Origin of the sequence: Bradyrhizobium sp. 26S5 (genome assembly GCF_036923295.1) — a bacterium.
Taxonomy (GTDB): domain Bacteria; phylum Pseudomonadota; class Alphaproteobacteria; order Rhizobiales; family Xanthobacteraceae; genus Bradyrhizobium; species Bradyrhizobium septentrionale.
Map to the genome: position 1 here is coordinate 6217142 of NZ_CP145948.1, position 56796 is coordinate 6273937.

Sequence of the window (56796 nt, forward strand, 5' to 3'; positions counted from 1 at the left end):
ACGGATCGCAGAAGCCGGAGAGCTTTCGCAAATGGGCCAGCGAGGTGCCCGACGGCTTCATCTTCTCGCTGAAGGGACCGCGCTTTGCCACCAACCGCCGCGTGCTCGCCGAGGCCGGCGATTCGGTGAAGCGGTTCTATGATTCGGGCGTGCTGGAATTGAAGGACCGGCTCGGGCCGGTGCTTTGGCAGTTCGCGCCGACCAAGAAGTTCGACGGCGCCGATTTCGGCAAGTTCCTCGAACTGTTGCCGCGCAAGCTCGACGGCCGCGCGCTGCGCCACGTCGTCGAGGTGCGCCACGACAGCTTCTGCGTGCCCGAGTTCATCGCATTGCTGCGCCAGTTCGAGGTGCCCGTGGTGTTCGCCGAGCACGGCAAATATCCAGCGATTGCCGATCTCGCCAGCGACTTCGTCTATGCCCGGCTGCAGAAGGGCAATGACGAATTGAAGACCTGCTATCCGCCGAAGCAGCTCGACGCATGGGCCAAGCGGTTCCAGGACTGGGCCGGCGGCGGCGAGCCGGACGACCTGCCGAAGGTCGACAAGACCAAGCCGAACAAGGCCCCGCGCGACGTGTTCGCCTACGTGATCCACGAGGGCAAGATCCGCGCGCCGGCGGGCGCGATGGAATTGATCGAACGGGTGAAGTGAGGAGCGGCGATGGCGAAGGCATCGAGGCTGTTCACCATCGGCTACGAGCAGACGCCGTCGAAGGCGGTGCTCGACGAGCTCCAGCACGCCGGCGTCAAGCTATTGGTCGACGTCCGCGCGGTCGCTTCCTCGCGCCGCCCCGGCTTCTCCAAGAGCCAGCTCGCCGCGGGCCTCGACGAGCGCGGCATCGCCTATGTCCATCTGCGAGGCCTCGGCACGCCGAAGAGCGGCCGGGAGGCGGCGCGCAGCGGGCAATATGCGCTGCTGCACAAGATCTATTCGGCGCACCTGAAGACGGTGCAGGCCAAGGAGGAGCTCGACGAGCTGTCGTCGCTGGTCAAGAAGTCCGGCCCGGTCTGCATCCTCTGCTACGAGCGCGACCACGAGCATTGTCACCGCCGCTGGATCGCCGAGATCATCGAGGAGCGCGATGGGGTCAAGATCGAGAACCTGGCCGCGCCGCAGGTCTAGGACGCGGTCTCATTAAACCGCAGCCATAGCCTAGTTGACGCGAGTTGAACGAAGCCAAGTGGACATCACCCGTCGACTCCCCCGCTGAATCAACCCAAAGCGGACGTGCTTGAGAATGCAGAAGTTGCTAATTCCAGTTCGCGTATGCAATTATGTGCACGGTCGTAGTGTGAGCAATTCAAATGGCGATGGAGCTGAAGGGCGCGAGAGGCGAGGGATTTGCGACGATTGCCGCTGACGGTCGCGTGTTAGATTCCTGGTTTCTTCAGCTGCGCCTGATTGTGGAGGCCGACAAGGCGGCAACGGTACGGCTGACGACGGACGAACTCAAAAGATCGTTGGGTGAATCGGCGGACGGATATGCGCCACACGACGACGTCCGCAATGTCGATATCGTTCCAATCCGTACGGAAATCGACTCCCTTGCATCTGCGCCGACTGATGTGCACGACGCATATCTTCGACTCCATCTACTAAGCCACCGGCTCGTCCAGCCGAACTGCCTGAACCTTGACGGAATTTTCAGTCTGTTACCTAACGTTGCCTGGACGACCCTCGGTCCCTGTGAATGCTCTCGTGTACCGGAAGCACGAATGTTGGCACGAAAGCGTGCTCTCGCATTTGAGGTGACAGGCGTGGATAAGTTTCCGCGCATGACTGACTATGTGACGCCTGCTGACGTGAGAATTGCAGATGCGGATCGCGTAAGGCTCGGAGCCTACTTGGCGCCGGGCACGACCGTCATGCATGAAGGCTTTTGCAATTTTAATGCAGGTACGCTCGGTCCCTGCATGGTCGAAGGCCGGATAAGCGCCGGTGTGGTTGTGGGACGTGGCAGCGACGTTGGTGGCGGAGCGTCGATCATGGGCACTCTGTCCGGAGGAGGGAAAGAGAGGATTACAGTTGGTGAGCGCTGCCTGATCGGAGCCAACGCCGGTATCGGCATTTCATTGGGTAACGATTGTATCGTCGAAGCGGGCTGTTATGTCACGGCAGGCGCGCGCATCCTTTTGGAAGATGGCCGAGTACTGAAAGCCAAAGAACTCTCAGGCCAGAAGGGTCTTCTTTTTCGTCGTAATTCGCAGAGCGGCGCTCTTGAGGCAACCAGACGCACCCAAAATTGGGACGGCCTCAACTCGCAACTTCACAGCTAGGCAGCTCACTCGAAGACGTCGTCGGCGACATGTGGCGCGTCAACGATGTCGCCTTCTGACCCCTCGCGTCATTTGCTGCTGCTGCACAAAGCGGCCGTTATCGGAGCGAAGCAGACATCATGAGAACTTGTGAGTACGCGCCCTAGCTTCGGCTCTCACCCTCCTCCCCCGCGACGCTGATCGTCCCCTCCATCATCTTCACGCAGCCGCCGCCGACATGCACCGAATTGATCGCGCCGCCCTGCTTGCGGACCCGCGTCAGCAACAGGCTCGGCCGCCCCATGTCGACACCCTGCCCGATCCGTAAGCGCAACTCGCCGTCGCGCGCGGGATCGATGTCGGCGAGCAGCGCTGCGCAGGCCGCGGTCGCGCTGCCGGTGGCGGGATCCTCGGACAGGCCGCTGGCACCGGGATGAAACATGCGCGCCTGCAGGTCGAGCGGCTGCTCGCTCGCCGGCACGTCGCTTGTATAGAAATAGATGGCGTCGCTGCCGATCCGCGGGAACACCCTGGCAAACGCCGCAGCATCAGGCCGGGCGCGCTTGATCGCCGCACGCGAGGCGATCTCGACCACCAGGAACGGCAGGCCGACCGATACGACCTGCGGCGCATGCCGATTGGTCTTCACGTCGTCCGCCGACAGCGACAGGCAGGCGGCGGCATCCGCCGCGCTCACCTCGTTCGTGCGTTGCAAGGCTTGCGGCGCCGTCAGCTCGGCGCCGATCACCCGGCCGCCGTCGGACAGGATCTCGACCGGCACGAGACCCGCCTTCTCCTCGAACCGCAATCGCGGCGGCGCCTTCGCCGCCTGGCTCGCCAGCACGAAGGCGGTGCCGACATTGGGATGGCCGGCGAACGGAATTTCCGAGCGCACCGTGAAGATGCGAACCTGGGCGTCGTTGTCCCTGTCCTGCGGCGGCAAGACGAAGGTCGTCTCGGAATAGTTGAACTCGGTCGCGATCGCCTGCATTTGCGCCGTCGACAGCCCGCCGGCGTCGAGCACCACGCCGAGCGGGTTGCCGCCGAAGGCGCGGTCGGTGAAAACGTCGACGGTGATATAGCGCCGCTGCATCTTGCTGGCCCCTGTGCTCCCGGTCACTCGCGACCGATGGCGCCATCGTAGCACAGAAGCAACGACGCCCTTCAGAGCACTCGGTGCAATCACGCGCGGGCTAGAAGCGAAACAGCTCGCGCGGTGACGCGAGCACGCGCGCGCGCTCATCGGCATCGGTGACGAGCTCGTCGAGGAATTTGCGGTTCTTCGCGTAGCTCTGCGTCGCCTCGAATTGCGTGTGCGGCCAGTCGCTGCCCCACAGCAGCCGGTCGACGCCGTAGGCCGTGCGCAACAGCGGATAGGCCTGTTTCGCAAATGCCTCGCCGGCCGCGCCGTTGCGATAAGGCGCCGAAATCTTCACCCAGACATTTCGCGTCGCGCCAAGCTTGAGGACCGACTGGAATCCGGGATCGTCGATGCCGAGTTTTGGATCGGGCAAGGCGAAGTGATCGAGCACAACTTTCACGCCCTGGTCGAGCAGCCCTGGCGCGAACATCGCGAGATCGCTCGCGTTGCGCTGGATCTCGACCTGCCAGTCGAGCGTCCTGATCTGTGCCAGCAGCGCCGTCCACTCCGACGACGTCAGATCGGGCAGCGGCTGGCCCACGAGATTGAGACGGATGCCGGCCACGCCGGCGCGATCGAGCGCGCGAAGCTCATCGGCCGCAACGGCAAGGTCGACCACGACGATACCGCGCAGCCGGCCGTTGGTCGCCTTCAGGCATTCGACCAGATAGGAATTGTCGGTGCCGAGAAAGCTCGGCTGCACCAGCACGCCATTGGTGATGCCGTTCTGGTCGAGTTGCTGCAGATAGAGATCAAGCGGCGCGTCGTAGTCCGGCGCATAGCGCCGGCCCGGCGCGAGCTTCAGGGCGCGATGGAAGACATGGGCGTGGGTATCGATCGCTGATTGCGGCACCTCAGCCCTCACCCTGCTCTCCAGTCCGCCTACTGCCACAGCGCCAATCAATCCCGCGGCAAACCCGCGCCGCGTCACCCCATGTTCGCGTGATGTCATCATCGTCCCTCATCATCACGCGCGCGTGGCGGCGACCTGCTCGAAGACCTTGCCACGGGTCTCCGGCAACATCAGCACAGCGACCAGCACCAGCGAATAGGCGAAGGCCGCATCGATCCCGATCGCCGCACCAAGGCCGATGTGATCGCTGAGATAGCCGACCAGGAACGGGAACGCCGCAGAGACGATGCGGCCGAAATTGTAGCAGAAGCCGACGCCGGTGCCGCGCACTCCGGCCGGATAGAGCTCGCTGAACAGCGCCGCCATGCTGGCGGGAATGCCCGCCGAGAAGAAGCCGAGCGGAAAGCCGAGCACCAGCATCTGCGAATTGGAGAGCGGCGCGAAGATGTAGACCAGCACCGTCACGACGCAGGCGGCGGCGAACAGCGTCACATTGGCGCGACGCCCGATCCGGTCGCTGATGATCCCTGACACCACGCAGCCGCAGAAGAACGCGACGATGATCACGACAAGATACGCGCTGGAGCCGAGCACCGAGAGATGCCGCACCTCGCGCAGATAGGTCGGCAGGAACGTGGTCAGCGCCGCATAGCCGCCATGGGCGCCGATGCCGAACAAGCCGCCGATCAAGGTCGCACGCAGCACGTCGCGGTGAAAGATTCCGGCGAGCGTGGCGAAGAATGGCGGCTCGGCCTCGCGCGACGCGGCGCGCGGCGGCTCCTTCAATCCGCGGCGGATGTACAGGATCAAGAGCGCCGGGATCAGGCCGACCGCGAACAGGATACGCCAGGCGATCTCGGCCGGCGCATAGGTGAAGACCAGCGCCGACAGCAGCACGGCCGCGCCCCAGCCGACCGCCCAGGCGCTCTGCACCGCGCCGAGCGCCTTGCCGCGATGCTCGGCGCGAATGATCTCCGCCATCAGCACCGCGCCGCAGGCCCATTCGGCGCCGAAGCCGATGCCCTGGATCGCCTTCAGCACCAGCAGCTGGGGGTAGCTTGTCGCGAAGGCGCAGGCGAAGGTCGCCAGCGCAAAGGTCGCGACCGTGATCTGCAGCGCCTTCACCCGGCCGAAGCGGTCGCCGAGCGCACCGCCAAGCCAGCCGCCGAACGCGCCGAAGAACAGCGTGACCGAGCCAAGCAGGCCGGCGTCGGCCTTGTTGATCCCGAAGGCTGCAATCAGCGCCGGAATGGCGAGGCTGAACATCTGGACGTCGAGCGCATCTAACCCCCAGCCGCCAAAGCTTGCCCAGAAGGTACGCCGTTCGAGCGGCGAGCATTCGCTGTACCAGTTTGCCATCATTCCTCCCTGTGATTTTTGTCTGTTGTTGTGTTTGACTGCCGCGCTCACCTGATCTCGGCGTGGTAGCGGAAGCGATCCGCCGGCCCGCGCGAGCGGCGCCATTCGATCGGCCGCCGCTCCAGATCGAAGGCCAGGCGTTCGATCACGATCAGCGGTGCGTTGGCCTCGAGCCGCAGCAGGCGCGACTGCATCTCGGTCGCGATCTCGACGGTGAGGATTTCATCGGCCGAGACCACGACCTGGCCACAGCGGTCCTCGTAGAGCGGATACAGCAAGTCGCCGAACTCGGAGGTCGCGAGGGCGAGGATCGCCTCGAACCGCGATCTCTCGAGCCAGATCTCCTCGGCCAATAGCGGCACGTCGTCGATCAGCCGCAGCCGCGACAGGCTGATCACGGGCTCACCCGCGGGAATGCGCAGCGCCGACGCCACCGCCGAGGTCGCCGGCATCGCCTTCCGGCGCAGGATGCGGCTCCGCGGCACGCGGCGCTCGCCGCTTTCGGACTGGAAGTGGAAGAAGCGGAACAGCGAGGAATTAAACCGCGCGCGGCGCACGAAGGTGCCGCGGCCCTGCTGGCGCTCCAGCACGCCGTCGTTGACCAGCTGATCGATCGCCTTGCGCACGGTACCGATCGCGACGCCGTAATGCGCGCCGAGCTCGGCCTCCGATGGGATCAGGTCCCCCGGGCGCCATTCATTGCGGTTGATGCGCGCGGCGAGATCGTCGCGGAGACGCTGGTAGCGCGGCAGGCGGTCGTCGAGGGCTGAATTCATCTAGTCATCTATATGAGTATATGACTAGAGGTCAATCACTACTTTGATACCTCCATCTATTTCCGATAGTGGCGCCTACCCCAGCTGCCAGACGGGCACCGGGTGCTCGTAACCCCTGACCGGGATCTCGCCGCGCGAGACGGCGTCCTTGCATTCCTCGCCGAGCGCGTCGCGCACCGCGGACGAGATCAAAAACTGCGAGCCGAGTTCCTTGTTGAGCGCTTCGAGCCGGGCGGCGAAATTCACGGTGTCGCCGATCACGGTGTATTCCTTGCGCCGCGGCGAGCCGATATTGCCGGCCACCACCTCGCCGATATGGATGCCGATCCCGATGCGCAGCGGCCAGCTCGACGCTGCGTTGGACCGTTCATTGGCCGCGAGCATTTCGCGCGCGGCGGCGACCGCCTGATGCGCGGCATCGCCGGCCTCGAACGGTGCGCCGAACAGCGCGAGAAAGCCGTCGCCCAAAAACTTGTTCACGATGCCGCCATGGCGATCGAGGATCTCGACCAGCACGGCAAAGGCGCCGTCGAGCCTGTCAACCACCTCCTGCGGCGAGCGCGTGCGTGCGCCGGCGGTGAAGCTGCGGAAATCGACGAACATCACGGCGACGCGCCGGATGTCGCTCCCGGTCGAGGCGCCTTCCGTCATCAGACGTTCGACCACCTGCGGCGAGACGTGCTGGCCGAACAGGTTGGTGATGCGGTCGCGCGCGGTGGCAGCCATGATGCTGGCGCCGAACTGAAGCCGCAGTTGCCGGCCGACGGCGCCGGCAAGGATGCCCGAGACCAGAATCACGACGCTGCGGGCGGCGTGATAGAAGAAATCCGGCGCGGGATCGAGCGTTCCCTCGGGGCGATAATACATCGCCATCCAGAACAGCTGCGAGGCCGCGACGAGGCCGGTGAACGCCGACAGCCAGAAATCGAGCCGCAAGGTCGAGGCGATGATGAAAATGAAATAGACCAGCGGAGCGACCCAGCCGAGCGCCGCGACCGGGCCCATACTGTCGATATGCAGCGCAAGCGCGACGGTGGGCATCGACGTCTCGATCAGGGCGCCGACATAGCGCCTGAACACCGGCAGGTCGCGGTCCTGCTTCATGTGCCTGGTGATCGCGCCATGCACCCACAATTCGAACAGGATGAACGGCGCAATGACGGAATAGAGATAGGACGGCTTGAAATTTCCGTGCCACACCCGGACCAGCGCTTCAGGGGCAATTAGGTAGATCGTACACGTGATCACCGAGAATCCTGCGGCAATGGCGATCAGCACCTTGATGCGGAGCAGCTCGGTGGTCATCACCTCGCGCATCAGGGCGTGATGGAAATCCGTTGCGACTGTCGCGCCGCTTCCCGCGCTGTCCTTATTACCCCAGAACCCGGCCATTTCCCCTCGCCCGTCATTCCGGGGCGCGAAGCGAACCCGGAATCTCGAGATTCCCCGATGCGCAATTGCGCATCTGCGGTTCGCCTCTTCGAGGCGCCCCGGAATGAATTGTCACGTCCATTCTGCCTCAATCCAGCGTGCGGCGGAAGCGCGTCACGGCCACCGTCATGGCGAACAGCATCAGGGCGACGAGTGCGATGGTGTCGTATTGCAGGTTCTGCATGGCGGCGCCCTTCAGCATGATGGCGCGGACGATGCGGACGAAATGGGTCAGCGGCAGCCCCTCGCCGATATATTGCGCCCAGACCGGCATGCCCGCGAACGGAAACATGAAACCGGACAGCAGGATGCTCGGCAGGAAGAACATCATCGAGAGCTGCATCGCCTGCAGCTGATTCTGCACGATGGTCGAGAATGTGTAGCCGATCGACAGATTGGTGGTGATGAACAGCGTGGTCAGCAGTGCCAGCAGCGTGAGGCTGCCGAGGATCGGCACGCCGAACAGCACGATGCCGATGGCGATGATCAGCGTGGCCTGAATGAAGCCGACCAGCACATAGGGGATGATCTTGCCGAACATCACCTCGACCGGCTTGATCGGCATCGACAGCAGGCTCTCCATGGTGCCGCGCTCGATCTCCCGTGTCACCGACAGCGCGGTGAAGATCAGCATGGTCATGGTCAGGATGGTCCCGACCAGGCCGGGCACGATGTTGAGGCGCGAGTCCGCCGCCGGGTTGTAGCGGGCATGGGCGCGGATCTCGAACGGCATCTCCGGCGGATCGCCGATGTGCAGGTCGTGCGCCAGCGCCGACTGCACCAGCGGCCCAAGCGCGCCGAGCGCAGAGCCCGACGCCACCGGGTCGGTGGCGTCGGCCGCCACCAGCAGCGCCGGCTTGTCGCCGCGCCGCACCGCGCGCTCGAAGCCGCGCGGGATCTCGACGCCGAACAGCACCTTGCCGGATTGCAAGAGATCGTCGAACTCCGCGACGGTGTGGACCTCGCGGGTGAAACGGAAATAGGCGGTGTTCTGCATGGCCTTCAGGATCGAACGCCCGAGATCGCTGTCCTCCTGGGTCAGCACCGCCGTCGGCAGGTTGCGCGGAGTGGTGTTGATAGCGTAGCCGAACAGCGTCAGCTGCATCACCGGCAGCATGATGATCATGGCGAACGAGACGCGATCGCGGCGAAGCTGGATAAATTCCTTGACCAGCATCGCGTAGCTGCGCCGCCAGAAGCCGAATGCAGGCTCCCTGGTCTCGTCATTGTGGATCGTGTCCGTTGCGCTCATCGGAACCTATCCTTGAAAATTGTCCTTGGAGCGACCCATCAGGTCGATGAAGACGTCTTCGAGCGACGGCTCGCTCGCCTGCCAGCGCCACTTCAGATTGTCGCGGTAGGGCGCGATGGCGGCCTCGAGCGCGGCCTTGTCGCGGCCGGAGACGTGCAGGCTGGTGCCGAACGGCGCCACCATGTCGACGCCGGGCTTGCCCGTGAGCTCGGTCATCAGCCCGTTGAAATCCTCGCCCGTCACCGTCCAGGTCGACAGCGCGGAGGCTGCGATCACCTCGTCCACGGTGCCGTGCGCCAGCAGATGGCCATAGGCGATATAGGCGATCTCGTGACAGCGCTCGGCCTCGTCCATGTAATGGGTCGAGACCAGCACGGTCAGGCCGTCGGCGGCGAGCGCGTGGATCTCGTTCCAGAAATCGCGCCGCGCCTTGGGATCGACGCCAGCGGTCGGCTCGTCCAGCAGCAGCAATTGCGGATTGGGCAGCGTGCAGGCGCCGAGCGCAAGCCGCTGCTTCCAGCCGCCGGAGAGATTGGCGGCAAGCTGCTCCTCCCGGCCCTTGAGGCCGATGCGCGCGATCATGTCGCGCGCGGCGCCGCGCGCATCCGGCATGCCATAGAGTCGCGCCACGAATTCCAGGTTCTCGCGCACCGACAGATCCTGATACAGGCTGAAGCGCTGCGTCATGTAGCCGACCTTGCGCTTGATCTTGTCGGCATCGCGCCTGATATCGTAGCCGAGGCAGGTGCCCTCGCCGCTGTCGGGCGTCAACAGGCCGCACAGGATGCGGATGGTCGTGGTCTTGCCGCTGCCGTTGGGACCGAGGAAGCCGTAGATCGAGCCGCGCTTGACCTGCATCGACAGGTCATGGACCACCTCGCGCCCGCTGAACGATTTGCTCAGGCCCTTCACATCGATCGCGATGCCGGATGCGTTGGGCCGCGCGCTGGTCGGGCCGCTATTCATCTGCGGTCCGCCAACGGCGTCTTGGGATTGAGGTAAATGCTGATCGGCTGGCCGACGCGCAGCACATCGGGCCGGCTCGGCCGCGCCTGGATCAGATAGACCAGCTTGTTGCGCTCATCGAGGCTGTAGATCACCGGCGGCGTGTACTCCGCCGTGGTGGCGATGAAATAGATTTTTGCGGTGAGATCGGCGGCGCAATTGTCGCAGGTCACTCTCACCTCGTCGCCGAGTGCGAGCTTCGGCAACTCGGCCTCCGACACGAAGAAGCGCAGCTTCATGTTGCCGGGCGGCATGATCGACAGCACCGGCCGCTGCGCCTGCACCATCTCGCCCTCGCGGAAATAGATCTGCTGGATCGCGCCTGCGATCGGCGCAAAGCCCTTGCGGCGGTCGAGCCGCGTCTGCGAGCTCACGACGCGGGCCTCCGCGACGCGCAGCGCCGAGAGCGCGGAATCCAGATTGGCCTGGGTGCCGGCGCCGGTGCCGCGCAGCGAGGCCGCGCGGTCGTAGCTCTGCTGGGCGTTCGCCAGTGTCGCGTTGTTCTGGTTGAGATCGGCGCGCTGCAAATCGTCGTCGACCGAATAGAGCTGATCGCCCGGCTTGACCTCGTCGCCCTCACGCACATTCAGCTTGGTTACGCGGCCGGACTCGTCCGGGCTGACGAAGATCATGTCGGCCTCGACCCAGCCCTGGAAGCCGGGATCCCGCTTTTCCTGACAACCGGCCAGCGCCGCCGCCAGCGCGACCACGGTCAGAAGCTTCATCATGAGCGACGAGGTCATGTTGTCCTCCGTTCGCCGAAGATCAGATCGAGATGCACCTTGAACATCGCGAGCCCGTCGAGCGGCGCGTGCCGGGCAAACAGGCTCTGCCAGATCACCGCGACGATCGCGGGCGCCACGACCAGTTGCGGGAATTGCCCGAGCTCGCGGTGCTTGATCTCGCCGCGCGTGATCGCGAGCTGGACCAGCGCCTTCATGCCGGCGAGGCCCTTCGACACCACCTCGCGGAAATAGAAATCGGCGATCGCCGGAAAACGCGGCCCCTCCGAGACGATGAGCCGAATGATGTCGCCGCGCCGGGTCGAGACGATCTCGCGGATGAAGGTCTCGGCAAATCCCTCCACCGCGTCACGCACGGGACCGGTGATCGTCGGCAGCGCGGTCATGCGGCCGATCAGCGGCACCAGCGCGGTGCGGATCAGCTCCTCGAACATCGACTCCTTGTCCTTGAAGTAGAGGTAGAGCGTGCCCTTGGCGACGCCCGCCCGCTTGGCGACGTCGTCGAGCCGGGTCGCGGCAAAGCCGCGCGCGATGAACTCGTCCATCGCCGCCTCGACGATCGCCGCGCGCCGCTCCGCCGATTTCTCGGCGCGGTTCGCGGCCAGCTTCGGCTCGGACAGTTTGGCCGAGGTGATTTTCGGGACCCTCGCCGCGGCGGCCCGGATGGTGGTCCGGCGCCTGGCAGGCGGGGTGCGGGTCAGCTTTTTCATGCGCTTGGTCATGCTCGTATTATGACTGACTGGTCAGTCATTGTCAATATGATGGAAGAAGACGTCCCGTGACGTTAAGTGTTCCTACCCGCCGGCAGGTCGTCAGGACGCGCCTGAACCCCATCTCTCGCCGTCATTGTTCGGTGTCATCACCCGCGCATGCGGGTGATCCAGTATTCCAGAGACGTCAGTGCTTGAGTCGAGAGGCCGCGGCGTACCGGATCGCCCGGTCCCGTCTACGCCAAGGCTTCGACGAGGCCACGAAGCCCCGGCACGGCGAAGCTTTAGCGAAGGCGGCAAGCCGGGCGATGACAGTGCGGGTGGGGACGCAGTTTTACGTTCTCGCGGGTGCAGCGGGAGCTGATACAAGCGATCGGCGGGGGAAACACCAATGAGCGATTGGTTACACAACCTTTCTGTGCCGTGGATGGCCTTCATCGTCTTCGGCTTCACCTATCTTCTTGCCATTCTTGTTTTCGCAGGCGTTGCGATCCTGTCGACCAAGGCGCGAGCACCGTCATTCAAATCGATCTCTCCCGGCGTGTTGCCGGTGCTCGGCATCATCTTCGGCCTGTTTGTCGCCTTCACCGCGGCACAGGTCTGGAATGACAGTGATCGCGCCACCGCGGCGGTGAGCCGCGAAGCCAGTTCGCTGCGGGCAGTCATCCTGCTCGCTGGCGGCTTGCCGCCGGAGCAGGAGGCGCGCTTGCGCGACCTCGTTCGCGACTACGTCGAAGAAACTGTCGCCGTGGAATGGCCCATGATGGCGCGCCAGGCGGCTTCACTCAAGGCGGCACCTCCCGCACTGACCGCGGCGTTGCGGCTTGTCGTGTCCATGCCTGCGCAAAGCCCTGGCCAGCAGACGACGCAGCACGAGATCATCACCGCGCTGAATTCGGCGCTTGATGCGCGACGACAACGGATCATCGTCAGTCAGTCGGAAGTCAACTCGGTCAAGTGGTGGTGCCTCTACCTCCAGGCCATCTGCGAGTTGCTGGTCATTGCCCTTGTTCACTGCGACAATCGGCTGGGATCGGCCATCGCGATGGGACTGTTCGCGACGGGGGCGGCCACATCGGCTCTGCTGATTGCCGCGCATGATCGGCCATTCACGGGTCAGATATCGATTGCGCCGACGCCGTTGCTGCAAATCATGCCCGACAAGGAGGCGAGCCGATAATCGCCGGCCTGCACCGGTAGATCCGTAGGATGGAGCGGCTTGTTCGCCGTAGCTCGCAGAGCGAAGGCGGAAGCGATACCCATCATTCGCGCCGCGGACATGATTGATGGGTTTCGCTACGCTCTACCGATGCTACGCCCGCAGCCCGCTACGTGTGAAACTTCAGCCCATCGAGGATCTTGTCGACCACCTTGCGCTCGGCGCGAAAGGCAAGGCCGACCAGGTTGAGTTCGGTGCGCGCGACCGCCTTCACCACCTCGCGGTTGGCGGCATCATGCGTGGTCCTGAACATGTCCTCGGTGTAGAGCGCCGGCCGCACGTCGCGCGCCAGCGCGCGCTCCAGCGCTCGCGACAGCTGCGCACGGTCGGCGCCGTAGATCAGGATCGGCTGGCCGATCAGGGAGAGATATCTGGTCCCCGAGCCGTCCTCGTAATTGTCGCCGATACATTCGGGAAACGAAGCCGCGATGCCACCGGCCAGAAAGGACGCCACGTTGAGCTTCTGCCAGACTTCCAGGTCGGTGCGGATCACGACCGCGATCTTGGTGTCGAACTGCATCGTGGGAGTTTAGCGGCAACACGCCGGTTCAGACCAGTCCCGGCGATGCAAACCTTGCCTTCATATTCGCAGCAGCCGGACGCTGCTTTCTCCTCGCTGCATCGCGCGGCTCCATGATAAGGCTCGCTCGCGGCCCCTGCCCTGAGGGTTTGACATGCGAATTTTGCTCGCGCTGCTGCTGTCGTTCGTCACCGTCGCGCATGCCGAGGACCGCGGCCTGCTGCCCGGCCTGATCGCCGCGCCGCTGCTGTTGCCCGTCAACATCTCCGGCAAGGACCTGACGCTCGACGCTTACGTCATTCGCCCGGATCGGCCCGGCCGGTTTCCGCTGGTGATCATGACGCATGGCACGCCGAGCGGCGGCGAAGGCTTCTTCGATAAGATCACACGACGCACGCCGATCAGCTTCAACCTCGCCGCTGTCGCACTGGCGCAGCGCGGCTACGCGACGCTCTCCATCATGCGCCGCGGCTTCGGACGATCGGGCGGCGGCTATTCGGAGGGACTGCCGGCGCCCTGTGACTACACTTCAGGGGTGCGCATCGGCGCCGACGATGTCATCGCGGCGATCTCAGCGGTGCGCAATGAGCCCTGGGTCGACGGCGATCACATCCTGCTGCTCGGACACTCCACCGGCGGGCTGACCATGCTCGCCGCCGCGGAGCGCAATCCGGCCGGGGTCGTGGGTATCGTGAACTTTGACGGCGGTTACCACTCAACGGTCAAGCCAGGCGAACCTTGTGCGCCTGAGCGTCTCGTCGAAACCGTGGCGGCGCTCAGCCGCGCTGTGCGCGTGCCCGCGCTCTGGCTCTATGCCGAAAACGACCAGTTTTACGGTCCCGATCTGGCGCGCCAGATGTTCGCCGCCTACACGGCCGGCGGCGCGCCGGCCCGACTGCAGATATTGCCGCCCTTTGGCAAGAACGGCCACGACCTCGTCACCGAGGGCGCGGCCAGCAGATGGCTGCCGATCGTCGAGCCGTTCCTGGCCGAACTGAAGCTGCCGAGCGCGGTTGCGATCGATCTGCCGGAGCCCGCCGCGCTTCCTGCACCGCCCGGTCTTTCGCCGGGCTGCCAGAAGATGTTTGCCCGCTACACCAGCTATCGCAGCGATGCCAAGGCCTTTGCCGTCGACGACAAGGGCGGCTGCGGCTCCAGCAACGGCCGGGCGGTCGCCGAAGCGCGCGACAATGCCATCGCGGAGTGCTCCAACAAGGACAGCGCGTGCCATGTCTATGCCGTTGGACAGCACGTTGGCGAGAACTGAACGGCGCTGGATGCTCCAGCACCAAATCCCTGAACCTGCCTTTCCCCGCCCGCGACAAACGGGCGGGCATGCGGCTTCGCGATGCCCGAACCTTGTCATTCGGACCTCATCGATGGCGAAACGCCGTTCGTCAAAGTCTTCCGCCTGGATGATCGGCGCCGCCCTCGCCCTGGCTTGGCCAGCGGCGCATGCGCGCGCTGAGACCGCGCTGGATACGAGATGCACCGGAAAGCCTGACGTCGCTTGGGACGTGCAAGTCGCGGGATGTACCGAGGCAATCACGTTAGGCAAGTTCACCGGCAAGGATCTCGCAAAAGCCCTCACCTCCCGCGCCCAGGCCTATGCGCAGACCGGCGATCTCGACCGCAGCCTCGCCGATATCGAACAGGTGATCCGGCTCGATCCGAGCGATGCCTTTGCGGTCGGGGCGCGCGGCGACATCTATCTGGTGCGGAAGGATTACGACCATGCGCTGGCCGACTACAGCAAGGCGGCCGCGCTCGCGCCCGACTTCGATCTCGCCTTGATCGGCCGTGGCATCGTGTTTCTCGCAACCGGCAAATACGACAATGCGGTCGCCGATTCGATTCAGCGCTCCGGCTGCAACCGGCCTCCGCCGCGGCGCTGTACTGGCGCGGCATCACCAAACGCCAGCAGGGCGATGTTGCGGCCGGCGAGGCAGACATCGCGGCGGCGAAGAAGATCGACCCGCACGTCGACCGCTAGAACGCGATGAGTCGGGTCGAATAGCGACCGCGACGGGGCTGCGCTCCCTCTCCCCGTTCTTTACGGGGAGAGGGTCGGGGTGAGGGGCTGTCTCCGCGCATTCGGTGATGGCTGCATTTGCGGAGACTCGCCCTCACCCGGAACGCATCCTGCGATGCGTTCCGACCTCTCCCCGCACGCGGGGCAAGGTGATGCGGAGTCCGTTGGTCTACCCCTTGGCGTCGCAGGCCCAGGCGCGGATCACGCATTCCTTGCCGCCAAATTCGTAGCACTTCTTGGTCGCGGCATTCAGCGAGCTCGAGATCTTCGGCGCCACCGCATAGCCGTGCGCGCCGCAGGGATTTTTCATGTCGATCGCGAGCGCGGCACAGGCGCGCTTCATGGTCACGGTGGTGCAGTCGCCCTTGCACTGCTTCAGCGCCGCGGCACGCGCCGCGCCCTCCGCCGGATAGTCATAGGCCTGGCCATAGGCACCGCATTTGCCGACCGCGAACGCGCCGGCCGCGTGAGCCTTGGGGACAATATTGTCCACGGTGAAACGCGTGGCGCCAATCAGCAATGTCAGGACAAGAATCGTCAGCGCGCGACGCTGCGCGGCGGCGGTCGAAATGATCAAAGCGGAAATCCCCCAGAACCCGGCGCGGACTCTACGCGGGGGTCGTTTCCAGATGGTGAATGACGGGTTGAGAGCGAGTCCAATCCACTCGTCGTCCCGGCCTAGTGCGCAATTGCGCACGGGGGGCCGGGACCCATAACCACAAATGCAGATTGCCTTGCGAGGCTGAGGAGCTTCCCCGGCGACAACAACGTTCGGTGGTAATGGGTCCCGGCCGCCGTGCGCAATTGCGCACTAGGCCGGGACCACGGCGGATGGAGCTATCCCCGCCTTGCCGCTTCCAGCGCCTGCGGCGTATCGATGTCGAGGAAGGCGCTGTTGCCTTCGACCGGGACCTCGGCGACCACCTCGGCATGCTTGGCGATCAGATGACGGGCGCCGATGTCGCCGTCGAGCGTCATCAATTCCCTGAAGAAGCGCCGCGACCACAGTACCGGATTGCCGCTGCGGCCCTCGCTGACGGGGACCGCGATCAGATGGCCGCGGTCCGGCTCGAAGGTCTCGATCAGGCGGTCGATCAGTTGCGCATCGATCAGCGGCATGTCGCCGAGGCAGACGATCGCGCCGTCGGCGGCGTCGGAGACCGCGCCGATGCCTGATTTCACCGAACTGGCGAGGCCACCGGCGAAATCCGGATTGCGGACGAACTTCACCTTGAGATCCGCCAGCGCTTGCTCGACCAGGTCGGACTGATGCCCGGTGACGACGATCACCTCCGAGGCCTTCGAGGCCAGCGCCTGCTCGGCGACGATGCGCACGAGCTTCTTGCCGTCGAGCTCAGCGAGCAGCTTGTTCGGGCCGCCCATCCGGGTCGAACGTCCCGCCGCGAGCACAATCGCCGCGACGTTGCGGTTGCCTTCGGTGTCCGGCACGGTGCGCGGCTGCGGCCGCGTCACGATCTCCATCAACAGGCCGCCGACGCCCATGCCGGTGAGATCCGACCGCGTCACCTTGATGCCGGCGAGCAGCCGCATCAGCACCCAGTCGAAACCGTTCTCGACCGGCGAGCGCGCACAGCCCGGCGCGCCGAGCACCGGCACGCCGCCGGCGCTGCCGATCAACAGCAGATTGCCGGGATCGACCGGCATGCCGAAATGCTCGATCGCGCCGCCGATCTCGGTGATCGCGGCGGGAATCACGTCGCGGCGGTCGGCGATCGCCGATGCCCCGAACACGATGACGAGCTCGGCGCCCAGGCCGAGCAATTCCTTGATCGCGGCCGCCAGCACGGTCTCGTCATGCGGCACGCGGCGCTCGGCAATGATCGTGGCACCGGCGGGCGCGAGCCGCTCGGCGGTGACGCGCAGCGTCTTGTCGATCACCTTCGGCGCGAGGCCCGGCAGCAGCGTCGAGACCACGCCGACCTTTTTGATCACATAGGGCGCGATCCGCAAAGTGTCCTTGCCGGCGACCGCGACGGCCGCGTCGCGCAGCCGTCCCTCGACGCCGAACGGGATCAGCTTGACGGTCGCGATCATCTCGCCTTCGACCACCGGCTTATACGCCGCGAGCGTTGCGAAGGTGATGGCCTCGTCGACGCCATTGATGCGATCGACGGCGGCGCGGTCGACCACCAGTACGCCGGGGCGCGCCGCGAACAGATTGGCGCGGCCGGTGAAGGCGCGCTCGACATTGACGCCCTCGCCCGCCACCGCCTGCGCGATGCTGGCCGCCGCGACGTCCTCGGAGACGTCGCCCTTCTCCAGCCGCACCACGACGACGTCCTTGACGCCGGCTTTGGTCAGCGCCTCGACCTCCGCCTCGCCGATCGTGGTGCCCTTCTTGAGCACCAGCGCGCCCTGGCGGAGCGTATGCACGGTGACGCCGCCAATCGCGTCGGCCGGACTGGCGGGACCGAACTTCATGCCGCTTCTTCTTTTTCTTTTGGAGGCAGACGCAGCTGCGCGGTGATCTCGGCCATGATCGCAACCGCGATCTCGGACGGCGACACCGCGCCGATGTCGAGGCCGATCGGCGCGTGGATGCGCGCGATGTCGCTGTCCTTGGCGCCCTGCGCCCGCAGCCGCTCGGCGCGCTTGGCGTGCGTCTTCCGCGAGCCGAGTGCGCCGATATAGAAGCAGTCGCGATCGAAGGCGTGCAGCAGCGCCGGATCGTCGATCTTGGGATCATGCGTCACCGCGACGAACGCCGTATAGTGATCGACGTTGAGCGGCGGCAGCGCGACGTCGGGCCATTCGGCGACCAGCGGCACGTCGGGGAAACGCTCGGGGCTCGCAAACGCGGTGCGCGGATCGACCACCGTCACGTCATAGTCGAGCGAGCGCGCCAGCGGCGCCAGCGCCTGGCTGATATGGACCGCGCCGATGATCACGAGTTTTGCCGTCGGCGCGTAGACGTTGAGGAACAGTTTTTTGCCTGATACCTCGACATTGCCGCTCTTGCCCATCCGCAGCTGCTTGGAAAGCTCGGCGCGCAGCGGATCGGCGGCGATGTCCGCGGCCTTCACCAGGCGCTGCTCGCCGTTGGCGGTGTCGGTGACGATGATGACCGGGCGGCGCGCGGCGCGCTCGGCGTTCAGCTCTTTCAGGACCTCGAGTTTCACGGCTAACCGACCTTCTCGACAAACACGCGGATGGTGCCGCCGCAGGACAGGCCGACATTCCAGGCCGTCTCGTCGGCGACGCCGAATTCAAGCATTTTTGGCTGGCCGCTCGCGATCACGTCGAGCGCCTCGGTGACCACGGCGCCCTCGACGCAGCCGCCGGAGACGCTGCCTAAGAAGGTGCCGTCGTCATTGATCACGAGGCTCGAGCCCGCCGGGCGCGGCGCCGAGCCCCAGGTCTCGACCACGGTGGCGAGCGCCACGCCATGGCCCTGTTTCTGCCAGGTCTCGGCGGCCTGCAGGATGTCTTCGTCGCGGTTCAGCATGGTGGCCTCCTGCTTATGGGTCAGGCTTCTTAGGCTACGGAACGGATCAGGCTGCGGTGGTGCGCCGGCGGCGGCGACGACAGCGCCCCGATCAAGCCCTTGATGGACGTCAAGTTATGCACCGGGCGAAATTCGTCAACGTGGGGCAACATCATTTTGATGCCCTGCGCCTTGGCCTCGAAGCCGGAATAGCGCAGCAGCGGGTTGAGCCAGATCAGGCGGCGGCAGGAGCGGTGCAATCGGTCCATCTCGAAGGCCAGTTTGGCATCGGCCTCCCGTTCTAGTCCATCGGATATAAGGAGGACGATGGCGCCCTGCCCGAGCACCCGGCGGGCCCAGAGCTGGTTGAAGGTGTGCAGCGAGGTCGCGATCCGCGTCCCGCCGGCCCAGTCCTCGACCGAGGACGAGCAGCTCGCCAGCGCCTCGTCGGGGTCACGCTGCCGTAATGCCCGCGTCACATTGGTCAGGCGGGTGCCGAACAGGAACACCGAGACCCGCTTGCGGGCGTCGGTGATGGCATGCAGGAAGTGCAGGAACAGGCGGGTGTATTCGCTCATCGAGCCCGAGATATCGAGCAGCGCCACGATCGGCGCCGGCTTCTCGATCCGGCCCAGCTTTCTGATGTCGATGATCTCGCCGCCGGTGCGCAGCGAGTTGCGCACGGTGCGGCGCATGTCGAGCCGCAGCCCCCGCGCGTCCGGCTGGTAGCGGCGGGTGACGAGCTCGGCCTGCGGCAGCCGCATCTTGGCGATCTCTCTGACGACCTCGGCGATCTCGGCCGCGGTCATCTGCGCAAAATCCTTCTTCTGCAGCACTTCCTTGTCGGAGACCGAGAGTTTCAGCTCCTGCTCCTGGGCCTGCGGCCGCTCCTCGTGCCGCGCCGGTTGCGCTAATGCCTCCTGGACGCGGCGCGAGGCCGGCGGCGGCTTCTTTTTGGCGTGATCCGGCAGCGGCACCGAATCCAGCATGCTCTTCCACTCCTCGGCGGCGCGGAAAAACAGCGCAAAGGCCTGGCGGAAGATCAGCGCATGCTCGTGGCGCTTGACGAAGATCGCTTCCAGCGTGGCGTAGAAATCGCCGCGGTGGCCGACCTCGATTAGCTGCAGCGCGTCGAGCGCATCGATCACCGAACCCGGCCCGACCGGGAGCCCGGCCGCCCGCAGCGCGCGGGCAAAGCCGACTACGTTGTCGGCCATGTGGCCGGTCGGAGGCGCGAGGTGGTTGATCGCCATCGTAATCCATTTCCCGTCGTTCGGGGGCACGCGCAGCGTGAACCTCAGGTGCGCAATTGCGCACCGGGGAACCTCGAGATTCCGGGTTCGATGCTTCGCATCGCCCCGGAATGACGGGCGTTGTTATGAGGCGAGCCTTACGTCTCGCTCGTCGCTTCCTTCAATGTCTTCTGCAACGCATCGCCCTGCATCCGCGCGATGTCGTCCTGATACTTGAGCAGCGCGCCCAGCGTGTCGCCGACCACCTGTGGCGTCAGCGAGCGCGCGTCGAGCTCGGACAGCGCGGTGGCCCAGTCGATGGTCTCGGCCACGCCCGGCGACTTGTAGAAATCCTGGTTGCGCAGCGCCTGCACGAAGCGGACGACCTGCTGCGACAGCTTTGCGGAGATACCCGGCACCCGCGACTTGACGATCGCGAGCTCGCGCTCGGCGATCGGATAGTCCACCCAGTGATAGAGGCAGCGCCGCTTCAGCGCGTCGTGGATCTCGCGGGTGCGGTTGGAGGTGATGATCACGATCGGCGGCGCCGGTGCCTTCACGGTGCCGAGCTCCGGGATGGTCACCTGGAAGTCGCTGAGGATTTCCAAGAGATACGCCTCGAACGCCTCGTCGGCGCGGTCGAGTTCGTCGATCAGCAGCACCGGGGGACCTGCGACGTCGGGCTCGAGCGCCTGCAACAGCGGCCGCTTGATCAGGAAACGCTCGGCGAAAATGTCGCTCGCGAGCTGGTCGCGATCGGTGTCGCCGGAGGCCTCCGCCAGCCGAATTGCGATCATCTGCGCCGCGCTGCTCCACTCGTAGACGGCGGAGGCGACGTCGAGGCCCTCATAGCATTGCAGGCGGATCAGCTTGCGCCCGAGCGCCGCCGACAGGACCTTTGCGATCTCGGTCTTGCCGACGCCGGCCTCGCCTTCGAGGAACAGCGGCCGGCCCATGCGCAGCGCCAGATAGGTCACGGTCGCAAGCGACCGTTCGGCGAGGTAGCCGCGCGACGTCAACAGCTCCTCGAGCGCATCGACGGAAGTGGGTAACGCCGATGCACTCATGGAACAGCCAGTCTTCGAACAGGGGTTAGCAGTGTCACGCCTTGGTACTTAGCCCTTGGCGGTCGCGGCTTCCACCGCTCTGCGCGCCAAGACGCCGATCAGATGCGCGCGGTATTCCGCACTGCCGTGCAGGTCGCTGTTGAGTCCATCGGCCGGAACCGGGATGCCGTCGAGCACCTTGTGCGAGAACCGCTTCTTCAAGGCGTCCTCGAACGCGGTAACGCGGAACACGCCGTCGGAGCCTGCGCCTGTGACCGCGACGCGGACATCGGACGGACGCTTGGCGACGAACACACCGACCAACGCGTAGCGCGAGGCCTGGTTGCGGAATTTCACATAGGCCGCCTTCTTCGGCAGCGGGAACATCACCTTGGTGATGATCTCGTCAGCCTCGAGCGCGGTCGAGAACAGGCCCTGGAAATACTCCTCGGCCTTGAGGCGGCGCTTGTTGGTGACGATGGTCGCGCCCAGCGCCAGCACCGCGGCCGGATAGTCGGCGGTCGGGTCGTTGTTGGCGAGCGAGCCGCCGATGGTGCCGCGGTGGCGCACGGCGGGATCGCCGATCATGCCGGCAAGCTCGGCCAGCGCCGGGATCGCCTCGCCCACGATCGCGGAGTTCGCGACCTCGGCGTGCTTGGCGGTGGCGCCGATCACCAGCGAGCGGCCCTTCATCTCGATGGTGTCGAGACCTTCGATATGGGAGAGGTCGACCAGATGCGGCGGGCTGGCGAGCCGTTGCTTCATCACCGGCACCAGCGTGTGACCGCCGGCGATCAGCTTGGCGTCCTCGTTCTTCACCAGCAGATTGGCGGCCTGCCGCACGGTGCCGGGACGATGATATTTGAATTCGTACATTGGAATGTCCTGATCGCAGATCGCGACGAATTGCTGATTAAGCGAGGTCCGACTTCGCCATCGCCTTGGCGCCGGCGGCGATCGAAGCGACGATGTTCTGGTAGCCTGTGCAGCGGCACAGATTGCCTTCCAGCTCCTCGCGGATCACCTCGTCGGAGAGGTCGTGGCCCTTGCGATGGACGAGGTCGACGGCGGTCATGATCATGCCCGGCGTGCAGAAGCCGCACTGCAGGCCGTGATGCTCGCGGAAGGCCTCCTGCATCGGATGCAGCGGCGCGCCGTCGGCCGCCAGCCCCTCGATGGTCTTGACTTCATGACCATCGGCCATCACCGCAAGCGTCGTGCAGGACTTCACCGCCTTGCCGTCCAGATGCACGACGCAGGCGCCGCACTGCGAGGTGTCGCAGCCGACATGCGTGCCCGTCAGCCGCAGATTTTCGCGCAGAAACTGGACCAGAAGGGTACGGGGGTCGACATTCGCGCTCACGGGATTGCCGTTCACGATCATTGAAATCTTGGCCATCAGCACTCTCTTATCTGCCCCACCGCATATCGGCGAAGCAGGCGGTTTATAATCATTCCAGACGGCATAATATGGGCGCGTCCCGCGATGGGCAACCGTTCGAGCCACCCATCCAGGACATAGCGGGAAGGCATGGCCGGACCCTAATCATCCAGCCGAAAGGCGGGGCTAACCCTGCACGGCTTTGGCGAAATTTGCAAAGAATTCGTCCGCTAGCTTCTTGGCGGCGCCGTTGATCAGGCGCTGGCCGAGCTGGGCGAGCTTGCCGCCGATCTGCGCCTCCACGTTGTAGCTCAGAAGCGTGCCGCCATCCTTGTCGGCAAGGCCGACGGTGGCGCCGCCCTTGGCGAAGCCGGCGACCCCGCCCTCACCTTCGCCTGATATCTTGTAGCCGTTCGGCGGATCGAGATCGCTCAAGGTGACCTTGCCCTTGAAGCGGGCGGAGACCGGGCCGACCTTCATCTTTGCGGTGGCGCGGAAGCCGCCCTCGTCGGTCTTCTCCAGCTCTTCGCAGCCGGGAATGCAGGCCTTCAGCACCTCGGGATCGTTGAGCTTGTCCCACACAGCCTGGCGCGCCGCCGCAAGCTGGACTTCGCCGGTCATTGTCATGGCCATGGGGGACCTCCTCGATCGCTAGAACCTTTTCCCCCAAGTAAAGCAGCCGGGGCGCAAAGGAAAGGGCACCTTCGGAGGATGAGCGATGCATATTCGCACCGCAGCAAGACCCGTCCGCCGTTCACAAAATCGCGCAATCCGCGCTGTTGAAAATAGCGGCAGCGGCGGGGCATTGGCAGGAGCGCGCGACAGTGGTTAGGTCGCGCGCCATGAGCACAGCCCTTTCTCCCCTGCTTGCGCCGATGCTGTCGAGCGCCGCGATGCGCGCGGTGTGCGACGATGCCGCCATCCTGCAGAACATGCTGGATTTCGAAGCCGCGCTGGCCCGCGCCGAGGTCGCCTGCGGCGTGATTCCTGCCGCTGCGGCCGGCCCGATCGCCGCCGCCTGCAAGGCCGAATCATTCGACCTCGCCGCGCTGGCCGACGCCGCGACGCGGTCGGGCAATCTGGCCATCCCGCTGGTGAAGGCCCTGACCGCCAACGTCGCCAAGAAGGATGCCGAGGCGGCGCGCTATGTGCATTGGGGTGCGACCAGCCAGGACGTCATCGACACCGCGACGATGCTGTCGTTGCGTGCCGGCATCGATGCGCTGCTCGCCGACCTCGACCGCGCCGTTGCCGGTTTTGCCAGGCTTGCGCGCGCCCATCGCAATACCGCGGTGGTGGCGCGGACCTGGCTGCAGCACGCGCTGCCGATGCCGTTCGGACTCAAGCTCGCCGAATATGCCGCGGCCCTGCATCGCTCCCGCAAGCGGCTGCAACGGCTGCGCCGCGAGACGCTGGCGCTGCAATTCGGCGGCGCCGCCGGCACGCTCGCCGCACTCGGCGACAAGGGTCTGGTGGTCGCCGCGCAGCTTGCCAGGGAGTTGGACCTGCCGCTGCCGGATGCGCCCTGGCACACCCATCGCGACCGCATCGCGGAGGCCGCGTCGGTGTTTGCCATCCTCGCCGGCAGCTGCGGCAAGATCGCACGCGACGTTTCGCTGATGATGCAAACCGATGTCGGCGAGGCGTTCGAGCCGGCCGGCGCCGGCCGCGGCGGCTCTTCCACCATGCCGCACAAGCGCAATCCCGTTGCTGCCGCGAGCGCGCTGGGCGCCGCGACCATGGCGCCGAACCTCGCCGCCACGATCTTTGCCGCGCAGGTGCAGGACCATGAGCGCAGCGCCGGCCCGTGGCATGCGGAATGGCCGACATTGCCTAGCCTGATGCTGGTGACCTCAGGCGCGCTCGCCGCGATCGTCGATCTCGCCGAGGGCCTCGAGGTCGATGCAGCGCGCATGCGGAGCAATCTGGAGGCGACCGGAGGGCTGATCATGGCGGAGGCGGTCGCGATGGCGCTGGCCGAGACGATCGGCAAGAGCGATGCCCATCATCTGATCGAGGCCGCCAGCAAGCAAGCTGTCGCGGAGAAAAAGCATCTGCGTGACGTGCTGTCGTCAGATGCAAAGGTCACCGCGCATCTCGACGCCAAGCGAATCGCAGAACTGTTCGAGCCGATGGCCTATCAGGGCTCTTCGCAAGCGCTGATCGACCGGTTGCTTGCGACGCTGGACGAAAATTAGCACGGATGTCATTGCCGGGCTTGACCCGGCAATCCATCATCCGGAAGAGACTCTTTTTCTCGATGGATGCGCGGGTCAACCCGCGCATGACAAGGGGGATAAAATAATGCCGATGATCAACGCCGAAGGGTGCCTGCTCAACGTCCAGGTGGACGGCCGCGACGGCGGACCGACCCTGATGCTGTCGAACTCGCTCGGCTGCACGCTGCAGATGTGGGAGCCGCAGATGCCGGCGCTGACGCAGATGTTCCGCGTCATCCGCTACGACCGCAGGGGTCACGGCAAATCCGGCGTGCCGGCGGGCCCCTACTCCATGGAGCGGTTCGGCCGCGACGTGCTGGCGATTCTCGACGACCTCAACATCGAGAAGGTGCATTGGTGCGGGCTGTCGATGGGCGGCATGGTCGGACAGTGGCTGGGAGCGAACGCGCCTGAGCGGTTCGGCAAGATCATCCTCGCCAACACCGCCTGCTACTATCCCGATCCGACCAACTGGCTGAACCGGATCAAGGCGGTGAAGGAAGGCGGCATCGCCGCGGTCGCCGAGACCGTGATCGCGGGCTGGCTGACCGCTGATTTCCGCGAGCGCGAGCCCGAGACCACGGCACGGATGAAGGCAATGCTTGTAGCCTCGCCGGTCGAGGGCTATCTCGCCTGCTGCGAGGCGCTGTCGACGCTCGACCAGCGTGCGCTCTTGCCCAGGATCAAGAGCCCGACGCTCGTGATTGCAGGAAAGCAGGACATGGCGACGCCGGTGTCGGCCGGTGAAATGATCCGCAGCGGCATTCCCGGCGCCAGCATGACGCTGCTCGATGCCGCGCACATCTCCAACGTCGAGCAGTCGCACGCCTTCACCGAAGCCGTGGTCGGCTTCCTGACGCAACGGTAGTGCCGCACATTCGAACACCTCTCCCATCGGGAGAGGTCGGATTGCATCGAAGATGCGATCCGGGTGAGGGGTGACGCCCCCTCGTGAGACCTGAGCCCCTCTCCCGGCGCTTCGCGCCGACCTCTCCCATCGGGAGAGGTGGAACACCGATCGGAAGGAGACATCAATGGACGACAACCAGCGCCGCGACGACGGCATGACGCAGCGCCGCAAGGTGCTGGGCAATGAATGGGTCGACAAGTCGATCACAAACCGCAACGCGTTCAACACCGACTTCCAGGACCTGATCACCCGCTATGCATGGGGCGACATCTGGACCCGGCCGCATTTCGATCACCGCACGCGGCGGGTGCTGGTGATCGGCACCATGGTCGCGCTCGGCCAATGGGATGAATTCCGCCTGCATGTGCGCGCGGCGCTTGCCGAAGGCGGCTTCACCCCCGATGACATCAAGGAGATCCTGCTGCAGCAGGCGATCTATTGCGGCGTGCCAGCGGCCAATCACGCAGTCAAGGAAGCCGGCGCGATCATTGCCGAACTAGGGCTGCTGAAGGGATAGCTCGGTCGCCGGTGCGCTCGCCTCCGTGGCGGGCGACTTGGCAGCGGACGACTTGGCGGTTGGCTTCGGCGAGGTCTCGAACAGCATCACGATTGCGGTGCCGAGCAGCATCAAGAGCTCGGCGGCATGCATGCGCAGCGCTTCGATCTCGCCGACCTTCGAGGCCATCATCATGCTGGCGAAGCTCAGCACGCTGCCGAGGCAGAGTGCCACCGCAAGCGCCTCGTCGAGGCCGCTGCCGCGGCTCTTGCGGAAGGGTGCAAAGGCGGCCATCGCGAGGAACACCGCGAAGAACGCCACCACGGTGATCCGCGCCAGCGCCAACAGCCATGCGAGCCGCACCGTCGCCATCTTGGCAAGGTGCAGATGGTCGCTCGCATACAGCGCGATTGACACGCTCGGCCGCTCATAGAGGCCGTGGATCGGCGACACCATGATGCTGAAGGCGATGATGGTCCAGACCGGAATGAAATAGGCCGCAAGAAGCGCGCCGTTGAAGGAGCTGATCCGCCAGTTACTCGACATTGCCGCTTCCCGTGGTTCCGACGCCTTATCGGATTGGCGACGGTTCAGCCTGCGAGGTAACGCCGATCAATTGCCGGCGGCAATTTAAACCCTTTCTTTACCTTAACTGGGCTGGGGATTGTCTGGGGACGGCTGGCAGCGTGCCAAAACGGCGCAGAAAAAAGGGCCCCGCCTTCCGCGAGACTGTCAGTGACGCAGTTGCGCGGGGAACACGGGTTCCGGCGTGATCATTGCAAGGCAATGGCGTGTCGGCCCTGTGACATCGGAACCGCCCCCGCCGAAGTAGTTATGTACAAGCCCTTTCGGCGGCAGCCAGCACTGTTGCCGCCGCCGGGGTTCCACTGTTAGAAAATGACACGATGCGACGGATCAGGCTGCCGGGGGCCCTCGCCGCGTCACCCTCGACGTAGCGTTTTCGAGCGAAGTGGGAACCGGTTCGCGTGAAGAAAACGCGTCCAAATCAAACCGAGAGCCCGTTCGGTTCTCAACCGAACAGGCTCTAACGGCAGCGCATGGATTATTTCGCCCAGCAACTGATCAACGGCCTCGTGCTCGGTTCGATCTACGGCCTGATCGCCATCGGCTACACGATGGTCTACGGCATCGTCGGCATGATCAACTTCGCCCATGGCGACATCTTCATGATCGGCGGTTTCATCGCCCTGATCTCCTTCCTGGTGCTGGTGTCGCTCGGCCTCACTGCGATCCCCGTGATCCTGCTGATCGTGCTGCTGGTCTCGATGGCGATCACCGCGCTCTATGGCTGGACCATCGAGCGCATCGCCTATCGTCCCTTGAGGCATTCGTTCCGCCTGGCGCCGATGCTGTCGGCGATCGGCATGTCGTTCGTGCTGACCAACTTCTCGCAGGTGTCGCAGGGCGCGCGGGTGAAGCCGGTGCCGCCGATCATCACCGGCGGCTACACGCTGCACGAAGGCCCGGCCGGCTTTGCCGTGCAGCTCTCCAACGTCCAGATCATGGTCGTGCTCGCCACCATCGTGGTGCTCGCGCTGTTCACCTGGCTGGTCTCGCGCACCCGGCTCGGACGCGACATGCGCGCCTGTGAGCAGGACCAGACCATGGCCGCGCTGCTCGGCGTCGACGTCGACCGCACCATCTCGATGACCTTCGTGATCGGCGCCGCGCTCGCCGCCGTCGCCGGCATGATGTACCTGCTCTATTACGGCCTGGTCGATTTCTTCATGGGCTTCGTCGCCGGCATCAAGGCGTTTACCGCCGCGGTGCTCGGCGGCATCGGCTCGCTGCCGGGCGCGATGCTCGGCGGGCTCGCGATCGGCCTGATCGAGACGATGTGGTCGGCCTATTTCTCGGTCGAGTACAAGGACGTCGCCGCGTTCTCGATCCTGATCGTGGTGCTGATCTTCATGCCGACCGGCCTGCTTGGCCGTCCCGAAGTCGAAAAAGTCTGACAGGCACTTCGTGAGCGCGACCTCAGCCCGCCCATCGCCCGCCGCGCAGCCCTCGGGCGGCGCCTTCATTCTCAAGAAAGCCCTGATCAGCGCTGCCGTCGCGCTGGTGCTGTTCTCGCTGATGATCGGCGTGCGCACCGAGGCCGGACCGCAAGGCGGCCTGATCTACTGGACGCGGTTCGGCGACCTCGCCGCCATGGTCGGCACCGTGTTCGGCGGCAGCATCATCGTCGAGCTGCTGCGGCAATGGTGGGGGCCGGTCGACAAGGACCGCATCGTGCCGAAACCGGTGCAGAGCGCGATGTCGTTCGCCGGACGATGGCTCGCCCCGGCGCTGCTGGTGTTCGCCTTCCTCGTGCCCGTCATCTTCTACAACCAGCGCTACATTCTCGACCTTTCGATCCTGGTCCTGACCTATGTGATGCTGGGATGGGGATTGAACGTCGTGGTCGGCCTCGCCGGCCTGCTCGATCTCGGCTATGTCGCCTTCTACGCGGTCGGCGCCTATTCCTATGCGCTGCTGGCCACCAATTTCGGATTGTCGTTCTGGGTCTGCCTGCCGCTTGCCGGCATCCTGGCGGCGTTCTGGGGCGTGCTGCTCGGCTTCCCGGTGCTGCGGCTGCGCGGCGACTATCTGGCGATCGTGACGCTCGCCTTCGGCGAGATCATCCGCCTCGTCATCATCAACTGGCAGAGCCTGACCGGCGGCCCCAACGGCGTCTCGGGAATTCCGCGCCCGACCATGTTCGGCATTCCGTTGACGCCGGGCGATGACGGGCTCGCCGCCAGGCTCGGCATCGAGTTTTCGCCGACCCACCGCCTGGTCTTCCTGTTCTATCTGATCCTGGCGATGGCGCTGCTCACCAACTGGGTGACGATCCGGCTGCGGCGGCTGCCGATCGGCCGCGCCTGGGAGGCGCTGCGCGAGGACGAGGTCGCCTGCCGCGCGCTCGGCATCAACACCACGACCACCAAGCTGACGGCGTTCGCGACGGGAGCGATGTTCGGCGGCCTCGCCGGCGCGTTCTTCGCCACGCGGCAGGGCTTCATCAGTCCGGAATCCTTCACCTTCCAGGAATCGGCGCTGGTGCTGGCGATCGTCGTGCTCGGCGGCATGGGCTCGCAGCTCGGCGTCGCGCTCGCCGCGCTGACCATGATCGGCGGCTTCGAACTGTTCCGCGGCTTCGATCAATACCGCATGCTGGTGTTCGGCATCGCGATGGTGGTGCTGATGATCTGGCGGCCGCGCGGGCTGATCGGCCATCGCGCGCCGACCGTGTTCCTGGAACGCAACCAGGCGATCTCATCCGACCTCGTCAAGGAGGGCCACGGATGAGCGCCGACCACATCCTCACCGTCGACCGCCTGATGATGCGCTTCGGCGGCATCGTCGCGGTCAACGAACTCTCCTTCGCGGCCGAGCGGCGCAAGATCACCGCGCTGATCGGGCCGAACGGCGCCGGCAAGACTACCGTGTTCAACTGCATCACCGGTTTCTACCGGCCGAGCGGCGGCACAATCCGCCTCACCCATGACGACGGCCGCACCATCCAGCTCGAGCGGCTGAACGATTTCCGCATCTCCAAGCAGGCCAAGGTGGCGCGCACCTTCCAGAACATCCGGCTGTTTCCCGGCATGACCGCGCTGGAAAACCTGATGGTCGCCCAGCACAACGCGCTGATGCGCGCCTCGGGCCTGACCCTGCTCGGCCTGCTCGGCCTGCCGTCCTGGCGCGAGGCCGAGCAGCGCGCCATCGAACTGGCGCGGACCTGGCTCGACCGCGTCGGGCTTCTCGACCGCGCCGACGATGCCGCGGGCAATTTGCCGTATGGCGACCAGCGGCGGCTCGAGATCGCGCGCGCGATGTGCACCGAGCCTGCGCTGCTCTGCCTCGACGAGCCGGCGGCGGGACTGAACGCGCGCGAGAGCGGCGGGCTCAACGAGCTCCTGCTGTCGATCCGCAACGAACAGGGCACCTCGATCCTCCTGATCGAGCACGACATGTCGGTGGTGATGGAGATCTCCGACCACGTCGTGGTCATGGACTACGGCGTCAAGATCGCCGAGGGCACGCCGCAGGCCGTGCGCGACGACCCCAAGGTGATCGCCGCCTATCTCGGCGCCGACGAGGAAGAGGCGATCGCCGTGATGGAGAGCGGCACGTGAGCGCGGCACCGGCAACCACACCCCTGCTCGCGGTGCGCGGCGTGCGTGCGGCGTATGGCAAGATCGAGGCGCTGAAGGGCGTCGACATCGAGATCAATGCCGGCGAGATCGTCGCCCTGATCGGTGCCAATGGCGCCGGCAAGTCGACGCTGATGATGACGATCTTCGGCCGGCCGCGCGCCCGCGCCGGGCGGATCGAATTCGACGGCAATGACATCACCGGCGTGCCGACCCACGAGATCGCGCGGCTGCGCATCGCGCAATCGCCAGAGGGCCGGCGAATCTTTCCGCGCATGAGCGTCGCGGAAAACCTGCAGATGGGCGCCGATGCCACCGAATGCAGCGAGGCGGAACGCGCGAGCGGCCTGGAGCGCGTGTTTGCGCTGTTCCCGCGGCTGAAGGAGCGCGTCGCGCAGCGCGGCGGCACGCTGTCGGGCGGCGAGCAGCAGATGCTGGCGATCGGCCGCGCCCTGATGAGCCGGCCGCGGCTGTTGATGCTGGATGAGCCTTCGCTGGGGCTGGCGCCGCTGATCGCGCGGCAAATCTTCGACGCCATCCGCACGCTGAACCGGCAGGACGGCCTCACCGTCCTGATCGTCGAGCAGAACGCCAACCATGCGCTGAAGCTCGCCCATCGCGGCTATGTCATGGTCAACGGCCTGATCACGCTGGCCGGAACAGGCGCCGAATTGCTGCAGCGCCCCGAGATCCGCGCCGCCTATCTGGAAGGCGGCCGCCGCAGCTAAAGCGCGATGCGGTCAGGCTGAACCGTCATCGCGCTTTAGCCTCTTGTTTGAGCATGATCTTTTCGGAAAACCGCTTCGCACTTTTCCGGATCATGCTTTAGCTGGACGTCCCGTGCCGCCCCTGCAGCAAGATGCAGCGTCGATTTGCCTGAAAATTGCCGGTGACTTCGCCGTGAAATCAGCCGAGAATGCCCGCGGTTTTGGGGCCCGGCGTGCCGGGCTCTTCCGCTAGAGGCAACGACCACGAGGGACGTCTCATGAAATCACTGAAGCTGATCGGCCTGGCATTGGGCGCTTCGTTCGCATTATCGGCGAGCGCGTTCGCGCAAGACATCACGATCGCCGTCGCGGGCCCGATGACGGGCTCCGAATCCGCTTTCGGCCGGCAGATGAAGAACGGCGCCGAGCAGGCGGTCGCCGACATCAACGCCGCCGGCGGCGTGCTCGGCAAGAAGCTCGCGCTGGAATCCAATGACGACGCCTGCGATCCGAAGCAGGCGCGCTCGATCGCGGAAAAGATCGGCTCTTCGAAGATCCCGTTCGTGGCTGGCCATTTCTGCTCGTCGTCGTCGATCCCGGCCTCCGAGGCCTATGCCGACGCCAACGTGCTGCAGATCACCCCGGCCTCGACCAACCCGCTGTTCACCGAGCGCAAGCTCTGGAACGTGGCGCGCGTCTGCGGGCGTGACGACCAGCAGGGCATCGTCGCCGCCGAGTACATCGCGAAGGCCTACAAGGGCAAGAACATCGCGATCCTGAACGACAAGACCACCTACGGCAAAGGCCTCGCCGACGAGACCAAGAAGGCGCTCAACAAGGCCGGCATCACCGAGAAGGTCAACGAGTCCTACAACAAGGGCGACAAGGACTTCAACGCAATCGTCTCGCGCCTGAAGCGCGACAACATCGATCTGGTCTATGTGGGCGGCTACCACCAGGAAGCCGGCCTGATCCTGCGCCAGATGCGTGACCAGGGCCTGCAGGCGGTGCTGATGGCGGGCGACGCCATGAACGACAAGGAGTTCGCCTCGATCGCCGGCCCGGCCGCTGAAGGCACCCTGTTCACCTTCGGCCCCGACCCGCGCAACAAGCCGACCGCGAAGGCGATCGTCGAGAAGTTCAAGGCCAAGAACATCGACCCCGAAGGCTACACGCTCTACACCTACGCCGCGATGCAGGTGTGGACCCAGGCCGTCGCCAAGGCCGGCTCGACCGACGCCAAGAAGGTGATGGACGTCATCAAGGCCGGCGAGTGGAACACCGTGCTCGGCAAGATGGCCTTCGACGCCAAGGGCGACATCAAGGCGATCGACTACGTCGTCTACAAGTGGGACGCCAAGGGCAATTACACCGAGATCAATCCGAAGGGCTCCTGAGCCCCTCGCACCTGATCTGAATCCGAGAACAACGCCCCGGTTCGCCGGGGCGTTTTTGTTTCGGCAGATCCTCTTCCGAATTGCGCGAGCATCTGCCGCAGTTGACGGAGCGACGAGCCCCGCAAGATCGAACGCATATGATCTGGGCAGGTCACGATTGAAGTTTAATCTTGCCTGGTTTTGGAGCGCACAATAACGTTTGAGCGTCCAACGCGACGATGCGGGAGAGATCGAAACGAAAACAAGCACTACGTTTTCGTGTTCGGCGCCGACGGAGCAACCGCCCCGGAAACTCTCAGGCACAAGGACCGTGTCGTCAGGACGATCTGGAGAGAGACGCCGTGTCCTTGATGCGGCGTCCACCGAAGGGGATATCCGTCATCAAGCCATTGCATTGCGCAAGGGCTCCAGCGGATCAAGCTCTCAGGTACCGGGACAGATGGGGCGCCTCCACCGGTTTACGCCGGCGTCGGGGCGACTCTGGCATCCGGGAGCCTCGTCAAGACATGCCCATCATTGCACCCGTCTGCGCCGGCCTCCCCGGTGCAACGACCATCCGTGCGACGCGGACCCGCGACTGCCTTCGTCCTGCCTTCGACGGATGTCTCGACGCCATGACAAAAGGCATCGCGCATCGGCGAGCAGGCTTCCATTCAATCAGCGTGCTCTTTCACACCAATTGAAGTCCGTTCACCCGAGGAAAATGATGTCAGCCACACCGCGCGCCAAAAACACCCCGATGTCCTGGAAGACCGCGTTACGCGGGCTGCTTGTCGCCACGGCGCTGGCGTGGCCGGGCCTGTCTCACGCCAAGACGATCAGGGCGGTGATGCACTCGGACCTGCGGGCGCTCGATCCGATCGTTTCGTCGGCCTACATCACGCGTGACCACGGCTACATGGTCTACGACACGCTGGTGGCAATGGACTCCAGCTTCACGATCCGGCCGCAAATGGCGGACTGGAAGGTGTCCGACGACAAGCTGACTTACACGTTCACGCTGCGCGACGGCCTGAAGTGGCATGACGGAACGCAGGTCACTGCGGAAGACTGCATCGCTTCATTGAAGCGCTGGGCTGCCGTCGACGGCATGGGCCAGAAGCTGATGGACTTCACCGCCAGCCTGGAAGCCCCCGATGCCAGGACGATCACACTGAAACTCAAGGAGCCCTACGGCCTGGTGCTGGAGTCGCTCGGCAAACCATCCACGCTCGTGCCCTTCATGATGCCGAAGCGCCTTGCCGACACGCCGTCGGACCGGCCGATCCCCGAGCAGATCGGCTCGGGTCCGTTCAAGTTCGTCGCGGCGGAATTCCAGCCCGGCGTGAAGGCCGTCTACGAGAAGAACAAGGACTATGTGCCGCGCGCCGAGCCGCCAAGCTGGACCTCGGGCGGCAAGGTGGTGAAGGTCGATCGCGTCGAATGGATCACGATGCCCGACGTTCAGACCGCAACCAGCGCGCTTCAGTCCGGCGACATCGATTTCCTGGAACGGCCGTCATTCGACATGCTGCCGATCCTGCAAGCCGACAAGGATTTGACGTCGCGCCCTCTGAGCGGCCTCGGCTTCCAGACCATCGGGCGGATGAATTTCCTTTATCCGCCATTCGACAACGTCAAGGTGCGCCGGGCCGCCATGATGGCACTGAGGCAGAAGGACGTGCTCGACGCCATGGTCGGGGATCCGAAGCTCTACAAGATTTGCGGTGCCGTTTTCGGCTGCGACACGCCGCTCGCTACCGATCTCGGATCGGACTCTCTCGTCAAGGGCGGCGGCATGGCCGAGGCCAGGAAGCTGCTCGCCGAATCCGGTTACGACGGCACGCCTGTCGTGATGCTGGCGCCGACCGATGTGGTGACCCTCAAGACCCAGCCCATCGTCGCGTCGCAGTTGCTGCGCCAGGCCGGCTTTCAGGTGACGGTCCAGTCGATGGACTGGCAGACCACGAACATGGTCCTTGCAAGCCAGAAGCCGCCGAAGGACGGCGGCTGGAACATGTTCTTCACCAACTGGGGCATCGCCGACATCATGAATCCCGTCGTCAGCGCTCCCCTGAACAACCGGGGTCGCAAGGGCGGCTGGGTCGGCTGGCCGGACGACGCGCAGATCGAGAGCCTCCGCGATGCCTTCGCGCGCGCCGGCTCGCCGGAAGCGCAGAAGAAGATCGCGGCCGAGATTCAGGCGCGCGCGCTCGACCAGGTGACTTACATTCCCCTGGGACAATATTTTGCGCCGAGTGTGTGGCACAAGGAGCTGACGGGCATGCTCGATGGTCCGGCTACGCCGCTGTTCTGGAACGTCGATAAACCCGAGTGATCTCAACCCACATGATCCTGATCGACGCGGGCGGCTATCCGGGACAGGCCGAAGCCTCCACCGTGCGATGCAAATGGAAATCTCCGAAAATGTCGGGATGCAATCTGATGTCCCTTCTGCGGACTTTCCGACACAGCAAGGTTTGAAGCCATGTCACCTGATACCAAGTACGATGTGATCGTCGTCGGCGGCGGCTCGGCCGGCGCGGCCACTGCCGCCCGGTTGTCCGAAGATCGAAAGCGGCGGGTGCTGCTGCTGGAAGCGGGCCTCGACTGGCGGGCCGATGAAGCGCCCTGGGAAATCAGGACGCCGAATCCGATTCCCATCATTCACAAGCGGGAATTCCAGGAGAAATGGCAGTGGCCCGACCTTCTGACCCGCCGCATCGCAGGCCAGGAGCCGCGCTTCTATTGGCGCGGCAAGGGGCTGGGCGGCAGCTCGATGATGAACGGCCAGATCGCCATTCGCGGCGTCGCGGATGCCTTCGACGAATGGGCCGCGCTCGGCTGCACCGGCTGGTCCGCGCGCGAGATCATGCCGTTTTTCTCGATGATCGAGGACGATGAGGAATTCGGCGACACCAACGGACATGGACGCGGCGGCCCGCTGCCGGTCTATCGCGCCCCGCTGGAGACGTGGGGGCCGATTGATCGCGGCCTGCGCGATGCAGCTCTCGCCAGCGGCTATCCGTGGTGCGCCGACGTCAACGGCCCGGATGGCGAAGGCGTTGCCTGCTATCCGATCAACAGCCGCAACAGTCGTCGCATCACAACCAACGAAGGCTATCTCGAGCCGGCGCGTGGCCGCGCCAATCTGGAGATCCGTGGCAAGGCGCTGGTCGACCGGGTCATGATCCGCGACGGCAAGGCGACCGGTGTCCGCGTCCATATCGACGGCCAGGGCACCAGCGAGATCGGCGCGCGTGAGATCGTGCTGTGCAGCGGCGCCATCCACAGCCCCGCGATCCTGTTGCGATCGGGCATTGGCCCGGCGGACGAGCTGCAAGCCATGGGAATCGCGGTCGAGCGTGACCTGCCGGTCGGCCGCAACTTCTTCGACCATCCGCTGTTTCGCATGACGATCCAGCTGCGTGAGGATCTGCGGCCCACCGATCCGGATGCGCGTCACACCAATTGCTGCGTGACCTATTCATCCGGTCTCGCCGACGGCGGCAAGCGCGATATGATCATGATCGGGTTCAACCATCGCGGCATCGGAAATCCCGGCGCGATCGGCGCCGGACTGTTCAACGCCTATTCGCGCGGTCAGCTGAAGCTCGCTTCGCCCGATCCGGCGATCGATCCGATCGTCGAGGAGAACATGCTGGCCGATCCACGCGACATGCTGCGCATGCTAGATGCGGTGAAGCGGTTCGCCGTCCTGGCCACGCAGCCGGCGCTGGCCCGCATATCGGACTGGATCCGCCTCGGAGATACCGAGCTGACCCTCCCGGCCGCCGCGGCCTTGCCGACGGTCGAGCTCGAAGCGGTGTTGCGACGGGAAACCGGCGATATCCAGCATGCAGCCGGCAGCTGCCGGATGGCCGGCGTCAACGATCCCGCGGGCGTGGTCAATCCCGACGGTACGGTGAAGGGCATCGGCGGCCTGCGGGTCGCCGATGCATCGATCATGCCGTCCGATTGCCGGGCCAATACGCACTTCACAACGGTTGTCATCGGCGAAGCCATCGCCCGGATGATGAGGTCATAGACGAGGCCGTCAGCGCGCCTCTAGCCGTGCCCGCCGCAGCTGCTATACCGGTTCGACCAGCCAAAGCTCGGACAAGACGCGGACGGACCTATCGTGAAAAACCTTCTCACCGATATTGCCGGCGTCAGCGTTGGCCATGCCGACGACGCGGTGATCGCCTCGGGCGTCACCGCCATCCTGTTCGAGCGGCCGGCGGTGGCCTCGATCGATGTCCGCGGCGGCGGCCCCGGTACCCGCGAGGACGCTCTCTTGTCGCCCCATAACGTCGTGGAGGCGATCGACGCCATCACGCTGTCGGGCGGCTCCGCGCTCGGGCTCGACGCCGCCGGCGGCGTGCAGGCCTGGCTTGTCGAGCGCGGCCGGGGCTTTCGCATTCGCGACGCGGTGATCCCGATCGTGCCGGGTGCGATCTGCTTCGATCTGCTCAACGGCGGCAACAAGGCATGGGGGCGCTTTCCGCCCTATCGCGATCTCGGCTATGCGGCTGCGAATGCCGCCTCTGACAGCTTCGAGCTCGGCAGCGTCGGCGCCGGCATGGGCGCGACCACCGCCAATTTGAAAGGCGGCCTCGGCTCGGCGTCTGACGTGACCGACGACGGCGTCAAGGTCGCGGCGCTCGCGGTGGTCAACGCGGTCGGCAGCGTGACGGTCGGCAGCGGCCCGTGGTTCTGGGCGGCGCCGTTCGAGGCCGATAGCGAGTTCGGCGGGCGCGGCCTGCCGCCCTCGTTCACGCCTGATATGCTCAAGATACGGCTGAAGGGCGGCGCGGACGCAACCGCCGCCGAGAACACCACCCTCGTCGTGGTCGTGACCGATGCGCAGCTGACCAAGCCGCAGGCGCGGCGCCTTGCGATGATCGCGCAGACCGGCATGGCGCGCGCGATCTATCCGGTGCATGCCCCGCTCGATGGCGATGTGGTGTTTGCCGCGGCAACCGGCGTCAAGCCGATCGATCCGCTGTTCGGGCTGACCAAGCTCGGCGCGATCGCGGCCAACACGGTGGCGCGCGCGATCGCCCGCGGTGTCCATTCAGCCACCGCCCTGCCGTTCCCCGGCGCGCTGCCGAGCTGGCGGGACAGGTACGGCTAGATCGTCTGAAGTCGGACCGCGAAGGCAGTGCGCTCCCTCGCCCCGCTCTTGCGGGGAGAGGGTTGGGGTGAGGGGCTGCCGCCGCGTAGACGGTGACAGTGACGTTCGCGGAGACTCCCCCTCACCCGGAACGCATCTTACGATGCGTTCCGGCCTCTCCCCGCACGCGGGGCGAGGCAAGGAGCTATCGGTCAGACCCGATCAGGCATGGTAGCGCCTTAGGCGCTGACCGACACGCTCGAGGAAGCCTGCGCGGAGATCGCCTGCGCCTGGCGCTGGATCAGCTGCTCGATGAAATTGTAGGACGAGGTCGCGCTGCTGCTAGCGGAGGACGAGGTCGTGCTGCTGGTGGTGGAGGCCGCCGCCGGCGATGTCATCGACACCTTCGAGCCGTCGGCATAGGTCATTGTGGTGGTGGTCGAGCCGTCGCTGTTGGTCACCGAGGTCGAGGTTGCGCCGTCGAGCGCCTGCATCAAGGGATCGGAGCTCGATCCGCTGCTGGAGCCGGATCCGTCGGTCGCGCCGCCCGCGTGATGGTGATGATGGCCGCCGCCCTTGTGGCTCTGCAGCGCCTGCGACATCTCGTCGAGGCTGACGCTGCCGTCGCCATTGGCATCAAGCTTGGCAAACACGTCGTCGGCCTGTGCGGTGTTGGTGCCGCCGGCGCCGAGCGCATTCTCGAATTCCGTCTTGGTGATCTGGCCGTTGCCGTCGGCGTCGATCTGCGAGAACAGGTCCTGCAGTGCGTCCGACCGGCTGGTCGGCGTCGTGCTGGTGGAGGACGTGGTCTGCGACTGGCTCTGCGCGGCGAGCAGTGCGCTCATCGTCTCCGCCGAAATCTGCGTCGAGCCAGAGCCCGATCCGGTGCTGGTGCTCGTGCTGGCCGACGTCGAGGTACTGGTCGCAGGCGCGAACAGGCCGGTCGCCGGACTTCCCGAACTGGAGCTGCCCGTCTGCGCCGTCGACTTCGACGACATCAGCGAGCTCAGAAGATCGATGGCGGACGACGCAGCGCCTAACGCAAATAGCATGGCAATACTCCAACAAGGCCGCGGCCCCGCGGCTCAAACGCTTCTCAGTGGCTCAGCAAGGGGTGTGCCATGGCAAAAACCCAATAAATCCAGGCCTTGGCGCACCGATGCGGGTTCCGCGCACCCGGCAAGAGCTGCCGCCAGGGGCAGATTTTTCCGGCTGGCGAACGCCGTCCGCTCGCATTGCCCGCCAGGCGTCCGCATGTTAGGCGGGATCACCCGTCGCCCCCTGAAGTCTTTCGGAACTGCGCTATGACTCAGTCATTCACCCCGCGTCCCCTCGTTATCGCGCCCTCGATCCTGGCGTCGGATTTCTCAAAGCTCGGCGAGGAGGTCCGCGCCGTCGATCAAGCCGGTGCCGACTGGATCCATCTCGACGTGATGGACGGCCACTTTGTGCCGAACATCTCGTATGGCCCCGACGTCATCAAGGCGATGCGGCCACACACCAAGAAGATCTTCGACGCCCATCTGATGATCTCGCCCTGCGATCCCTATCTCGAGGCCTTCGCCAAGGCGGGCTGCGACCACATCACCGTGCATGCCGAGGCCGGCCCGCATCTGCATCGCTCGCTGCAGGCGATCCGCGCGCTCGGCAAGAAGGCCGGCGTCTCGCTCAATCCGGGCACGCCGCCGAGCGCGATCGAATATGTGCTCGACCTGATCGACCTCGTGCTTGTCATGTCGGTCAATCCCGGCTTCGGCGGCCAGGCCTTCATCCGCTCGGCGATCGGCAAGATCTCTGACGTCAGGGCGATGACGGCGGGCCGGCCGATCGACATCGAGGTCGATGGCGGCGTTGCGCCCGATGTTGCCGGCCAGCTCGCCGCCGCCGGCGCCAACGCCTTTGTCGCAGGCTCCGCCGTGTTCAAGGGCGGCACGGTCGAGGCCTACAAGACCAATATCGCCGCGATCCGCAACGCCGCGGCAGCGGCGCGCGGCGAAGCGATCTGATCGGCTGCGGCCGCGACTTCGCTTCACCTCTCCCCATCGGGGAGAGGTCGGATTGCGCTTGGCGATGCGAAGCATCGTCCAGTGCAATCCGGGTGAGGGCTCTTGTTCTCTCGATAGACCGTTACCCCTCACCCGATTTGCTGCGCAAATCGACCTCTCCCAAGGGAGAGGTAAACCTTCGATGCCGTTCCAGCTCAGCCTAATCGCAACACAATTAGAACAACGCGGGCGGCGTCACCGCGGCATCCGCCGCGTCGTCGCCCGCATCCGTCGACGGCGCCAGCCGCGACGGCCGCACCACGGTCACCGTGCACGGCGCTTCCGCGGCGACCTTGGCGGAGACGCTGCCGAGCAGCGCGCGCCGCATCGAACTCTGCCGCGCGCCGATGATGATGTGATCGACCAGATTGACATCGGCGAATTCCAGGATGGCGGCCGCCGGATCGATCGCCTCCAGCACATGCACGGTCAGCCGGCTCTCCTCCAGCTTGAACGGCCGCGCCCAGTGCTGCAGCGCCACCAGCCGGTCGATGTGCTTGTTCTGGCCCTGCTCGTCATGGGTGCGGTCGATCGCCAGCCGATTGAGCTTCAACACGTTGACACAGGCGAGCCGCGCCGACGGCGACGTCGACAGCACCCGCTCGGCGGTGACCCGGATGGTGTCGTTCAGCGTCTCCGCCCCCTCCCCGAGATCGAGCGCGACGGCGACGATCGGGCTCGAGGCGAGTTGCGCCGCGACGTCGGACTTCGGCTGCGGCGGCGCCGCGCCGAGATTGAAGCGGCGGCGCCAGACCGTGCCGAGCGGATCACGGTTCAGCCGCTGCGCCCGCGCCGTCAGCTTGACCTGCTCCGGATGGCCGAGATCGAAGGCAAGCTGCGCCGCGGTCGGATAGCGCGCGGCCGGGTCGATCTCCAGACACCGCAGCACGATCTCCTGCAGCCAAAGCGGATAATCGGGCCTCAGTTCGCGCGGCGGGTACGGATCGCGCCACAGCCGCCGGCGCATGCCGCGCAGGGTCTCGGTCTCGCCGAACGGGCGGACGCCGGTGGTGAAGAAATAGAGCAGCACGCCGAGCGAAAACAGGTCGCTGCGCGGATCGTCGCGCACCCCGAGCAGACGCTCCGGCGCCATGTAGGGCGCGGTGCCGTAAGGCAGGCGAAACTCCTCCTGCAGCAGGTCGGGCAGATGGTTGTGATGCGAGAGACCGAAATCGATCAGCACCGCCTCGCCGCGCTCGCGGAACATGATGCTGCTCGGCTTGATGTCGTGATGGATGACGTTCTGCCGGTGCAGGCTGGCGAGCGCAGTCGCCACCTTGCCGCCGATCACCCTCGCTTCCTCGTAAGCCAGCGGCAGATCGCCGAGCCGCTTGTAGAGCGTCTGCCCTGGGATGCGCTCCATCACCACATAGGCCTGGCGCTCGAAGTCGCCGGTGCCGAAACAGGCCGGCACGTGCAGCCCGGACAGCCGCGGCAGGATCATCTGCTCCATCTCGAAGCTGACGATCGCGGCCGGATCCTCGCCCTCCGAGGTGAGCGGCACCTTCATCAGCAGCGGCACGGTGATGCCAGGATGGGTGACGGTCCACAGCGTCGCCATGCCGCCGCGGTGCACGCGCTCGCCGATGGTGAAGCCATCGATTTCGGCGCCCGGCCGCATCGTCCGCGCCGCCATGTCAGTCACCGGCCGATCGGCAGACGGTCGGCCAGCCAGTGCGGCAGGCCATTCGCCTTGATCCGCGCGGAGGCGGTCGCGACGTCGTAGGGCACCCGCAGATAGGTGAGCTCGCGGCTCGCGGTGTCGAACATCGCAAACGACGCCGCGGGATCGCCGTCGCGCGGCTGGCCGACCGAGCCGAGCACCGCAAGCCAGCGCCGCCCGGTCAGCAATTGCACCGATACGCCCGAGGTCGGGACGAAGCTCGTCATCTTCGCGGTCGACGACATCGAGTAGAGCCCGGGACGATGGATGTGGCCGCAGAACGTGATCTGCAGTTCGGTCGCCATCATGCTGCGCGCCGCATCCGACGTGTCGCGGACATAGCGCCACTTCGCCGGATCGGAGGCCTCGGCGTGCACGTAGAGGCGGTTGTCCTCCTCGCGGCTGAGCGGCAGGCCGGCGAGGAAGGCCTTCTGGGCGGCGCTGAGCCTCTCGCGGGTCCAGTCGATGGCGGCCTGCGCATCGGCATTCATGCTGTCGCTCGGGGTGCCGATCGCATTGTCATGATTGCCGCGCACCGCGATCGCGCCCTTTGCGACGAGGTCCATCACGGTGTCGGCGGCCCATTCGGGATCGGCGCCGTAGCCGACGATATCCGAGGCAGATCAGCCGCTCGGCGCCGCGCGCACGCGCGGCCTCGAGGCAGGCGGCGAAGGCCTGCCGGTTGGCGTGAATATCGGCAAACAGTGCAAGCCGCATTGTTGATCCTCGTCCGACATCAAGCACATGCGGCCCCGGGCTCGCAATCGGGCCGAAGGCATCTGACGTTCAGGGGATATGGGAAGAAGCGCTGCCTAGTGCTTGCAGGCCTGAAGCCCCTTCATCAGCAAGCTGATCAGGGCGTCGATCCGCGACGGGCATTCCGGCTTGGCCCATTCCTCGGCATGCGCCGGGTGGTGGTAGCGGACGGTGGCGTCGAACACGGCACGCGCGGTGGCCTTGACGTTGTCGATATCGAACACGCCCTGCGCAACGCCATCGGAGAGGATTTTTGCGACCAGATCGACCTGCTTGTCCTTGTAGGCCTCCACCACCTCGCGCGCCTCCTGGGCGAGCGCGAGATAGGTCGCGAACATCTCGGGATCGTCGCAGACCTTCTTCTGCTTGATCGCAAACATGGTGCGCAGCCACTGCTCCAGCCGCTCCGGCGCCGGGCCTGAGGCGGCCGCGAGCTTGCACAGGGGTTCGTTGGCGCGGTCGAGCCAGCGTTTGGCGACCGCGTCGCGGAGCGAGGCTTTGCTGGGGAAATGGCGGTAGACGCTGCCGTGGCTGACATCCAGCGCACGGGCAACGTCGACAACGGTGGCCTTGGCGAGCCCGAAGCGCCTCAAAACATCCTCGGTTGCTTCGAGGATCCGCTCGGGAGTCAAAACCACCGCCTCGTTCATGCGTTTACCGTCTGGTTATCGCTGTCCTGGCCGCGGCTGAACTTGGCGGCCTGGGCGGCCAAGTGGCGGGCGACGCGAAGATTGAGCCACTGTTGAATCTGGGCGGTCAATTGAAAGATTTCTATCGTCATGGAGGCAGTCCTTCGAGGTAGTCAAATTACGTACGGCTCTCCCGGCCAAACGCCGGAACAACCACTGGGCGCCCTCCTCCCTTGGGCTGTTCAGTATATACACCATCTCGCTGACAGATTTCAATATCTGTCAGACAGTATCCTGAGGATGACAGCTATGCACGGGACGCGCCCGCTGCGGGACATGCGGGTCGGACCTGGGGTCGGACCTGGGGGCAGGAATCGAAAGGGGCCGCTTCACGCAGCGGCCCCTTTGCCGGGAAAAATGGCTTCGGGATAAAATCTAGCCCCGGTTATCCACAGACTACACGGTTCAGGGAATTGAGGAATTCCGGATGATTACTGTCCACCCCGCTGACTGATTATTGGCGATCCCTATTTTTGTGCCACTCCTCTGAATGGTGCGCGTCCTGCTATTGCTGCTCGTCCTTGGGCGGCATCCGGGGCGGCGGCAGCGGCGTAAAGACCGCCCCCTGCGCGCCCGCCGGCGGGGGCACGAAGGTCCCCGTCGTGGAATCGCCGCCGGTGGTCTCCAGGATCGTCTTCGGCGTGATGTACTCCCTGACGAGGTCCATGATGGTGCCGTCGCCACCGCCGAAATCGGCCGCACGTCCGCCCTGCGGATGCCCGGCCTTGATCTCGTTCTCGGCGGTGTGGGTCTGCTCGGCCAAGGCGTCGCTGTAGGGAATGCGGAAGGCGCGCGGCACCGCGCTCGGCCGGTTGTCCTCGTCGAGCTCCTCGACCCAGAGATAGATCGAGCCCGCGTCGCCCTCCAGCGAATGCGGCTCCACGATCCGCGAATACAGCAGCTTGAAGTTTGCCGGCAATCTTTCTGCAGACGCCCAGCCGAGCAGGCCGCGCATGCCGCCGAAGCTGACGAAGTAGAACGCGCTGGTCACGACGATGACGAACGCCTTCAGCGACCAGTGCAGCCGCGCATAGACTAGCACGATCAAGAGCAGCGCGCCGATCACCGCATAGGCGACCGCAAGCGTGAGGATGATTGACTGCAGGCTATTCACGGCCGATCACCCTGACGCCGGTTTTCGGATCGACATCGGCGCCGTTGCGCCAGCTGCTGCGGAAGGTCTCGAGCAACGATTTCGGCCGCCGGTCGACGTTGATCACCTTGCCTTCGGCATCGAGACGAAACCGCACCGCGGTCTTCTCGTCGCCGGTGTGATCGACGGTCAGCTTGTCGTCGAAGATCACCTGCGCGGTCGGATTGAGCTTCTGCACCTTGACATTGGCCTGCACCGGCTCGCCGGTCGTCGCCACGAAATGCGAGATGTTGACGGTGTATTCGCCGGCGACGATGCCGCGCAGCGTGACGATCTCCTCGCGGATCGGCGACGCAATCTTCTTGCCGTTGACGATGATGAAGTCGTTGGCGCCGCCGCGATCGTCGCGGTCGAGCGTCAGGAAACCGGCCTCGCGATGCCGGTACCAGGCGATGTTGCCGGCCGGGTCCTGCACGAACAGGTCGAGATCGTCAGGATGATTGTCCGGCCAGTCCATCGTGATGATGAACTCGGCCTTGGATTCGATCTTGCCTTCCTTGGAGTCCGGCGAGACCGCGAGCAGCGCCAGGAAGAACAGGAAGGCGATCACCTGCAGCGCCTTGAACAGCATGACGCCGAGCGGATCGAACGGCTCCTCGCGCGGATAGAGGCCGAACTCATCCATCATGTCGGCGTTCCAAGGCGACGCTCCAGGGCCGGGGTGACGTGCGTCTCGGTCAGCACGACGGCATCGGAAAACACCCGCTGGGTCGCGGAATCGAGCATGTAATACTGGATCCGGACCAGGATCGATCCGATCAGCCCGGCGAGCGTCGTGTACATCGCGACCGCCATGCCGTCGCTCATCAGCCCCATCGACGATTTCATCGCGACCTTGTCGGCGGCATCGAGGCTGGCGATCGGCGCCAGCATGATGATGAAGCCGATGATAGTTCCGAGCAGGCCGAGCTTCATCAGCGTGTCGGAGACGAAGGCGCCGAAGCCGTTGGAACCGCGCAGGCGGTCGGCCAGCGTCCGCAGCAGCAGGGTCTGGTCGATGCGACCCCTGGCTTGGGCCTCGGCCTTCTGCACCAGGCTCTTGATGTGGTCGGTGACGAGACCACCGGGCAGGCCGCGCGCATCTGACACAAGCGCCCTGGCGCCGTCGGGCGCCGCGAGGATCGCGCGGCAACCGCGCGCCACCTCGCCTTCCCGCGCGATCGCCCGCGTCCGCCAGAAGCAATGGATGCAGGTGAGAATGTAGAGGACGGCGATGACGCTGGAAATGTAGGTGCGGTCGGACGACACCATCAGGCGGATCAGCCCGTAGCGCCACAGCAGGAAGGTGGCGAACACCGAAAGGCCGGTGAAGATCATCCAGAGCAGCAGGACGCTGCGCTCCGCGGCGTCCGTGCCGGCCGACGCGGCCGCAGCTTCGACCTTGGCATCCATGCTGCGCTCGCTCCCTGTGGCGACTGTTCCATGAGGCTCTGCGGCGGCCTCATTTGCCGTTAGAGCAGAGCCGGCCGGTGCCGTCCAAAGACATCTGCCCAAGTTTCGTCGGGCAAATTTCCCGACCTGCATAGCTTCGCATGCTTGCGATTGGCGGGGAATACCGGTGCTGTTAGCATCACTCTCTCGTTTGAGCATGACCTCCGCGCAAACGCGTTCCGCGTTTGTCGCGAGGGAAACCGGCTCACGCTTTTCCGGATCATGTTCCGGCCGTGGAGTGATCGCATGCGCCTCGTGCTTCAACTGGTCGTCCGCCTGCTCGTCATCGTCGCGCTGTGCCTCGGCGCCGCCACCGTCTGGGCCACGATCGACGCCTATCGCAGCGTCGATCGCGCCACCGAGGCGTCCGCCGAGCGGGTCTCGCAGGCGCTCGAGGCGCTGTATTGGCGCGAATTGCTGCTGCGCAGCAACCGGATGCGCGAACAATTGCTGCCGGCGCCGGAGTGGCGCACCATCGAAACCATGGGGCTGATCGCGCCCGGGATCTGCGTGCAATTCGAACCGGCCGGCGCCTTCGAGAAGCCGCTCTGCGGCCAGAGCAAGGGCATCGGCAAGGCGCCGCCGCGCTGGTTCGCGGCCACGGTGCAGGCGGTGCTCGGCGATCACGCCACGGTGCAACGGCCGATCAGCGCCCGCACTGCGACCGCGGGAACCGTGCGCGCGACCTCCGATCCGGATGCCGCCACCGCGCTCGCCTGGCAGCACATCCTGGACAATATCCATGTCGCGCTGCTGATGGCACTCGCCATCGCGCTGCTCGCCTCGCTTGCCATCGCGCATACGCTGGCGCCGGCCCACGCGATCGTCACCGCGCTGCGGCGGATGGCGGACGGCGAGTACCGCACCCCGCTGCCGCGCGTCCGCTCGATGGACCTCGCGATGATTGGACGCGCCGTCGGCGATCTCGGCGACCGCCTCGCAGAGGCCGAGGAGGAACGCACGGTGCTGACGCGGCGGCTGCTCGAAATCCGCAACGACGAACGCCGCACACTGGCGCGCGAGCTGCACGACGAGTTCGGCCAGAACCTCACCGCGATCCTGGCCTTCGCCAACACGATCGAGGCAAGCGCCGGGGACAAATACGCCGCCGGCACCGAAATTGCGCAGGATGCACGGATGATCTCGCAGGCCACGCGCCGCATCATGGCTTGCCTGCGCGATACGCTGAATCGGCTGCGCCATCCACCGGCCGAGGAGCTCGGGCTGGAGGCAAGCCTGGTCGATCTGGTCGACAGCTGGCGGTCGCGCGCGGCGACGCAGCCGCTGATCCAGCTCGATATGCAGGGCGACCTTGCCGATATCAGCGGCACGGTCGCGGCCACCGCCTATCGCGTCGCGCAGGAGTGCCTCACCAACGCACTGCGCCACAGCGACGCGCGCGAGATCGTGCTGCGGATCGAGCGGCGAACCGGAGCCGAGAACGCGCTCTTGGTGCGGGTCGAGGACGATGGCGGCGGCGATGCCGCCAAGGTGGCGCAGTCAGCGGGCTTCGGCCTCACCGGCGTCAGCGAGCGCGTCACAGCGCTCGGCGGCTCGCTGTCGATTGCGGCTGCCCGCCGCGGCCTCTCCGTCGCCGCCACGATCCCGCTTGCTGCCTGAGATGACGACCGCGAAGACGATAGAAGCGAAGACTCGAGGCATCTCGATCCTGCTGGTCGACGATCATCCCGTCGTCCGCCAGGGCTACCGGCGCGTGCTCGAGCACCAGGACGATTTCCGCGTGGTCGCCGAGGCCGACAACGCCGCCAACGCCTACCGGGAGTTCAAGTCGCACACGCCCGACGTCGTGGTGATGGACATCTCGATGCCCGGCGCGAGCGGGCTGGAAGCGATCCGCAACATCCGCGCGCGCGACGCCGATGCCCGCATCCTCGTCTTCAGCATGCACAGCGAGGCCGCCCAGGTGAAGGCGGCGTTCAGCGCCGGCGCCAGCGGCTTCGTCACCAAGGGCAGCGAGCCGGCCGAGCTGATCGCCGCGATCCGCTCGGTGGCGCGCGGCGAGCACGCGATGAGCGACGACGTCGCGCGGGTGCTCGCGCTGGAAAGCCTGGTGCCGACCAGATCGGCGCTCGACCAGCTCGGCGAGCGGGAGATCGAGATCCTCCGCCAGCTCGCGGCCGGCAACACCAAGGAGCAGATCGCGGCCAACCTCAACCTCAGCACCAAGACCGTGCAGAACTACCACTATCTGATCAAGGCCAAGACCGGCATGCGGACCGACGCCCAGCTGGTCCGCCTCGCCGTCGAATGCGGCCTGGCGAACCTGTAGCTGGACCGTTCCCTCTCCCCGTTCTTACGGGGAGAGGGCTGGGGTGAGGGGCTGTCTCCGCAGATTCGGTGACAGACAGGTGCGCGGAGACTCCCCCTCACCCGGAACGCATCTTGCGATGCGTTCCGACCTCTCCCCGCACGCGGGGCGAGGTTAAGCGGCGCCCGCTCAACCGCCCTTTTTCGACCCTCCGAAAGCACCGGTTTTCCCCTCCAAATGCCCCGAATGGGTGGCCTCCCGGGGCCCGATTTGCTAAAGCACGGCGTAAAAAACAATTCGGCCGGGAGCAGCCCAGCGCCCCCCGCCCCGCTTCGGAGTTTTCGATGATCCCCCGCTATACCCGCCCGGAAATGGCTTCCATCTGGGAGCCGCAGACGCGTTTCAAGATCTGGTTCGAGATCGAGGCGCATGCCGCCGACGCGCTGGCCGAGCTCGGGGTGATCCCCAAGGAAGCCGCCAGGACGATCTGGGCCAAGGGCAAGGATGCCACCTTCAACGTCGAACGGATCGACGAGATCGAGCGTGAGACCAAGCACGACGTCATCGCCTTCCTGACCCACTTTGCCGAGATCGTCGGCCCCGAGGCGCGCTTCGTGCACCAGGGCATGACCTCCTCCGACGTGCTCGACACCTGCCTCAACGTCCAGCTCAAGCGCGCCGCCGACCTCCTGATTGCCGATCTCGACCGGGTGTTGGCGGCGCTGAAGACGCGCGCCTTCGAGCACAAGATGACGCCGACCATCGGCCGCTCCCACGGCATCCATGCCGAGCCGATCACCTTCGGGCTCAAGCTCGCCTATGCCCATGCCGAGTTCGCCCGCGCCCGCGCCCGCCTGGTCGCTGCGCGCGACGAGATCTCGACCTGTGCGATCTCGGGCGCGGTCGGCACCTTCGCCCAGATCGACCCGCGGGTCGAAGAGCACGTCGCGAAAGCGATGGGGCTGCGGCCGGAGCCGGTCTCGACGCAAGTCATCCCGCGCGACCGCCACGCGATGTATTTTGCAACGCTTGGCGTGATCGCCGCCTCGGTCGAGCGGCTCGCAGTGGAGGTGCGCCATCTGCAGCGCACCGAGGTGCTGGAAGCGGAGGAATTCTTCTCCGAGGGCCAGAAGGGCTCGTCGGCGATGCCGCACAAGCGCAACCCGGTGCTGTCGGAAAACCTCTCCGGCCTGTCGCGCATGGTGCGCGCCTATGTGACGCCGGCGCTGGAGAACGTCGCGCTGTGGCACGAGCGCGACATCTCGCATTCCTCCGCCGAGCGCATGATGGGCCCCGACGCCACCGTCACGCTCGACTTCGCGCTGGTTCGCCTCGCCGGCCTGATCGAGAAGCTCCTGGTCTATCCGCAGAACATGCAGAAGAACCTCGACCGGCTCGGCGGCCTGGTGCATTCGCAGCGCGTCCTGATCGCGCTGACCCAGAAGGGCGCCAGCCGCGAGGACGCCTACCAATTCGTGCAGCGCAACGCGATGCCGGTGTGGCGCGGCGAAGGCGACTTCCAGACGCTGCTGAAGCAGGACCCCGATGTGAAGAAGTACATGACGGATGCCGAGATCGAGGAGAAGTTCGACCTCGGCTATCACCTCAAGCATGTCGACACGATCTTCAAGCGGGTGTTCGGCGAGAGCTGAGCATCTCTTTGTCATTCCGGAGCGATGCGAAGCATCGCCCCGGAATGACAGTCGCTTTTCCGTGACAAAGCGGTGGGTTGCGCTACGCTGACCCGCCCTACGAACCGACGCCGCTATCGACAACAAGAAACGGACGCACCCCATGCCCATCGTCAATCGCGTTGCCGCCCTCTCGGATGAAATGGCCGCCTGGCGCCATGACTTCCACGAGAACCCTGAACTGCTTTACGAAGTCCACCGCACCGCCGGCATCGTCGCCGACAGACTGCGCGAGTTCGGCTGCGACGAGGTGGTGACGGGGATCGGGCGCACCGGCGTGGTTGGCGTGATCCGCGGCCGCAAGTCCACCTCTGGAAAGACCATCGGGCTGCGCGCCGACATGGACGCGCTGCCGATCGCGGAGGCCTCGGGCGTCGCCTACGCCTCGAAGATTCCCGGCAAGATGCATGCCTGCGGCCATGACGGCCACACCGCGATGCTGTTGGGCGCCGCGAAATATCTCACCGAGACGCGCAATTTCGACGGCACCGCGGTTGTGATCTTCCAGCCCGCCGAGGAAGGCGGCGCCGGCGGCAAGGCGATGGTCGACGACGGGCTGATGACCCGCTGGGGCATCCAGGAGGTCTATGGCCTGCACAACATGCCCGGTCTGCCCGAGGGCTATTTCGCGACCACGCCGGGCCCGATGCTGGCCTCGTCGGACACGCTGAAAATCGTCGTGCACGGCAAGGGCGGCCACGCCGGCGCCGCCCCGCACGAGGCGGTCGACAGCGTGCTGATCGGCGCCCAGATCATCAATGCGCTGCAGTCGATCGTGTCGCGCAATGTCGATCCGCTGAAATCCGCCGTCATCTCGATCACGATGTTCGAAGCCGGCACCGCCTTCAACGTGATCCCGGAGACCGTGACGCTGGGCGGCACCGTGCGCACGCTGGATCCGGGAGTGCGCGATCTGGTCGAGCGCCGGATCGGCGAGGTCGCCTCCAGCATAGCCAAAGCCTATGGCGGATCGGCCGAGACCGACTATGGGCGCATGTATCCGGTGACGCTGAACCACGCGCGAGAGGCCGGTGTCGCCGCCGAGGTCGCCCGCGACGTGGTCGGCGCCGACCGCGTCAACGACAATCTGGTGCCGGTGATGGGCGCCGAGGATTTTGCCTTCATGCTCGAGGCGCGCCCCGGCGCGTTCATGTTCCTCGGCATGGGCGAAGGCCCGATGTGCCATCACCCGGCCTACAAGTTCAACGACAACATCCTCGGCCACGGCGCGTCCTATTGGGTGCGCCTGGTCGAGAAGCAGATGCCGGCGGGATGAGGTCGCCCGCCGATCGTTACTCGCGCGACTTGATCTGGAGATGCTCGATCGTCACCGACGCGCTGCCGCCGTTGTTGGCGTAGAACGTGCCGTAGACCGACGGCAAGCCCCAAACCGCGTCGTTGACGAAGATGAAAACCTCGCCATCGCTGCGCGGCCTGAACCTGGCCTCGTAGAGCGAGCTCCGCCCGGGATCGACCGGCTTGATATCGAGGACATGCTCCTCTCCGCCCTTGGCCCCGATCCGGATCACCGGAGCGAACCAGCTTGCAAAGACGACCCGGCGGAACGGCAGCCCGAAATACATCGGCCAGGACATCTTGCTGAAGCCGAAGCCGCGAGGATCGGTCGCGATCGTCTGGTCGCTCCAGCCCTCCTTCACGTCGATCGTGATGCGGTAATCCTCGTCCCGCACCACGGCGACCTTCGTCGGCATGCAGATCTCGCTGGTCGCAAAGTTGACCTGGCCGGAGCCCGCCCCGGCGCCCCCGCTGCCGACGCAAAATGCTCCGAAGGAATCGGCGACGCGGAACGCAGTCTGGCTGGCCAATGCCAGCAAGATCAGCAGGATCAGGGCGGCGAACAGCGACGGCAGGCCCTGGTGTTTGGACCAATAGAAGAAGATCCGGTAGGCCGGCTGGGTGCGTATCGCGTAAGCGACCGTATCGAAAGCGCCGGGAGTCACGGGGAGCGACATCCAGATCATCCGCATGACGTCGCGAATTCTTGTTTGCAGCCAACCGCTGACGAATAGCAGAACCGCCACGGTGACCCCGCCCAGTACGAGAAAGCCTGGTGCGGCGCTGTAGGCTGTCAGCCACGGAGCGACCATCGACGGCAAAAACGCGCCTGCAAGCGCAATCAGCGGCCGCAGCAGAACCAGCGGCGTATCCGCGCCGAGCGTCGGATGATCGAGTAACGGCACGGCTGCCAGGGCCACGGATGCGAACACTGTCAGGAAATAGACGATGCGCCGCAGCCAAACCATATTCCAGACCGTGTGGGTCTGCAGCTGATGACGCGGCGGCTCCGGATCGCCCGGATCATTCGCTGCGAAGAGATCACCCGCCTTGTCAGTGACCTGATAGGCGGCGGGCAGCATGATCGGCACGTAGCCGTCGGTCCCGACGCTGAATGGCGGCGCGGGAGTCGGCTTTGCGGTCGCCTCGATCCGTTGAAACACGGCTTTGTGGATGATGGGGTCCGGCTGCCACAGATAGGGCGTGCCCGGCTCCAGATCCTTCATGACCGCCTTCTGTTCGACGCGGCGCTCCGGATCACGGTTGATCAATTCACCGAGCATGTACTCGATATCGCCGCTGAACGACGGCTTGTACGGCAAGGCGGTGCTGAGTTCGTGCACGTTGCGCGGCTTGTAGCGATAATAGCCGGCGAGCCCGTGGCGTGAATCGTTCAGCTTGTCGAAACGGTCGGCCATCGATCGCACAAGCTTGAGCTGAGGCGGATTGAACAGCAGCCCGAACGGCGCGGCGCGGTCCAGCATCCAGCTGAGCGTGAAATACGACAGGCCATCTTGCGGATACCCGCCGCCGATATCGGCGTGAACGCCAACGAACCAGACCTGGCTGAGCCGACGATTGTCGATCGGCGTCAACCTGCCACGCCATTCGTCCGTAACGTCCGCGCTCCACCCCTGCTGCATGTCACGCAGCTTTTGGGTGCCGAAATTGCGCACATAACGCTCGTCCCAAAGCACAGGCCTGAATGCGTCTCGCTCATCCTCGAGCGCAAGCGCGTGACAGGCGCGGTGGATCTTCGAGCTCATGAAGCGATCGGGCATCGACAGTGGCCAGTACCAATAGTCGATCGCACTGACGATCTCCTCGATCGGCCCGCCATAGGCATCGACCGTGTCCCACAGACCCAGGAAGTGGATTTGCGGGACACCGACCTGATCGTCTTTCTCGTATTGCGGAATGCCCCGCAGATGACGATAGATCCTGATGCAGCCGTCGCGCAGGTCGCGCAGCGGCGTGACCAGCCCCTTCGTGATGCTGAACCGCCTCCGGTAACCCCGGTAGGCGTCGGTCGCGTAACGCGCGAGCGCAATCTCGTCGCCATGATACGGGACAAGACCTTCATTCGCGATCAGGCCTGCGACAACGCGCATGGTGAAGGCGCCCCGGCTGAAGCCGAAGCCGTAGATGCGGTCACCCGGCACGTAATTGCGGCAGCAGAAGCTGTAGATATCGATGACGTTCCGCTTCAACCCGAAGCCAAAAATGCCGCCCAGGATCGCGAACAGCTTGAACGAGGATGTCCCGATGCCGTTGTCGTAATAGGCAATCTGCCGCTGCGCGTCCGACAGGTCGAGCGTCTGGAACATTCGCCAGACATTGGTCTTCAGGACTTTTGCGGAGCTGTTTCCCGTTCCGTCGGAAAGGAGGACAATATTCTTTGGCATGGATGCCTTACCTGAAAAACTGGAAAAGCAGCATGCTTGCCTGAAATTGCTTTTCAGGCAAGGTACAATCACAGAGAGCAGATAGGAAAATCCGCTGGAAAATCCCTCCAGCGTGGCAAACCAGACGATCGCCGAGCAAGACTGCGGCGTCTCTCGTCAGCGCGGCTGCTGTTGCGTCGTGCAGTGAATGCCGCCGCCACCGGCGGCGATGCCGTCGATGTTGATCTGGATGATCTCCCGGTCCGGAAACAGCGCGCGCAACGTGTCGCGCGCGTTGCGGTCCGCGGTCGCGTCGCCGAATTCCGGCGCAATTACGGCGCCGTTGCAAACGTAGAAATTGATGTAGCCGGCGGCGAAGTCCTTGTTGACCTTTGGCCGCACCGTCGACGGCCCCTGCAGCACCACGACCTCCAGCCGCCGGCCCTTCGCATCGACAGCGCCGCGCAGGAGTTCGAGGTGCCGCCTCGTCACCGCATGGTCAAACGACGACGGGTCCATCTCCAGGCCGGCCACGACAACGCCGGGACTGGCAAAACGTGCATAGAAATCGGTATGCCCGTCGGTGATGTCCTTGCCGGCAATTCCGGGCAGCCAGATGATCTTCTCCAGCCCCAGCAGGCGAGACAATTCGGCCTCGCATTCGTCCCGGGATACACCCGGATTGCGATTTGGATTGAGGACGCAGCTCTCGGTGATGATGGCCGTCCCCTCGCCGTCGACTTCGATCCCGCCGCCTTCCAGCACCAGGCCGGCCTTGATGAACACAGCCTTTGCGGCCCGGGCCACGTTCGCGGCGACGTCGGCATCGAGCGTATGGCGTTGCTTGTTGCCCCAGCCGTTAAAGTTGAAACCGACGGCGCCGAGTTGCCCCGACGGATCCCTGACAAAAACCGGCCCGGTATCGCGCATCCACACGTCATCGACCGGTTGAACGACGAGGCTGACCGAGGGGCCGCACAGCCGCGCGGCGATCTCCTGGTCCTCCTCGCGCACCAGCATGTTGACGCGTTCATAGGCCGCGATCGCCTTGGCAATGTTGGCGAGATTTTCCCTGGCGACTGGAAGCAGCTTGCCGCCCCAGATCGCGGCGCTGGCGCCAAAAGCCATCCAGGTCGCGGCATGCGGAGCGCCCTCGTCCGGCATCCGCCAGTTCGCATGATCCTGCGCCAATTGATCCACGAGCGTTCCGGCCGCGGTGGCCACCCCTGTTGGTCACAAGGTAGCGCAGTTAGCCCCGCGCGCGTGGCCAATTTGGGACGCCCCGAGCCGCGGGCCGCCGCGTGGCTCTAGCGAGCGCCGTCCGCCTCACCCGCCCCCACCATCCGCGCCGCGACGCGGTCGCGCCTGACGAAATGATGGAAGGCGACCGCCGCGAGGTGCAGCACGATCAGCGCGAGCAGCACATAGGCAAAGAAGATGTGGCGATCCTCATAGGCATCGGCCGCCGCCTTGTCGGGCGAGGTGATCTGGGGGACATGAAACAGGCCGAAGAAATCAGAATAGTTCTGCGCGCGGGCGCCGGAATGGGCCCAGCCCAGCATCGCCACCAGGATGGTGACGGCATAGAGCGCACCGTGGCTGACGCGGGCGGCGATCCGCTGCCAGGAGGGCGTGTCGGCCGGCAGCGCCGGCGTCGGGTTGGCGCCGCGCCAGACCAGCCGGAGCACCGTCAGCAGCAGCACCAGGTAGCCGATATCGGCATGGATCGACCGGTAGAAGAACTTGTCCGCCCGTGCCGGGATGTGGTTCATCCACCAGCCATAGGCCAGCATGCAGATGATGGTGATGCCCAGCACCCAGTGGAACGCACGGGCAAGCGAGCCCCAGCTCGCGGTGGTATTGCGGATCATGGTGGATTGGTCCCCGGCGGCCCCATTTGGATTTCGCACGTCGCAGCAATAGCTTGCCGTGATACTTGCAGGTATCTGCCAAAGCCATATGAAATTCCCGCCCTTCAGCGCCTTTTGTCGGCCCAACTCGCCGGATAGCCAAAAACAACTGAATGGTAACCCTGGTTCGGATAGAATTTCCGCGTGTCCAATCCCCCAACCATCCTTGTCTTCGATTCCGGCCTCGGCGGCCTCACCGTCCTGCGCGAGGTCGTCCGCGCCCGGCCCGACGCACATTACGTCTATGTCGCCGATGACGCATTCTTCCCCTATGGCCACCACAGCGAGGACGAGATCGTCGCCCGCGTGGTGCCGCTGGTCGGCGAGCTGATCGAGGCCCATGCGCCCGACCTGGTCGTGATCGCCTGCAACACCGCGTCGACGCTGGTCATGTCGCATCTGCGCGATGCTTATCCCTTGCCCTTCGTCGGCACGGTGCCGGCGATCAAGCCGGCCTGCGCCTCGTCGAAAACCAGGCGTGTCTCGGTGCTCGGCACCAGGGGCACCGTGAAGCGGGAATATACCCGCAAGCTGATCTCGGACTTCGCGCAGGGCTGCGAGGTGACGCTGGTCGGATCCGGCGAGCTCGCCTCGCTGGCGGAAGCTGCGCTGAGCGGCGAGAGGGTGCGCGACGAGGACATCGCGGCCGAGCTCGCGCCCTGCTTCGTCGGCGATGGCGCTGACGACCCCGCCCGCACCGACACCGTCGTGCTCGCCTGCACGCATTATCCGCTGCTGCTGGAGCGGCTGAGGCGGCTCGCGCCCTGGCCGGTCGACTGGATCGATCCGGCGCCGGCGATCGCCCGCCGCGTCGCCGACCTGCTCGGCCCGGCAGGCTCGGAGAGCGACGAGGCCGGCGCCGAGATGATCTTCACCTCGAAGCGCCCGCACAGGCTGACCGAAGCGCTGACGCCGTTCTTCGGCGGCCGCGTCCCGGCCTGATCCTTTTCGCCGTCACCATGTGCTGCTAGCTTCCGCTCGCCTCATCGAGGGAGCACTGCATTGACCCCAGCACCGCCGCTCAACCGCTTGCGCAAGGCGTGGCGCGACAAGCGCCCGACCTTCGGCGCGATCGCGACCATTCCGAGCATCCAGACCGTGCAGATCATGGCGCAGTCGCTGGACTGGATCATCGTCGATCTCGAGCACGGCCCGATCGATCTCGGCACCGCGCATGCGATGATCGTGGCGACCTCGGGCACGCCTTGCGTGCCGATGGTGCGGATCGCCGCCAATGAGCCGTATCTCGCCAAGGCGCCGATGGACATCGGCGCGCTCGGCATCAATTTCCCGATGATCTGCAATCGCGGCGACGCCGAGAAGGCGGTGCGCAGCGTGCGCTATCCGCCGAACGGCGACCGGCTCTGGGGACCGTTCCATGCGCCGTTCCGCTGGGGCGTCTCGATGAACGACTACATGGCGACCGCCGACGACGACATGATCTGCATGATCACGATCGAGCATGTCGAAGCCGTGAACCGGATCGACGAGATCATGGCAACGCCCGGCATCGACCTCGCGGTGATCGGGCCCGGCGATCTCGCCACTTCGATCAACAAGCGCGGGCAGCCCGACGATCCCGAAGTGGTCGCGCTGATGCAGCGCGCCGAAGCAGGCATCATGAGGAGCGGCGTGCCGATCGGCGGCGTCGCCCGCACCGCCGAGCAGGCCAATGCGATGATCGAGCGCGGCTACCTCGCGCTCGCGCTCGGCTTCGACTGGTCGCTGTTCCAGCGCGGCATCGCCGCCGCCTTCGCCGGGATCAAGCGGTAAGAAGACGCTAGACTGTCGCGAGGTAAAGGCTCGGATCGAAATATTGCGTGGCCGGCGTCGCGGCTGCGATCGGGGCCTCGCTCAGGAAGAAATCGCTGACCTGCTGCAGCCATCGGGCCACGGAGCCGTCGGCATAGAGCCGTTTCCACTCCCGCGACGAGAACATCTTCTGCGCGGCCAGCGCCTCCTCGATATCGGCGATCGTGGCTTGCGGATAATGCTTCTTCTGCAACGCGCCGGCCACCGCCTTGCCGTTACGGAGCATGTGGTCGTTGGCGTCGGCCCAGCCGCGGATGATCCGGGCGAACACCTCGCGGTTGGCGGCAAGATAATCCTGGCGGGCGACCCAGCCG

Annotated in this window: 55 protein-coding genes, 1 pseudogene and 2 riboswitches (2 of these 58 only partly in view); of the genes and pseudogenes, 24 read left to right on the forward strand and 32 right to left on the reverse strand. The window is 65.4% G+C overall.

Going from position 1 to position 56796, the window contains the following annotated elements:
- The 3 genes from V5279_RS29300 to dapD form a co-directional block, all read left to right on the forward strand.
- On the forward strand, positions 1-650 hold the 3' portion of the coding sequence (locus V5279_RS29300) for a DUF72 domain-containing protein (protein ID WP_166306222.1). Its footprint begins 178 nt before the window's first position; only the last 650 of its 828 coding nucleotides appear in the window; its start codon lies beyond the left edge, outside the window; its stop codon occupies positions 648-650.
- 9 nt (positions 651-659) lie between these two features.
- Positions 660-1121, forward strand: coding sequence for a DUF488 family protein (locus V5279_RS29305; RefSeq protein WP_166306219.1), 462 nt, complete (start codon positions 660-662; stop codon positions 1119-1121).
- Between the two features lie 182 nt (positions 1122-1303).
- Positions 1304-2275 carry a 2,3,4,5-tetrahydropyridine-2,6-dicarboxylate N-succinyltransferase gene (dapD, locus tag V5279_RS29310; RefSeq protein WP_338690545.1) on the forward strand — a complete coding sequence of 324 codons (972 nt, stop codon included), beginning with the start codon at positions 1304-1306 and terminating at the stop codon, positions 2273-2275.
- Between the two features lie 142 nt (positions 2276-2417).
- On the opposite strand, the gene V5279_RS29315 is transcribed toward dapD, so the two are convergent.
- The 9 genes from V5279_RS29315 to V5279_RS29355 form a co-directional block, all read right to left on the reverse strand.
- On the reverse strand, positions 2418-3347 hold the full coding sequence (locus tag V5279_RS29315; protein ID WP_338690547.1) for a PhzF family phenazine biosynthesis protein: 930 nt from the start codon (positions 3345-3347) through the stop codon (positions 2418-2420).
- Between the two features lie 100 nt (positions 3348-3447).
- Positions 3448-4347, reverse strand: coding sequence for an amidohydrolase family protein (locus tag V5279_RS29320; protein WP_414645960.1), 900 nt, complete (start codon positions 4345-4347; stop codon positions 3448-3450).
- A gap of 15 nt (positions 4348-4362) precedes the next feature.
- Positions 4363-5607, reverse strand: coding sequence for an MFS transporter (locus V5279_RS29325; RefSeq protein WP_338690551.1), 1245 nt, complete (start codon positions 5605-5607; stop codon positions 4363-4365).
- A 47-nt stretch (positions 5608-5654) separates the two neighbouring features.
- Positions 5655-6383 (reverse strand): GntR family transcriptional regulator, encoded by a 729-nt coding sequence (locus V5279_RS29330; RefSeq protein WP_338690553.1) that lies wholly within the window; start codon positions 6381-6383, stop codon positions 5655-5657.
- 75 nt (positions 6384-6458) lie between these two features.
- Positions 6459-7775, reverse strand: a complete 1317-nt coding sequence (locus tag V5279_RS29335; protein ID WP_338690555.1) for an adenylate/guanylate cyclase domain-containing protein — start codon at positions 7773-7775, stop codon at positions 6459-6461.
- A 127-nt stretch (positions 7776-7902) separates the two neighbouring features.
- Positions 7903-9066, reverse strand: coding sequence for an ABC transporter permease (locus V5279_RS29340; protein ID WP_338690557.1), 1164 nt, complete (start codon positions 9064-9066; stop codon positions 7903-7905).
- A 6-nt stretch (positions 9067-9072) separates the two neighbouring features.
- Positions 9073-10032 carry an ABC transporter ATP-binding protein gene (locus V5279_RS29345; RefSeq protein WP_166306202.1) on the reverse strand — a complete coding sequence of 320 codons (960 nt, stop codon included), beginning with the start codon at positions 10030-10032 and terminating at the stop codon, positions 9073-9075.
- Entirely contained in the window at positions 10029-10814 is a 786-nt protein-coding gene (locus tag V5279_RS29350; protein ID WP_338690561.1) for an efflux RND transporter periplasmic adaptor subunit, read from the reverse strand. The genes V5279_RS29345 and V5279_RS29350 overlap by 4 nt, the downstream gene beginning before the upstream one ends.
- On the reverse strand, positions 10811-11536 hold the full coding sequence (locus tag V5279_RS29355; RefSeq protein ID WP_338690563.1) for a TetR/AcrR family transcriptional regulator: 726 nt from the start codon (positions 11534-11536) through the stop codon (positions 10811-10813). Before V5279_RS29355 ends, V5279_RS29350 begins: the two co-directional genes overlap by 4 nt.
- Positions 11537-11951: 415 nt before the next feature.
- Between V5279_RS29355 and V5279_RS29360 the strand changes: the two genes are divergently transcribed.
- On the forward strand, positions 11952-12704 hold the full coding sequence (locus V5279_RS29360; RefSeq protein WP_338690565.1) for a DUF4239 domain-containing protein: 753 nt from the start codon (positions 11952-11954) through the stop codon (positions 12702-12704).
- A 148-nt stretch (positions 12705-12852) separates the two neighbouring features.
- Here V5279_RS29360 and V5279_RS29365 read toward each other — a convergent pair whose 3' ends face one another.
- On the reverse strand, positions 12853-13263 hold the full coding sequence (locus V5279_RS29365; protein WP_029081602.1) for a DUF2000 family protein: 411 nt from the start codon (positions 13261-13263) through the stop codon (positions 12853-12855).
- Between the two features lie 154 nt (positions 13264-13417).
- Between V5279_RS29365 and V5279_RS29370 the strand changes: the two genes are divergently transcribed.
- Entirely contained in the window at positions 13418-14530 is a 1113-nt protein-coding gene (locus V5279_RS29370) for an alpha/beta hydrolase family protein (protein ID WP_338690567.1), read from the forward strand.
- A gap of 112 nt (positions 14531-14642) precedes the next feature.
- On the forward strand, positions 14643-15266 hold the full coding sequence (locus V5279_RS29375; protein ID WP_338690570.1) for a tetratricopeptide repeat protein: 624 nt from the start codon (positions 14643-14645) through the stop codon (positions 15264-15266).
- Between the two features lie 198 nt (positions 15267-15464).
- Here V5279_RS29375 and V5279_RS29380 read toward each other — a convergent pair whose 3' ends face one another.
- The 9 genes from V5279_RS29380 to V5279_RS29420 all read right to left on the reverse strand — a co-directional run bounded on the left by V5279_RS29380 (position 15465) and on the right by V5279_RS29420 (position 23032).
- Positions 15465-15815, reverse strand: coding sequence for a DUF4189 domain-containing protein (locus tag V5279_RS29380; RefSeq protein WP_338701434.1), 351 nt, complete (start codon positions 15813-15815; stop codon positions 15465-15467).
- 317 nt (positions 15816-16132) lie between these two features.
- Positions 16133-17737: a molybdopterin-binding/glycosyltransferase family 2 protein gene (locus tag V5279_RS29385; protein WP_338690572.1), complete on the reverse strand. Its 1605-nt coding sequence runs from the start codon at positions 17735-17737 to the stop codon at positions 16133-16135.
- A complete protein-coding gene (locus V5279_RS29390) occupies positions 17734-18435 on the reverse strand; it encodes an XdhC family protein (protein WP_338690574.1) in 702 nt (233 codons plus the stop codon). Before V5279_RS29390 ends, V5279_RS29385 begins: the two co-directional genes overlap by 4 nt.
- Positions 18436-18437: 2 nt before the next feature.
- Positions 18438-18761: an XdhC family protein gene (locus tag V5279_RS29395; protein WP_021077800.1), complete on the reverse strand. Its 324-nt coding sequence runs from the start codon at positions 18759-18761 to the stop codon at positions 18438-18440.
- 29 nt (positions 18762-18790) lie between these two features.
- Complete coding sequence (locus tag V5279_RS29400) at positions 18791-19993, reverse strand: VWA domain-containing protein (RefSeq protein ID WP_338690585.1); 1203 nt, start codon at positions 19991-19993, stop codon at positions 18791-18793.
- 137 nt (positions 19994-20130) lie between these two features.
- Positions 20131-21039 (reverse strand): AAA family ATPase, encoded by a 909-nt coding sequence (locus V5279_RS29405; RefSeq protein WP_029081610.1) that lies wholly within the window; start codon positions 21037-21039, stop codon positions 20131-20133.
- Between the two features lie 48 nt (positions 21040-21087).
- Positions 21088-21894, reverse strand: coding sequence for an FAD binding domain-containing protein (locus V5279_RS29410; RefSeq protein ID WP_166298090.1), 807 nt, complete (start codon positions 21892-21894; stop codon positions 21088-21090).
- Between the two features lie 37 nt (positions 21895-21931).
- A complete protein-coding gene (locus V5279_RS29415) occupies positions 21932-22417 on the reverse strand; it encodes a (2Fe-2S)-binding protein (protein WP_166298091.1) in 486 nt (161 codons plus the stop codon).
- 168 nt (positions 22418-22585) lie between these two features.
- Positions 22586-23032: a carbon monoxide dehydrogenase subunit G gene (locus tag V5279_RS29420; protein ID WP_338690593.1), complete on the reverse strand. Its 447-nt coding sequence runs from the start codon at positions 23030-23032 to the stop codon at positions 22586-22588.
- A gap of 209 nt (positions 23033-23241) precedes the next feature.
- Here V5279_RS29420 and V5279_RS29425 point away from each other — a divergent pair, with 209 nt between their 5' ends.
- The 3 genes from V5279_RS29425 to V5279_RS29435 all read left to right on the forward strand — a co-directional run bounded on the left by V5279_RS29425 (position 23242) and on the right by V5279_RS29435 (position 26045).
- Positions 23242-24597: a 3-carboxy-cis,cis-muconate cycloisomerase gene (locus tag V5279_RS29425; RefSeq protein WP_338690595.1), complete on the forward strand. Its 1356-nt coding sequence runs from the start codon at positions 23242-23244 to the stop codon at positions 24595-24597.
- Positions 24598-24703: 106 nt separating this feature from the next.
- On the forward strand, positions 24704-25486 hold the full coding sequence (pcaD, locus tag V5279_RS29430; protein ID WP_338690597.1) for a 3-oxoadipate enol-lactonase: 783 nt from the start codon (positions 24704-24706) through the stop codon (positions 25484-25486).
- 166 nt (positions 25487-25652) lie between these two features.
- On the forward strand, positions 25653-26045 hold the full coding sequence (locus V5279_RS29435) for a carboxymuconolactone decarboxylase family protein (RefSeq protein ID WP_338690599.1): 393 nt from the start codon (positions 25653-25655) through the stop codon (positions 26043-26045).
- Here V5279_RS29435 and V5279_RS29440 read toward each other — a convergent pair.
- On the reverse strand, positions 26025-26570 hold the full coding sequence (locus V5279_RS29440; RefSeq protein ID WP_338690601.1) for a hypothetical protein: 546 nt from the start codon (positions 26568-26570) through the stop codon (positions 26025-26027). The genes V5279_RS29435 and V5279_RS29440 overlap by 21 nt on opposite strands.
- 512 nt (positions 26571-27082) lie before the next feature.
- On the opposite strand from V5279_RS29440, the gene V5279_RS29445 reads away from it, so the two are divergent.
- The 8 genes from V5279_RS29445 (at position 27083) to V5279_RS29480 (ending at position 37404) form a co-directional block, all read left to right on the forward strand.
- Positions 27083-28000 carry an ABC transporter permease subunit gene (locus tag V5279_RS29445; protein WP_029081618.1) on the forward strand — a complete coding sequence of 306 codons (918 nt, stop codon included), beginning with the start codon at positions 27083-27085 and terminating at the stop codon, positions 27998-28000.
- A gap of 10 nt (positions 28001-28010) precedes the next feature.
- Entirely contained in the window at positions 28011-29336 is a 1326-nt protein-coding gene (livM, locus tag V5279_RS29450) for a high-affinity branched-chain amino acid ABC transporter permease LivM (RefSeq protein WP_338690604.1), read from the forward strand.
- Complete coding sequence (locus V5279_RS29455) at positions 29333-30166, forward strand: ABC transporter ATP-binding protein (protein ID WP_338690606.1); 834 nt, start codon at positions 29333-29335, stop codon at positions 30164-30166. Before livM ends, V5279_RS29455 begins: the two co-directional genes overlap by 4 nt.
- Entirely contained in the window at positions 30163-30912 is a 750-nt protein-coding gene (locus tag V5279_RS29460; protein ID WP_338690607.1) for an ABC transporter ATP-binding protein, read from the forward strand. The genes V5279_RS29455 and V5279_RS29460 overlap by 4 nt, the downstream gene beginning before the upstream one ends.
- Positions 30913-31169: 257 nt before the next feature.
- Complete coding sequence (locus tag V5279_RS29465; protein WP_338690609.1) at positions 31170-32288, forward strand: branched-chain amino acid ABC transporter substrate-binding protein; 1119 nt, start codon at positions 31170-31172, stop codon at positions 32286-32288.
- Between the two features lie 211 nt (positions 32289-32499).
- Positions 32500-32609, forward strand: a riboswitch (glycine riboswitch).
- Positions 32610-32612: 3 nt separating this feature from the next.
- Positions 32613-32729, forward strand: a riboswitch (glycine riboswitch).
- Positions 32730-32994: 265 nt separating this feature from the next.
- Complete coding sequence (locus V5279_RS29470; RefSeq protein WP_338690611.1) at positions 32995-34605, forward strand: ABC transporter substrate-binding protein; 1611 nt, start codon at positions 32995-32997, stop codon at positions 34603-34605.
- A 150-nt stretch (positions 34606-34755) separates the two neighbouring features.
- Complete coding sequence (locus V5279_RS29475; protein WP_338690613.1) at positions 34756-36315, forward strand: GMC family oxidoreductase; 1560 nt, start codon at positions 34756-34758, stop codon at positions 36313-36315.
- A gap of 93 nt (positions 36316-36408) precedes the next feature.
- A complete protein-coding gene (locus V5279_RS29480; protein ID WP_338690615.1) occupies positions 36409-37404 on the forward strand; it encodes a P1 family peptidase in 996 nt (331 codons plus the stop codon).
- A gap of 218 nt (positions 37405-37622) precedes the next feature.
- On the opposite strand, the gene V5279_RS29485 is transcribed toward V5279_RS29480, so the two are convergent.
- Complete coding sequence (locus V5279_RS29485) at positions 37623-38435, reverse strand: EF-hand domain-containing protein (protein WP_338690617.1); 813 nt, start codon at positions 38433-38435, stop codon at positions 37623-37625.
- A gap of 252 nt (positions 38436-38687) precedes the next feature.
- Between V5279_RS29485 and rpe the strand changes: the two genes are divergently transcribed.
- Positions 38688-39389, forward strand: a complete 702-nt coding sequence (rpe, locus tag V5279_RS29490; protein ID WP_029081625.1) for a ribulose-phosphate 3-epimerase — start codon at positions 38688-38690, stop codon at positions 39387-39389.
- Between the two features lie 214 nt (positions 39390-39603).
- On the opposite strand, the gene V5279_RS29495 is transcribed toward rpe, so the two are convergent.
- From V5279_RS29495 to V5279_RS29525, 7 genes and pseudogenes are all read right to left on the reverse strand, one after another.
- The gene (locus V5279_RS29495; protein ID WP_338690620.1) at positions 39604-41064 is read right to left on the reverse strand and encodes a bifunctional serine/threonine-protein kinase/universal stress protein; all 1461 of its coding nucleotides are present in this window, start codon (positions 41062-41064) and stop codon (positions 39604-39606) included.
- Positions 41065-41069: 5 nt separating this feature from the next.
- Positions 41070-41808, reverse strand: a pseudogene (locus V5279_RS29500) (metallophosphoesterase family protein).
- Between the two features lie 95 nt (positions 41809-41903).
- A complete protein-coding gene (locus tag V5279_RS29505; protein ID WP_338690622.1) occupies positions 41904-42497 on the reverse strand; it encodes a TetR family transcriptional regulator in 594 nt (197 codons plus the stop codon).
- Positions 42494-42628 (reverse strand): hypothetical protein, encoded by a 135-nt coding sequence (locus V5279_RS29510; RefSeq protein WP_256375171.1) that lies wholly within the window; start codon positions 42626-42628, stop codon positions 42494-42496. Before V5279_RS29510 ends, V5279_RS29505 begins: the two co-directional genes overlap by 4 nt.
- A gap of 413 nt (positions 42629-43041) precedes the next feature.
- Positions 43042-43650 carry a hypothetical protein gene (locus tag V5279_RS29515; protein ID WP_338690624.1) on the reverse strand — a complete coding sequence of 203 codons (609 nt, stop codon included), beginning with the start codon at positions 43648-43650 and terminating at the stop codon, positions 43042-43044.
- Positions 43643-44317, reverse strand: a complete 675-nt coding sequence (locus V5279_RS29520) for a hypothetical protein (protein ID WP_029081630.1) — start codon at positions 44315-44317, stop codon at positions 43643-43645. Before V5279_RS29520 ends, V5279_RS29515 begins: the two co-directional genes overlap by 8 nt.
- Positions 44314-45081 (reverse strand): MotA/TolQ/ExbB proton channel family protein, encoded by a 768-nt coding sequence (locus V5279_RS29525; RefSeq protein WP_338690626.1) that lies wholly within the window; start codon positions 45079-45081, stop codon positions 44314-44316. The genes V5279_RS29520 and V5279_RS29525 overlap by 4 nt, the downstream gene beginning before the upstream one ends.
- Before the next feature lie 285 nt (positions 45082-45366).
- On the opposite strand from V5279_RS29525, the gene V5279_RS29530 reads away from it, so the two are divergent.
- From V5279_RS29530 to V5279_RS29545, 4 genes are all read left to right on the forward strand, one after another.
- Positions 45367-46740, forward strand: a complete 1374-nt coding sequence (locus V5279_RS29530) for a histidine kinase (RefSeq protein WP_338690628.1) — start codon at positions 45367-45369, stop codon at positions 46738-46740.
- A gap of 1 nt (position 46741) precedes the next feature.
- Positions 46742-47410, forward strand: coding sequence for a response regulator transcription factor (locus V5279_RS29535; protein ID WP_338690630.1), 669 nt, complete (start codon positions 46742-46744; stop codon positions 47408-47410).
- A 323-nt stretch (positions 47411-47733) separates the two neighbouring features.
- Positions 47734-49041 carry an adenylosuccinate lyase gene (gene purB / locus V5279_RS29540; protein ID WP_338690632.1) on the forward strand — a complete coding sequence of 436 codons (1308 nt, stop codon included), beginning with the start codon at positions 47734-47736 and terminating at the stop codon, positions 49039-49041.
- A 142-nt stretch (positions 49042-49183) separates the two neighbouring features.
- On the forward strand, positions 49184-50356 hold the full coding sequence (locus V5279_RS29545; RefSeq protein ID WP_338690634.1) for a M20 aminoacylase family protein: 1173 nt from the start codon (positions 49184-49186) through the stop codon (positions 50354-50356).
- A gap of 16 nt (positions 50357-50372) precedes the next feature.
- On the opposite strand, the gene V5279_RS29550 is transcribed toward V5279_RS29545, so the two are convergent.
- The 3 genes from V5279_RS29550 to V5279_RS29560 all read right to left on the reverse strand — a co-directional run bounded on the left by V5279_RS29550 (position 50373) and on the right by V5279_RS29560 (position 54631).
- On the reverse strand, positions 50373-52781 hold the full coding sequence (locus tag V5279_RS29550; protein ID WP_338690636.1) for a DUF2235 domain-containing protein: 2409 nt from the start codon (positions 52779-52781) through the stop codon (positions 50373-50375).
- Between the two features lie 156 nt (positions 52782-52937).
- The gene (locus V5279_RS29555; protein WP_338690638.1) at positions 52938-53960 is read right to left on the reverse strand and encodes an agmatine deiminase family protein; all 1023 of its coding nucleotides are present in this window, start codon (positions 53958-53960) and stop codon (positions 52938-52940) included.
- Between the two features lie 107 nt (positions 53961-54067).
- Positions 54068-54631: a cytochrome b gene (locus V5279_RS29560; RefSeq protein WP_338690640.1), complete on the reverse strand. Its 564-nt coding sequence runs from the start codon at positions 54629-54631 to the stop codon at positions 54068-54070.
- Between the two features lie 183 nt (positions 54632-54814).
- On the opposite strand from V5279_RS29560, the gene murI reads away from it, so the two are divergent.
- Both murI and V5279_RS29570 read left to right on the forward strand, forming a co-directional pair.
- The gene (gene murI, locus V5279_RS29565; RefSeq protein ID WP_166298117.1) at positions 54815-55612 is read left to right on the forward strand and encodes a glutamate racemase; all 798 of its coding nucleotides are present in this window, start codon (positions 54815-54817) and stop codon (positions 55610-55612) included.
- 60 nt (positions 55613-55672) lie between these two features.
- On the forward strand, positions 55673-56443 hold the full coding sequence (locus V5279_RS29570; RefSeq protein ID WP_166298118.1) for an HpcH/HpaI aldolase family protein: 771 nt from the start codon (positions 55673-55675) through the stop codon (positions 56441-56443).
- Between the two features lie 7 nt (positions 56444-56450).
- On the opposite strand, the gene V5279_RS29575 is transcribed toward V5279_RS29570, so the two are convergent.
- On the reverse strand, positions 56451-56796 hold the 3' end of the coding sequence (locus tag V5279_RS29575) for an ABC transporter substrate-binding protein (RefSeq protein WP_338690643.1). 671 nt of this gene lie beyond the right edge of the window; the window shows 346 of its 1017 coding nt (coding positions 672-1017); the start codon falls outside the window, past its right edge; its stop codon occupies positions 56451-56453.

Coding starts and splice junctions, on each gene's coding strand:
- V5279_RS29305 (WP_166306219.1), top strand. CDS start 660: ATGGCGAAGGCATCGAGGCTGTTCACCATCGGCTACGAGCAGACGCCG.
- V5279_RS29520 (WP_029081630.1), bottom strand. CDS start 44,317: ATGATGGATGAGTTCGGCCTCTATCCGCGCGAGGAGCCGTTCGATCCG.
- V5279_RS29530 (WP_338690628.1), top strand. CDS start 45,367: ATGCGCCTCGTGCTTCAACTGGTCGTCCGCCTGCTCGTCATCGTCGCG.
- V5279_RS29425 (WP_338690595.1), top strand. CDS start 23,242: ATGAGCACAGCCCTTTCTCCCCTGCTTGCGCCGATGCTGTCGAGCGCC.
- V5279_RS29495 (WP_338690620.1), bottom strand. CDS start 41,064: ATGGCGGCGCGGACGATGCGGCCGGGCGCCGAAATCGATGGCTTCACC.
- V5279_RS29385 (WP_338690572.1), bottom strand. CDS start 17,737: ATGAAGTTCGGTCCCGCCAGTCCGGCCGACGCGATTGGCGGCGTCACC.
- V5279_RS29360 (WP_338690565.1), top strand. CDS start 11,952: ATGGCCTTCATCGTCTTCGGCTTCACCTATCTTCTTGCCATTCTTGTT.
- purB (WP_338690632.1), top strand. CDS start 47,734: ATGATCCCCCGCTATACCCGCCCGGAAATGGCTTCCATCTGGGAGCCG.
- V5279_RS29315 (WP_338690547.1), bottom strand. CDS start 3,347: ATGCAGCGGCGCTATATCACCGTCGACGTTTTCACCGACCGCGCCTTC.
- V5279_RS29505 (WP_338690622.1), bottom strand. CDS start 42,497: ATGAACGAGGCGGTGGTTTTGACTCCCGAGCGGATCCTCGAAGCAACC.
- V5279_RS29325 (WP_338690551.1), bottom strand. CDS start 5,607: ATGGCAAACTGGTACAGCGAATGCTCGCCGCTCGAACGGCGTACCTTC.
- V5279_RS29525 (WP_338690626.1), bottom strand. CDS start 45,081: ATGGATGCCAAGGTCGAAGCTGCGGCCGCGTCGGCCGGCACGGACGCC.
- V5279_RS29545 (WP_338690634.1), top strand. CDS start 49,184: ATGCCCATCGTCAATCGCGTTGCCGCCCTCTCGGATGAAATGGCCGCC.
- V5279_RS29535 (WP_338690630.1), top strand. CDS start 46,742: ATGACGACCGCGAAGACGATAGAAGCGAAGACTCGAGGCATCTCGATC.
- V5279_RS29415 (WP_166298091.1), bottom strand. CDS start 22,417: ATGGCCAAGATTTCAATGATCGTGAACGGCAATCCCGTGAGCGCGAAT.
- V5279_RS29410 (WP_166298090.1), bottom strand. CDS start 21,894: ATGTACGAATTCAAATATCATCGTCCCGGCACCGTGCGGCAGGCCGCC.
- V5279_RS29455 (WP_338690606.1), top strand. CDS start 29,333: ATGAGCGCCGACCACATCCTCACCGTCGACCGCCTGATGATGCGCTTC.
- V5279_RS29365 (WP_029081602.1), bottom strand. CDS start 13,263: ATGCAGTTCGACACCAAGATCGCGGTCGTGATCCGCACCGACCTGGAA.
- V5279_RS29375 (WP_338690570.1), top strand. CDS start 14,643: ATGGCGAAACGCCGTTCGTCAAAGTCTTCCGCCTGGATGATCGGCGCC.
- V5279_RS29470 (WP_338690611.1), top strand. CDS start 32,995: ATGTCAGCCACACCGCGCGCCAAAAACACCCCGATGTCCTGGAAGACC.
- V5279_RS29420 (WP_338690593.1), bottom strand. CDS start 23,032: ATGGCCATGACAATGACCGGCGAAGTCCAGCTTGCGGCGGCGCGCCAG.
- V5279_RS29440 (WP_338690601.1), bottom strand. CDS start 26,570: ATGTCGAGTAACTGGCGGATCAGCTCCTTCAACGGCGCGCTTCTTGCG.
- V5279_RS29475 (WP_338690613.1), top strand. CDS start 34,756: ATGTCACCTGATACCAAGTACGATGTGATCGTCGTCGGCGGCGGCTCG.
- V5279_RS29485 (WP_338690617.1), bottom strand. CDS start 38,435: ATGCTATTTGCGTTAGGCGCTGCGTCGTCCGCCATCGATCTTCTGAGC.
- V5279_RS29320 (WP_414645960.1), bottom strand. CDS start 4,347: ATGACATCACGCGAACATGGGGTGACGCGGCGCGGGTTTGCCGCGGGA.
- V5279_RS29340 (WP_338690557.1), bottom strand. CDS start 9,066: ATGAGCGCAACGGACACGATCCACAATGACGAGACCAGGGAGCCTGCA.
- V5279_RS29445 (WP_029081618.1), top strand. CDS start 27,083: ATGGATTATTTCGCCCAGCAACTGATCAACGGCCTCGTGCTCGGTTCG.
- V5279_RS29465 (WP_338690609.1), top strand. CDS start 31,170: ATGAAATCACTGAAGCTGATCGGCCTGGCATTGGGCGCTTCGTTCGCA.
- V5279_RS29405 (WP_029081610.1), bottom strand. CDS start 21,039: ATGAGTGCATCGGCGTTACCCACTTCCGTCGATGCGCTCGAGGAGCTG.
- V5279_RS29550 (WP_338690636.1), bottom strand. CDS start 52,781: ATGCCAAAGAATATTGTCCTCCTTTCCGACGGAACGGGAAACAGCTCC.
- V5279_RS29510 (WP_256375171.1), bottom strand. CDS start 42,628: ATGACGATAGAAATCTTTCAATTGACCGCCCAGATTCAACAGTGGCTC.
- V5279_RS29345 (WP_166306202.1), bottom strand. CDS start 10,032: ATGAATAGCGGCCCGACCAGCGCGCGGCCCAACGCATCCGGCATCGCG.
- V5279_RS29335 (WP_338690555.1), bottom strand. CDS start 7,775: ATGGCCGGGTTCTGGGGTAATAAGGACAGCGCGGGAAGCGGCGCGACA.
- V5279_RS29435 (WP_338690599.1), top strand. CDS start 25,653: ATGGACGACAACCAGCGCCGCGACGACGGCATGACGCAGCGCCGCAAG.
- V5279_RS29350 (WP_338690561.1), bottom strand. CDS start 10,814: ATGACCTCGTCGCTCATGATGAAGCTTCTGACCGTGGTCGCGCTGGCG.
- V5279_RS29400 (WP_338690585.1), bottom strand. CDS start 19,993: ATGGCGATCAACCACCTCGCGCCTCCGACCGGCCACATGGCCGACAAC.
- rpe (WP_029081625.1), top strand. CDS start 38,688: ATGACTCAGTCATTCACCCCGCGTCCCCTCGTTATCGCGCCCTCGATC.
- V5279_RS29395 (WP_021077800.1), bottom strand. CDS start 18,761: ATGCTGAACCGCGACGAAGACATCCTGCAGGCCGCCGAGACCTGGCAG.
- V5279_RS29355 (WP_338690563.1), bottom strand. CDS start 11,536: ATGACCAAGCGCATGAAAAAGCTGACCCGCACCCCGCCTGCCAGGCGC.
- pcaD (WP_338690597.1), top strand. CDS start 24,704: ATGCCGATGATCAACGCCGAAGGGTGCCTGCTCAACGTCCAGGTGGAC.
- V5279_RS29330 (WP_338690553.1), bottom strand. CDS start 6,383: ATGAATTCAGCCCTCGACGACCGCCTGCCGCGCTACCAGCGTCTCCGC.
- V5279_RS29560 (WP_338690640.1), bottom strand. CDS start 54,631: ATGATCCGCAATACCACCGCGAGCTGGGGCTCGCTTGCCCGTGCGTTC.
- V5279_RS29370 (WP_338690567.1), top strand. CDS start 13,418: ATGCGAATTTTGCTCGCGCTGCTGCTGTCGTTCGTCACCGTCGCGCAT.
- dapD (WP_338690545.1), top strand. CDS start 1,304: ATGGCGATGGAGCTGAAGGGCGCGAGAGGCGAGGGATTTGCGACGATT.